The 54167-nt window shown below is 65.4% G+C and carries 61 protein-coding genes, 2 tRNA genes and 1 pseudogene (2 of these 64 running past the window's edge); 17 read left to right on the forward strand and 47 right to left on the reverse strand.

Annotation, left to right across the window (positions count from 1 at the left end):
• The 3 genes in view from XH96_RS36690 to XH96_RS36700 are tightly spaced (at most 4 nt apart) and all read left to right on the forward strand, a layout consistent with a single transcriptional unit that may run on beyond the window.
• Positions 1-1055, forward strand: partial view of an NAD(P)/FAD-dependent oxidoreductase gene (locus XH96_RS36690; protein WP_194394399.1) — the 3' portion only. 259 nt of this gene lie to the left of the window's left edge; the window shows 1055 of its 1314 coding nt (coding positions 260-1314); its start codon lies off the left edge, out of view; it ends in the stop codon at positions 1053-1055.
• Positions 1056-1059: 4 nt separating this feature from the next.
• Positions 1060-1848 carry a DUF1365 domain-containing protein gene (locus tag XH96_RS36695; protein WP_194390138.1) on the forward strand — a complete coding sequence of 263 codons (789 nt, stop codon included), beginning with the start codon at positions 1060-1062 and terminating at the stop codon, positions 1846-1848.
• A 3-nt stretch (positions 1849-1851) separates the two neighbouring features.
• Positions 1852-3069: a cyclopropane-fatty-acyl-phospholipid synthase family protein gene (locus tag XH96_RS36700; protein WP_124159433.1), complete on the forward strand. Its 1218-nt coding sequence runs from the start codon at positions 1852-1854 to the stop codon at positions 3067-3069.
• A gap of 172 nt (positions 3070-3241) precedes the next feature.
• Here the strand turns inward: XH96_RS36700 and XH96_RS36705 are convergent, their stop codons facing one another.
• The 11 genes from XH96_RS36705 to XH96_RS36755 all read right to left on the reverse strand — a co-directional run bounded on the left by XH96_RS36705 (position 3242) and on the right by XH96_RS36755 (position 10958).
• Entirely contained in the window at positions 3242-4021 is a 780-nt protein-coding gene (locus XH96_RS36705) for a DUF2182 domain-containing protein (RefSeq protein ID WP_194390139.1), read from the reverse strand.
• Positions 4022-4081: 60 nt separating this feature from the next.
• On the reverse strand, positions 4082-4714 hold the full coding sequence (locus tag XH96_RS36710) for a DUF1326 domain-containing protein (RefSeq protein ID WP_194390140.1): 633 nt from the start codon (positions 4712-4714) through the stop codon (positions 4082-4084).
• Between the two features lie 241 nt (positions 4715-4955).
• A tRNA-Phe gene (locus tag XH96_RS36715) sits at positions 4956-5031 on the reverse strand.
• Positions 5032-5206: 175 nt separating this feature from the next.
• A complete protein-coding gene (gene yacG, locus XH96_RS36720; protein ID WP_194390141.1) occupies positions 5207-5389 on the reverse strand; it encodes a DNA gyrase inhibitor YacG in 183 nt (60 codons plus the stop codon).
• A gap of 145 nt (positions 5390-5534) precedes the next feature.
• A complete protein-coding gene (locus XH96_RS36725; RefSeq protein WP_194390142.1) occupies positions 5535-6164 on the reverse strand; it encodes a Maf-like protein in 630 nt (209 codons plus the stop codon).
• Between the two features lie 232 nt (positions 6165-6396).
• Positions 6397-6864: a low molecular weight phosphatase family protein gene (locus XH96_RS36730; protein ID WP_194390143.1), complete on the reverse strand. Its 468-nt coding sequence runs from the start codon at positions 6862-6864 to the stop codon at positions 6397-6399.
• Between the two features lie 6 nt (positions 6865-6870).
• Complete coding sequence (locus XH96_RS36735; protein ID WP_194390144.1) at positions 6871-7368, reverse strand: UPF0262 family protein; 498 nt, start codon at positions 7366-7368, stop codon at positions 6871-6873.
• Positions 7365-8660 carry a histidinol dehydrogenase gene (hisD, locus tag XH96_RS36740; protein WP_194390145.1) on the reverse strand — a complete coding sequence of 432 codons (1296 nt, stop codon included), beginning with the start codon at positions 8658-8660 and terminating at the stop codon, positions 7365-7367. Before hisD ends, XH96_RS36735 begins: the two co-directional genes overlap by 4 nt.
• 147 nt (positions 8661-8807) lie before the next feature.
• A complete protein-coding gene (locus tag XH96_RS36745) occupies positions 8808-9251 on the reverse strand; it encodes a DUF2948 family protein (protein ID WP_028176540.1) in 444 nt (147 codons plus the stop codon).
• 82 nt (positions 9252-9333) lie between these two features.
• Entirely contained in the window at positions 9334-9993 is a 660-nt protein-coding gene (locus XH96_RS36750) for an epimerase (protein ID WP_194390146.1), read from the reverse strand.
• 26 nt (positions 9994-10019) lie between these two features.
• Positions 10020-10958 carry an SDR family oxidoreductase gene (locus tag XH96_RS36755; protein ID WP_194390147.1) on the reverse strand — a complete coding sequence of 313 codons (939 nt, stop codon included), beginning with the start codon at positions 10956-10958 and terminating at the stop codon, positions 10020-10022.
• Positions 10959-11085: 127 nt separating this feature from the next.
• Here XH96_RS36755 and XH96_RS40010 point away from each other — a divergent pair.
• Positions 11086-11249, forward strand: a pseudogene (locus tag XH96_RS40010) (TetR family transcriptional regulator); the annotation flags it as partial.
• Positions 11250-11599: 350 nt separating this feature from the next.
• Here XH96_RS40010 and XH96_RS36765 read toward each other — a convergent pair.
• From XH96_RS36765 to XH96_RS36785, 5 genes are all read right to left on the reverse strand, one after another.
• Complete coding sequence (locus XH96_RS36765) at positions 11600-12424, reverse strand: alpha/beta fold hydrolase (RefSeq protein WP_194390148.1); 825 nt, start codon at positions 12422-12424, stop codon at positions 11600-11602.
• Positions 12425-12589: 165 nt separating this feature from the next.
• A complete protein-coding gene (locus XH96_RS36770) occupies positions 12590-13099 on the reverse strand; it encodes a hypothetical protein (protein ID WP_194390149.1) in 510 nt (169 codons plus the stop codon).
• Between the two features lie 191 nt (positions 13100-13290).
• Complete coding sequence (locus XH96_RS36775; protein ID WP_194390150.1) at positions 13291-13599, reverse strand: EthD family reductase; 309 nt, start codon at positions 13597-13599, stop codon at positions 13291-13293.
• 217 nt (positions 13600-13816) lie between these two features.
• Positions 13817-15523, reverse strand: a complete 1707-nt coding sequence (locus XH96_RS36780; RefSeq protein ID WP_194390151.1) for an FAD-dependent oxidoreductase — start codon at positions 15521-15523, stop codon at positions 13817-13819.
• Between the two features lie 39 nt (positions 15524-15562).
• On the reverse strand, positions 15563-15751 hold the full coding sequence (locus tag XH96_RS36785; RefSeq protein WP_194390152.1) for a hypothetical protein: 189 nt from the start codon (positions 15749-15751) through the stop codon (positions 15563-15565).
• A gap of 317 nt (positions 15752-16068) precedes the next feature.
• Here XH96_RS36785 and XH96_RS36790 point away from each other — a divergent pair.
• Positions 16069-16143, forward strand: a tRNA-Thr gene (locus tag XH96_RS36790).
• A 78-nt stretch (positions 16144-16221) separates the two neighbouring features.
• Entirely contained in the window at positions 16222-16572 is a 351-nt protein-coding gene (locus XH96_RS36795) for a RidA family protein (RefSeq protein WP_194390153.1), read from the forward strand.
• 1073 nt (positions 16573-17645) lie between these two features.
• Here the strand turns inward: XH96_RS36795 and XH96_RS36800 are convergent.
• From XH96_RS36800 to XH96_RS36810, 3 genes are all read right to left on the reverse strand, one after another.
• Positions 17646-18140: a Crp/Fnr family transcriptional regulator gene (locus XH96_RS36800; protein WP_194390154.1), complete on the reverse strand. Its 495-nt coding sequence runs from the start codon at positions 18138-18140 to the stop codon at positions 17646-17648.
• A 125-nt stretch (positions 18141-18265) separates the two neighbouring features.
• Complete coding sequence (locus XH96_RS36805) at positions 18266-18895, reverse strand: ferric reductase-like transmembrane domain-containing protein (protein WP_194390155.1); 630 nt, start codon at positions 18893-18895, stop codon at positions 18266-18268.
• A 13-nt stretch (positions 18896-18908) separates the two neighbouring features.
• Entirely contained in the window at positions 18909-19412 is a 504-nt protein-coding gene (locus XH96_RS36810; protein WP_194390156.1) for a Twin-arginine translocation pathway signal, read from the reverse strand.
• Positions 19413-19630: 218 nt separating this feature from the next.
• Here XH96_RS36810 and XH96_RS36815 point away from each other — a divergent pair, with 218 nt between their 5' ends.
• A complete protein-coding gene (locus tag XH96_RS36815; protein WP_194390157.1) occupies positions 19631-20638 on the forward strand; it encodes an LLM class flavin-dependent oxidoreductase in 1008 nt (335 codons plus the stop codon).
• A gap of 166 nt (positions 20639-20804) precedes the next feature.
• Here the strand turns inward: XH96_RS36815 and XH96_RS36820 are convergent, their stop codons facing one another.
• Genes XH96_RS36820 through XH96_RS36845 form a run of 6 tightly spaced genes read right to left on the reverse strand, consistent with a single transcriptional unit; the run spans position 20805 to position 25422 of the window.
• Positions 20805-21680: an amidohydrolase gene (locus XH96_RS36820; RefSeq protein WP_194390158.1), complete on the reverse strand. Its 876-nt coding sequence runs from the start codon at positions 21678-21680 to the stop codon at positions 20805-20807.
• A 13-nt stretch (positions 21681-21693) separates the two neighbouring features.
• Positions 21694-22089 (reverse strand): RidA family protein, encoded by a 396-nt coding sequence (locus tag XH96_RS36825; protein ID WP_131871708.1) that lies wholly within the window; start codon positions 22087-22089, stop codon positions 21694-21696.
• Positions 22090-22114: 25 nt separating this feature from the next.
• Positions 22115-22918, reverse strand: coding sequence for a 2-oxo-hept-4-ene-1,7-dioate hydratase (gene hpaH / locus XH96_RS36830; RefSeq protein ID WP_194390159.1), 804 nt, complete (start codon positions 22916-22918; stop codon positions 22115-22117).
• 3 nt (positions 22919-22921) lie between these two features.
• Positions 22922-23782 (reverse strand): fumarylacetoacetate hydrolase family protein, encoded by an 861-nt coding sequence (locus tag XH96_RS36835; protein WP_194390160.1) that lies wholly within the window; start codon positions 23780-23782, stop codon positions 22922-22924.
• A 53-nt stretch (positions 23783-23835) separates the two neighbouring features.
• On the reverse strand, positions 23836-24453 hold the full coding sequence (locus tag XH96_RS36840; protein WP_194390161.1) for a flavin reductase family protein: 618 nt from the start codon (positions 24451-24453) through the stop codon (positions 23836-23838).
• Between the two features lie 3 nt (positions 24454-24456).
• The gene (locus XH96_RS36845) at positions 24457-25422 is read right to left on the reverse strand and encodes a tripartite tricarboxylate transporter substrate binding protein (protein WP_194390162.1); all 966 of its coding nucleotides are present in this window, start codon (positions 25420-25422) and stop codon (positions 24457-24459) included.
• Between the two features lie 128 nt (positions 25423-25550).
• Between XH96_RS36845 and XH96_RS36850 the strand changes: the two genes are divergently transcribed.
• The 4 genes from XH96_RS36850 (at position 25551) to XH96_RS36865 (ending at position 29086) form a co-directional block, all read left to right on the forward strand.
• Complete coding sequence (locus XH96_RS36850) at positions 25551-26351, forward strand: IclR family transcriptional regulator (RefSeq protein WP_194390163.1); 801 nt, start codon at positions 25551-25553, stop codon at positions 26349-26351.
• 81 nt (positions 26352-26432) lie between these two features.
• Positions 26433-27728 carry an O-acetylhomoserine aminocarboxypropyltransferase gene (locus XH96_RS36855; protein WP_194390164.1) on the forward strand — a complete coding sequence of 432 codons (1296 nt, stop codon included), beginning with the start codon at positions 26433-26435 and terminating at the stop codon, positions 27726-27728.
• Between the two features lie 4 nt (positions 27729-27732).
• Entirely contained in the window at positions 27733-28515 is a 783-nt protein-coding gene (locus XH96_RS36860; protein WP_194390165.1) for an alpha/beta fold hydrolase, read from the forward strand.
• Between the two features lie 67 nt (positions 28516-28582).
• Positions 28583-29086, forward strand: a complete 504-nt coding sequence (locus XH96_RS36865; protein ID WP_194390166.1) for a DUF6496 domain-containing protein — start codon at positions 28583-28585, stop codon at positions 29084-29086.
• A 14-nt stretch (positions 29087-29100) separates the two neighbouring features.
• Here XH96_RS36865 and XH96_RS36870 read toward each other — a convergent pair whose 3' ends face one another.
• The gene (locus tag XH96_RS36870) at positions 29101-30054 is read right to left on the reverse strand and encodes an aliphatic sulfonate ABC transporter substrate-binding protein (RefSeq protein WP_194390167.1); all 954 of its coding nucleotides are present in this window, start codon (positions 30052-30054) and stop codon (positions 29101-29103) included.
• A gap of 21 nt (positions 30055-30075) precedes the next feature.
• Positions 30076-30297, reverse strand: coding sequence for a hypothetical protein (locus tag XH96_RS36875; protein ID WP_194390168.1), 222 nt, complete (start codon positions 30295-30297; stop codon positions 30076-30078).
• 388 nt (positions 30298-30685) lie between these two features.
• Between XH96_RS36875 and XH96_RS36880 the strand changes: the two genes are divergently transcribed.
• Positions 30686-31417: an SDR family NAD(P)-dependent oxidoreductase gene (locus tag XH96_RS36880; RefSeq protein ID WP_194390169.1), complete on the forward strand. Its 732-nt coding sequence runs from the start codon at positions 30686-30688 to the stop codon at positions 31415-31417.
• A gap of 189 nt (positions 31418-31606) precedes the next feature.
• Here XH96_RS36880 and XH96_RS36885 read toward each other — a convergent pair whose 3' ends face one another.
• From XH96_RS36885 to phnG, 9 genes are read right to left on the reverse strand one after another with little or no spacing between them, the layout of a single operon-like run.
• Positions 31607-32218, reverse strand: coding sequence for a pyridoxamine 5'-phosphate oxidase family protein (locus XH96_RS36885; protein WP_194390170.1), 612 nt, complete (start codon positions 32216-32218; stop codon positions 31607-31609).
• A 27-nt stretch (positions 32219-32245) separates the two neighbouring features.
• Positions 32246-32842: a phosphonate metabolism protein/1,5-bisphosphokinase (PRPP-forming) PhnN gene (gene phnN / locus XH96_RS36890; RefSeq protein WP_194390171.1), complete on the reverse strand. Its 597-nt coding sequence runs from the start codon at positions 32840-32842 to the stop codon at positions 32246-32248.
• On the reverse strand, positions 32839-33996 hold the full coding sequence (locus tag XH96_RS36895; protein ID WP_194390172.1) for an alpha-D-ribose 1-methylphosphonate 5-triphosphate diphosphatase: 1158 nt from the start codon (positions 33994-33996) through the stop codon (positions 32839-32841). Before XH96_RS36895 ends, phnN begins: the two co-directional genes overlap by 4 nt.
• An 11-nt stretch (positions 33997-34007) precedes the next feature.
• Positions 34008-34706: a phosphonate C-P lyase system protein PhnL gene (phnL, locus tag XH96_RS36900; RefSeq protein WP_194390173.1), complete on the reverse strand. Its 699-nt coding sequence runs from the start codon at positions 34704-34706 to the stop codon at positions 34008-34010.
• An 8-nt stretch (positions 34707-34714) separates the two neighbouring features.
• Positions 34715-35527, reverse strand: coding sequence for a phosphonate C-P lyase system protein PhnK (gene phnK / locus XH96_RS36905; protein ID WP_194390174.1), 813 nt, complete (start codon positions 35525-35527; stop codon positions 34715-34717).
• Positions 35520-36410 (reverse strand): alpha-D-ribose 1-methylphosphonate 5-phosphate C-P-lyase PhnJ, encoded by an 891-nt coding sequence (locus XH96_RS36910; protein ID WP_194390175.1) that lies wholly within the window; start codon positions 36408-36410, stop codon positions 35520-35522. Before XH96_RS36910 ends, phnK begins: the two co-directional genes overlap by 8 nt.
• Positions 36407-37510 (reverse strand): carbon-phosphorus lyase complex subunit PhnI, encoded by a 1104-nt coding sequence (locus tag XH96_RS36915; RefSeq protein WP_194390176.1) that lies wholly within the window; start codon positions 37508-37510, stop codon positions 36407-36409. Before XH96_RS36915 ends, XH96_RS36910 begins: the two co-directional genes overlap by 4 nt.
• Positions 37511-37513: 3 nt before the next feature.
• The gene (gene phnH / locus XH96_RS36920) at positions 37514-38122 is read right to left on the reverse strand and encodes a phosphonate C-P lyase system protein PhnH (RefSeq protein WP_194390177.1); all 609 of its coding nucleotides are present in this window, start codon (positions 38120-38122) and stop codon (positions 37514-37516) included.
• Positions 38123-38126: 4 nt separating this feature from the next.
• Positions 38127-38603: a phosphonate C-P lyase system protein PhnG gene (phnG, locus tag XH96_RS36925; protein ID WP_194394400.1), complete on the reverse strand. Its 477-nt coding sequence runs from the start codon at positions 38601-38603 to the stop codon at positions 38127-38129.
• A gap of 118 nt (positions 38604-38721) precedes the next feature.
• Here phnG and phnF point away from each other — a divergent pair, with 118 nt between their 5' ends.
• Positions 38722-39453 (forward strand): phosphonate metabolism transcriptional regulator PhnF, encoded by a 732-nt coding sequence (phnF, locus tag XH96_RS36930; protein ID WP_194390178.1) that lies wholly within the window; start codon positions 38722-38724, stop codon positions 39451-39453.
• Positions 39454-39619: 166 nt separating this feature from the next.
• On the opposite strand, the gene phnE (XH96_RS36935) is transcribed toward phnF, so the two are convergent.
• From phnE (XH96_RS36935) to phnC, 4 genes are all read right to left on the reverse strand, one after another.
• Positions 39620-40435, reverse strand: a complete 816-nt coding sequence (gene phnE, locus XH96_RS36935) for a phosphonate ABC transporter, permease protein PhnE (RefSeq protein WP_371740196.1) — start codon at positions 40433-40435, stop codon at positions 39620-39622.
• A gap of 29 nt (positions 40436-40464) precedes the next feature.
• Positions 40465-41349 (reverse strand): phosphonate ABC transporter, permease protein PhnE, encoded by an 885-nt coding sequence (gene phnE / locus XH96_RS36940; RefSeq protein ID WP_194390180.1) that lies wholly within the window; start codon positions 41347-41349, stop codon positions 40465-40467.
• A 72-nt stretch (positions 41350-41421) separates the two neighbouring features.
• A complete protein-coding gene (gene phnD, locus XH96_RS36945; protein ID WP_194390181.1) occupies positions 41422-42357 on the reverse strand; it encodes a phosphonate ABC transporter substrate-binding protein in 936 nt (311 codons plus the stop codon).
• Between the two features lie 66 nt (positions 42358-42423).
• On the reverse strand, positions 42424-43233 hold the full coding sequence (gene phnC, locus XH96_RS36950; protein ID WP_028176575.1) for a phosphonate ABC transporter ATP-binding protein: 810 nt from the start codon (positions 43231-43233) through the stop codon (positions 42424-42426).
• Positions 43234-43406: 173 nt separating this feature from the next.
• Here phnC and XH96_RS36955 point away from each other — a divergent pair, with 173 nt between their 5' ends.
• From XH96_RS36955 to XH96_RS36965, 3 genes are read left to right on the forward strand one after another with little or no spacing between them, the layout of a single operon-like run.
• Positions 43407-44078 (forward strand): chloramphenicol acetyltransferase, encoded by a 672-nt coding sequence (locus XH96_RS36955; RefSeq protein ID WP_194390182.1) that lies wholly within the window; start codon positions 43407-43409, stop codon positions 44076-44078.
• A complete protein-coding gene (locus XH96_RS36960; RefSeq protein ID WP_246789885.1) occupies positions 44075-45268 on the forward strand; it encodes an alpha-D-ribose 1-methylphosphonate 5-triphosphate diphosphatase in 1194 nt (397 codons plus the stop codon). Before XH96_RS36955 ends, XH96_RS36960 begins: the two co-directional genes overlap by 4 nt.
• 18 nt (positions 45269-45286) lie before the next feature.
• Positions 45287-45985 carry a DUF1045 domain-containing protein gene (locus XH96_RS36965; RefSeq protein WP_194390183.1) on the forward strand — a complete coding sequence of 233 codons (699 nt, stop codon included), beginning with the start codon at positions 45287-45289 and terminating at the stop codon, positions 45983-45985.
• Between the two features lie 3 nt (positions 45986-45988).
• Here XH96_RS36965 and XH96_RS36970 read toward each other — a convergent pair whose 3' ends face one another.
• The 7 genes from XH96_RS36970 to XH96_RS37000 form a co-directional block, all read right to left on the reverse strand.
• Positions 45989-46582, reverse strand: a complete 594-nt coding sequence (locus tag XH96_RS36970) for a hypothetical protein (protein WP_246790222.1) — start codon at positions 46580-46582, stop codon at positions 45989-45991.
• An 83-nt stretch (positions 46583-46665) separates the two neighbouring features.
• On the reverse strand, positions 46666-48066 hold the full coding sequence (locus XH96_RS36975; RefSeq protein ID WP_194390185.1) for a selenium-binding family protein: 1401 nt from the start codon (positions 48064-48066) through the stop codon (positions 46666-46668).
• A gap of 343 nt (positions 48067-48409) precedes the next feature.
• Positions 48410-49351 (reverse strand): dihydrodipicolinate synthase family protein, encoded by a 942-nt coding sequence (locus tag XH96_RS36980; protein ID WP_194390186.1) that lies wholly within the window; start codon positions 49349-49351, stop codon positions 48410-48412.
• A gap of 125 nt (positions 49352-49476) precedes the next feature.
• Complete coding sequence (locus tag XH96_RS36985) at positions 49477-51558, reverse strand: methyl-accepting chemotaxis protein (protein WP_194390187.1); 2082 nt, start codon at positions 51556-51558, stop codon at positions 49477-49479.
• A gap of 112 nt (positions 51559-51670) precedes the next feature.
• Entirely contained in the window at positions 51671-52441 is a 771-nt protein-coding gene (locus XH96_RS36990; RefSeq protein WP_194390188.1) for an enoyl-CoA hydratase, read from the reverse strand.
• Positions 52438-52905, reverse strand: coding sequence for a MarR family winged helix-turn-helix transcriptional regulator (locus XH96_RS36995; protein ID WP_194390189.1), 468 nt, complete (start codon positions 52903-52905; stop codon positions 52438-52440). The genes XH96_RS36990 and XH96_RS36995 overlap by 4 nt, the downstream gene beginning before the upstream one ends.
• Before the next feature lie 44 nt (positions 52906-52949).
• Complete coding sequence (locus XH96_RS37000) at positions 52950-53609, reverse strand: TetR/AcrR family transcriptional regulator (RefSeq protein ID WP_194390190.1); 660 nt, start codon at positions 53607-53609, stop codon at positions 52950-52952.
• Between the two features lie 91 nt (positions 53610-53700).
• Between XH96_RS37000 and XH96_RS37005 the strand changes: the two genes are divergently transcribed.
• On the forward strand, positions 53701-54167 hold the 5' portion of the coding sequence (locus XH96_RS37005; protein ID WP_194390191.1) for an HlyD family secretion protein. Its footprint extends 781 nt past the window's final position; 467 of the gene's 1248 nt are visible here — the first part of the coding sequence; it begins with the start codon at positions 53701-53703; its stop codon lies beyond the right edge, outside the window.

Raw genomic sequence — 54167 nt, forward strand, 5'->3', positions numbered from 1 at the left:
TGTCCGCCGATCATGGCCGGTTCGAATGGCGGGGTGGCGGCGAGACCTTTCTGCAGACTGTTTGCGGCCTGTTTGCACAACCGCGCAACCTCTCATCGCCATCCTATCTTCGCATGCTGGCTGAGGTCCTGCGATTCAACAGGCAGAGCGCGGCGGACTTGCGCGCCGGCCGGCTGCACAACCTGACGCTGGGCGAGTATATGCGCAAGGAATCGTTCGGGCCTCGCTTATTCTCCGATTATCTCGGACCGATGGGGGCGGCCATCTGGTCGTCCTCGTCGGCCGACATTCTGTCCTTTCCTGCGGAAAACTTTGTCGCCTTCTTCGACAACCACCGGCTGCTGCACCTGGACCGGCCGCGCTGGCGTACCGTAGAGGGTGGCAGCCGGCGCTATGTCGACAAGCTCACCGCTATGTTCAAGGACAACATTCGGCTAGGCTGCGCCGTGACGTCGGTCAACAGAGCGGAGCATGGCGTGACGGTCCGCGACAGTCATGGCGGTGTGGAGACTTACGACGGCGTTGTGATGGCCTGCCACAGCGATCAGACCTTGGCGGCGCTGCCGGATGCCGACGCCCAGGAGCGGTCCATTCTCGGCGCGATCAGGTATGCCCCGAACACCGTCTATCTGCACCGTGATCGCAATCTCATGCCCAAGCGCCGCCAGGCATGGGCATCCTGGAACTTCCTGCAATGGCCACGACAAACACCCGTCCAGAGCGACGTCGCGGTGACCTATTGGATGAACCGACTGCAGGGCATAGACGAAAGCAGGCCATTGTTCGTCAGTCTCAACCCGCCCTTCGAGCCGGCGGCCCATCTGACGTTTGGAAAATTCAGCTTCGCCCATCCGCAATACGACCTGGCAGCGTTCGCGGCACAGCGACGGCTCCCGGCAATTCAGGGGCGCCGCCGGACGTGGTTCTGCGGCGCCTGGACCGGCTACGGCTTTCACGAGGATGGCTTACAGTCAGGCATCTCCGTTGCCGAGGCGCTCGGCGGCGAAGTTCCATGGCGTCAGTCGGCCCCCTTGCTGGTCCAAGCAGCCGAGTAGCACGATGGTCCGAACGAACCCGGCGAGAGCGGAGAATGCGATAGCGCCCGCCGCGCTCTACTGCGGAAAAGTGATGCACGCGCGATGGCGGCCCGTGCAGCACAGGTTCAGCTATCGCGTGATGAGCCTGCTGATCGATCTCGACCGGTTGAACGAAGCAGACCGTCAGTCCAGGCTGTTTGGCGTCAATCGAGCAGCACTCTTCAGCTTCCACGAGCGCGATCACGGTGAAGGCAAGGGCCCGTGCCTCGGCCGGTACGTCCGAGGACTGGCAGCGGAGCGCGGCATCGATCTCTCTGGAGGCCGCATTCTCCTTCTCTGTTATCCCCGGGTTCTGGGCTACGCGTTCAACCCGCTTTCAGTCTATTTCTGCTATGGCGCGTCCGGCGATCTCGAGCTGACGATCTACGAGGTCCGCAACACCTTCGGAGAGATGCATTCCTACATCCTGCCCGTGCAAGATGCGCGACCAGGCTGTACAATACGACAAAGCCAGGCGAAGGAGTTTTACGTTTCACCTTTCATGGAGATGGAGACGCATTACCGCTTCAGCATTTCTCCGCCCGAGCAAGATGTGAAGGTCAGAATCCTGCAGGCAAGCGAGCAGGGCGCGATGTTTGCGGCAGCGTTCCGCGGACGGCGCCACCCTCTGACCAGCCCCTCGCTATTGGCGACGCTGTTCGGTCTGCCCTTCCTGACTTTCAAGGTGATCGCAGCCATCCACTGGGAAGCGATGCGGCTTTGGCTGAAAGGTGCTCCGTACGTGCGCCGTTTGAAACAACGCGAGATTTGAACCATGGACCTCGCAGCCACGCGTCAGGCCGCTCAATTCGATGGTGTCCCATTCCTTGCCCGACTGGCACTGCGCCTTGCATCGCAGATCAGGTACGGCACGGTTCATGTGCGCCTTCCCGACCAGAGAACCGTCGCGTTGCGCGGTCGGCTTCCGGGTCCGTCGGCCACGATAGAACTCAACAATTACCGGTTCGCGCGCAGCCTCGTCATGGGTGGCGACATCGGCATGGCCGAGGCTTACATTCGAGGCGATTGGACCACGCCCGATCTCACCCAGCTTCTCTACGTGTTCTGTCTCAACGAAGAGCTGGTCGACAGTGCCTTTGCCGGGAACATGCTGGTCCGGTTCTGCCGGCGGGTGCTTCATCGACTGCGCCGGAACACAAGACAGGGGTCGAGGCACAACATCCATTCGCATTACGATCTCGGAAACGAGTTCTTCGCTGCGTGGCTCGATTCGAGCATGACCTACTCGTCGGCTCTGTTCCCGGCCGAGACAGCCGACCTGCCCGCTGCTCAACATCACAAATACGAACAACTGGCGAAAGCCATCGAATTGCAGCCCGGTCAGAGCGTGCTCGAGATCGGGTGCGGTTGGGGCGGCTTTGCCGAGTTTGCCGCGAAGACTTACGGCGCGAGCGTGGTGGCCCTGACCATCAGCAAGGAGCAGCACGAATTTGCCCGTCGACGAATCCACGAAGCCGGGCTCGCCGAAAAGGTCCAGGTCCGGTTGCAGGATTATCGCGACCAGGAAGGTCATTTCGACCGCATCGTCTCAATCGAGATGATCGAGGCCGTCGGCGAGCAATTCTGGCCAGCCTACTTCAATCAGCTGAACCGGCGGCTCAAGCCGGGCGGTCTAGCAGGCATCCAGGCCATCACTGTCCGCGACGAGCTCTTTGACAGCTATCGGCAGCGCGTGGACTTCATCCAGAGGTACATCTTTCCGGGAGGGATGCTCCCCTCGACGAACATCCTGCGCTCGCTCGGCGAACGCTTCGAGGTGCCTGTCATTCGCGAGCGCGTGTTTGGACAGGACTATGCGAAGACGATCGCACTCTGGCGCGAGAACTTCGGCAGGGCATGGAGCGACCTGACCTCGCTCGGGTTCGACGAGCCCTTCCGCCGGCTGTGGGAATATTATCTGTGCTACTGCGAGGCGGGGTTCAGGGCCGGAAAGATCGACGTGGGGCAGTTGATATTTGCCCGTCAAAGCTGATGCGTTTCAGGGCGCGGCGACGCCCTTCTGCAAGGGTGCAGTATCTTGGAGCATGATCCAGAGAAAGTGCGCAGCAATTTTCCGAAAGGATCATCCTCAAACAAGCATCCAGAGCGCGACGACGATACATCCCCGTCTCATCGCGCTTCAGCAGCGCTCGCGGTATCGGGCCTCACACCGCGCGCGCAATAACGATCGCCCCGGACAGGATGAGGATCGCACCTGCCGCATAGCTCAATCTTCGGCCGAACGGCAGCAGCTTCTCGCCGGCGACATAGAGCATGAGGCCGATGATCCAGACCAGGTTCATCACGCCGCCGACAAACAGCAAGGCCATCAGAAACCAACAGCAGCCGACGCAGTAGCTGCCGTGGCGCAGCCCCATGCGGAATGCCCCGTGCGTGCCGGGCCGCCAATGCCGGCTGAGAAACAACAGCGGGCTCTCGCAGTACCGCAGGCAGGCGCGCTTGAGCGGCGTGAACTGGTAAAGCCCCGCGGCTAGCAAGATGCCGCCGCCCAGAACCGCGCTGGTGCTTGCCATCGCCATCGACAGGAGGCCAAGGCGTTCAAGTGCCCATTGTGCCAGGACGGCAGCGAGACTGAACCCAGCCCATGTCACGAGGTACCCGGCGAGAAAGATCCAGGCATCGATTGCCGCGCGGGAGGCAGTCTCGTCCTTGTGCCTGATCGTCGCATACAAGAGGACCGTGGGCCCCGCGCTCGGCGCCATCATCGCGATCATCATCACCCACCACATCGCAAACAGCAGCACGGCAGAGCGCAGCGTCCACGGCATCGGGGCCATGTCCGGCATCTCGGCCATCATGTCGGTGTCCATGCCGGCGCCGCCCGCGAGATAGGCCCAGGCGAGCGCCGCCACGGCGGCGGTCCCGATCGCGACGATCAAGCGATCGCGGTGGAGCAGATGTTCCAGTATCGCACGTCCGTGCATCGACTTGTCCGTAGCGATGAGGAGCTGACACCGAGATCTTGTGCCGGTGTCAGCGCCGCATCATGCCGCAACGCCGTCAGGCGTCTGCACGACATTGGCGAGCGAGCTGTGCGTACCGCGGGTCTCGAACGGGATCGCGCCGGTGGAGCGGATGTTGGCGGATGCGACCTCGGCCGCCCGATGTTCGAACCCCTCGGGCATGACCACCTGGATGCGGTGCGGATCACCGGTCACCGGATTCTTGATCGGCTCAACATCGGTCTCAAGCACGCCCCTGGCGACGAGACTTGCGACGCGTCCGTCCTTGTCGAAGGAAAACTCGAACGGCGCGAACACCGGATCGTGGATCTTGGTAACGATCATGCTGACGATGTGGAAAAGCGTGCCTTCGGCCGAATGCTTGCCGGAGAAGATATCGAACAACGCCTGACGTTGCTCCGCCGTGGCGCGTTCGTCGATGATGGGCTGGATTGTCCCGTTGCCCTCATGCAGCGGGCCAGGGAAATCGACCGTGATCGCAAAGCAGAGACCATCGAGCCTGGTCCCTTCGAAATGTCCCTTGGCGATCCGCATGGCGACCAATCCCTTGCAATAGCCTTGGGTCGGCCGCGCATTGAAATCGCAGGGACAGCCAAACGCGCAGGTGCAGTTCTTCATCCATTCCCCTTCGAGACGCCAGTCCGATGCAGCCATGGCACATCTCCCAATGTGAGCGGGGACGCGGCAGCCGTTGACGAATTTGTTCAGCGTTGTTGTCGAGGCAATGCGAAAGGGCGCGAGCGGGATCGAGGTCCGATCAGAAGGCCGGCATCGCAGAAGAGTTGGTGGCGAGCTGCCGTTTACCGTCCAAGGATCATATCAGCGGCCGCGGGCCACGTATAGCGAACGAGGGTCGTGGCTCGGGGGAAGCCACATCTCGGGGATGTCAGGGAAATGGTGCCCAGGGGCGGAATCGAACCACCGACACTGCGATTTTCAGTCGCATGCTCTACCAACTGAGCTACCTGGGCGTGCTCCAAGAGAGGGGCCAAAGCCCATCGAGCGGGCGGTTTATAGTGGGCTCGGGGCGGCCTGTCCACCCGGCTTCGCCAAGAGGCTTCGCCGGGCGCGGCCCGGCTGTGCACAAGGTGGGGTGGCCCGGTTGCGACTGGCCGATTTGGTCTGCAAGCGATTGGAATTATTCGTCTATTCTACGTCGTCGACGTCGTCATCACGGCCGGGGATGACATAGGAGCCCTTCAGCCAGCGGTTCAGATCGACGTCGCGGCAGCGGGACGAGCAAAACGGGCGGGTCTTTTCCGACTGCGGCTTGCCGCAAATCGGGCAGGCCTTCCGCGGGCCGGCGGGCTTTTCGACTTGGTCATTCATGAGGTCGGCAGCTTACACGAGGTGAACGGCTTCAAGCGCCTGTCGACAAACGGGTTCCCGGGGCGGCGGCGCAGGGAGCCGTGGCGGCCCCCTCTACTGTGCATGGGGTTGTTTTCGCGGTTTTGTTCGGGCCGCCGCCTTCGGCTCACACGGTGGTGGTGTTGAGCCAGCCGAAGCGGATCGGAAAACCTTCGCCGCCGAGCAGCGTCGTGGTCTCGTACAGCGGCAGGCCGACGACGTTGGTGTAGGAGCCCACCATCTTCACCACGAAGGAGCCGGCGATGCCCTGCACGGCGTAGCCGCCGGCTTTGCCGCGCCATTCGCCTGAACCGATATAGGCCTGGATGTCCTCCTCCGACAGACGCTTGAAGCGCACGCGGGTCTCGACCAGGCGCTGGCGGAACGCCTCGCGCGGCGTGACGAGGCAGATCGCGGTGTAGACGCGGTGGTTGCGGCCCGACAGCAGCCGCAGGCATTGCGCGGCTTCATCGACCAGATTGGCCTTGGGCAGGATGCGCCGACCGACCGCCACCACAGTGTCCGCGGCGAGGATGAAGGCGCCGCGCAGCTCGTCGTCCAGCTGCACCGATTTCAGCGCCGCATCGGCCTTGGCCCGGGCGAGGCGGTTGGCGCAGGCACGCGGCAGCTCGCCCCGCTTCGGCGTCTCGTCGACATCGGCCGGCCGGAGCGCGTCGGGCTCGATGCCGGCCTGGTTGAGCAGCGACAGGCGGCGCGGCGAGCCGGAGGCAAGTACGAATTTGGGGCGGCCGAGCATCAGGTGATTTGCGGGATGAAGCAGAGGGGTGAATTGCGCGCGGAACCTATCGGAAGGGGGCTGATTTCACAACCCGGGAACCGGGGGTTTGGTGATTCGAGGTGTCCGACATGCCTGTGCCTGCGCTCTGTGACGCGGGTGTTACGGAAGGCCCCGGACCCGGCGCGGCATGAGACGGGCCCTCGGCTCCGCAGCGCATCGTTGCACGCTGCGCTGCGCGGGGGGCACGAGATCACCCTGAGGCCGCGCCCGACTTGGCGAAGCGCCGGCGGATACGCATCAAGAGCTGATCGCAGACCTCGCGATAGGCGGCGAGCTTCTGGTCGCGGCTGCCTTCGATGGTGGTGGGATCCTGCGTCGGCCAGTACTCGACCTCGGCCGCGAGTGTCCGCGTCAGCTCCAGCGCCTTGTGATGCGCCTCGGGCGAGAGCGTGATGATGAGGTCAAAATTCAGCCCCTCCCAGTCCTCCAGCTCCTCGAAGGTCTGCGGCTTGTGAGCCGAGATGTCCTGGCCGAGCTCGGCCATCACGGACACTGCGAACGGATCGAGCTCACCCTTCCTGGTGCCGGCCGACTTCACATAGAGGCCCTGCGGAAACATGTGCAGCAACAGGCTCTCGGCCATCGGCGAGCGCACGCTGTTCATTGCGCAGGCGAACAGCACCGATTGCGGATCGCGTGCGCGTGGGGGCGCAGCCATCCGCGTTTAGCCTTTCCAATGAAGGACAGTAATGAGCGTAAACAGGCGGCGCGAGGTCTCGAAGTCGACCCGCACCTTGCCCTTCAGTCGCTCCTGGAGCGTGCGCGATCCCTCGTCATGAATGCCGCGGCGGCCCATGTCGATGGCCTCGATCTTGTCGGGGGTCGCGGTGCGGATCGCCTGGTAGTAGCTGTCGCAGATCATGAAATAGTCCTTCACGATCCGCCGGAACGGCGTCAGCGACAACAGATGCGCGACGACAGGCGAGCCGTCCTCGCGGCGGATGTCGAACATCAATCGGTTGCCGGTGATGCCGATATGCAGCGTGAACGGGCCCTTGCCCTCCGCGCCCTCGGGCGCGAACAGATTCTGTTCGATCAGATCATAGATCGCGATCGCCCGCTCATGCTCGATGTCGGGCCCGGAACGGCCGATCGAGTCCTCGTCGAGCGTGACCGCGACGATGCGATTGGTTGAGTCGTCCTGTTCGGGCGGCTTTGTCATGACAGATTGAGGCGCAATCCAATCGAACGCGAATGGGCATCCAGCCCCTCCGCCTTGCCCAGCGTCATCGCGGCCGGACCCAGCGCACGCAATTGATCGGGTCCGCATTTCAGGATCGAGGTGCGCTTGATGAAGTCGTGCACCGAGAGCCCGGAGGAAAATCGCGCCGAGCGCGCCGTCGGCAGCACGTGATTGGAGCCGCCGACATAATCGCCGATCGCCTCGGGCGTATGGGGTCCCAGGAACACCGCGCCGGCGTTACGGATCTTTTCGGCGAGCGCCTCCGGATCGGTGGTCATGATCTCGAGATGCTCGGCAGCGATGGCATCGGCGAGCGGGATCGCCTCGGCAAGGTTCTTCACCATGATGATGGCGCCGAAATCGGCCCAGGAGCTGCCTGCAATCGCCGCGCGCGGCAGCGTCTTCAACTGCGCCTCGACCGCCTTTTCGACGTCGGCGGCAAGGCGTGCCGAGTCCGTGATCAGGATCGACTGCGCGCTGGCATCGTGCTCGGCCTGCGCCAGCAGGTCGGCGGCGATCCAGTCGGCATTGCCGGTGTCGTCGGCAATCACCAGCACCTCCGAGGGACCGGCGATCATGTCGATACCGACCTTGCCGAACACCAGCCGCTTGGCGGCGGCGACATAGGCGTTGCCGGGGCCGACGATCTTTGCGACCGGCGCGATCGTCGCGGTGCCGTGCGCGAGCGCGGCGACGGCCTGCGCGCCGCCGACACGGTAGATCTCGGTGACGCCGCCGAGATGCGCGGCCGCCAGCACCAGCGGATTGAGCTTGCCGTCCGGCGAAGGCACCACCATCACGAGGCGCGAAACGCCGGCGACTTTCGCGGGCACCGCGTTCATCAGCACCGAGGACGGATACGCCGCGGTGCCGCCGGGCACGTAGAGGCCGGCGGATTCGATCGCGGTGTAGCGCCAGCCGAGCTCGACGCCGAGCGGGTCGGTGAAGCGCTCGTCCTTTGGAAGCTGACGGCGGTGATAGGTCTCGATGCGGTCCCGCGCGAGCTTGAGCGCATCCAGCGTCGCGCCATCGCAGGCCTTCTCAGCGGCCTCGATCTCGGCAGCGGAGACGCGCAAGGAGGATGCATCCAGCGTGAGCCGGTCGAACTTGGCCGTGGCTTCGAGCAGGGCGGCATCGCCACGCCTGGCCACGTCGTCGACGATCGCGCGCGCGGCGGCCTCGACATCGGCCGAAGCCTCGCGCTTGGCGGCGAGGAAGGCGGCGAATCGCTGGTCAAAATCGGCGCTGCTGCGGTCGAGGCGAACGGGCATGTTTCGCTTGGCTTCTGGCTGGTATTTTGGGGGCGGATCGGCGCACCGGGTCCCCTGCTCAATGGCGCGGCGGGGAAGCTGCGTCAACCCTCGGCAGATGCCGTTCCGGCGAGGGCCTCAGCCCATTCGACTGGTATACCGGCCACTTCACCCCTCCCCCTCGATCCCCGTTCCCAGTGCGTCGTCCCCGAGGTCGGTCAGTTCGCATTCCAGGCACTCGACATCGAGGCGGATGGCGCCGCCCTGGGCGAACAGAAGCAGGGCGCTGCCGCCGGGCTCCTCATGGCGCCCGTCCTGGGAGTGAAATTCAATGCCGACGAGGTCCAGCACCTTGTCCGGCGCGGCGAGATCGATGTTGCGCGACTTGCAGGCGAGCACACGGTCGAAACGGAGCGCGGCGACCAGCCGGCGCGGTTCGGCTTCGCCCTCCAATGTCTGCTCCCAGTCCAGCCGGCTCATTCCGACCACGAGCCGCTTCTCGCCCTGCCGCCAGATGATGTCGGAGGTCTGGACTCGGGCGTCCTGGACATGGGTCGAGATCACGGCGAGGTCGTCGGCGTCGAGCGCGATCAGTTTGAGCTGGGGCGACATTTCCGACGCTTCTCCATTGGAGGGGTATGGGCTCAACGCGTGAGGGTCCCTAAATTTCCGCGCAAACTAACCGGCCGGCAGGTCAGAGGCTATTGATATCCTCCATCTCAAGCACCCTGCGCGGATACCCCTCCCGGGCCACGCGGATCATGGCGCGGCCGATCTGCTCGGTCGAGGTCACGAGCCGCGGCGAGATCCGGCGCAGCACCGACCAGAGCGGCCCGCTCACGGCATAGACAGCCTGCACCCAGGGGGTCTTGGACCGGGCGCCGTGCAGGGGCTGGATCGCGCCGGGCCGGAACATGTAGGCGGCTTTGAACGGCAGCTTGAGCAGGTCGTTCTCGGTCTTGCCCTTGACCCGCGCCCACATCCGCGAGCCCTGCTCGGTGGAATCGGTGCCGGCGCCGGTGACATAGGTGAAGACCATCTGGGGATTGAGCCGCGCCAGCGTCGTCGCGGCCGCGAGCGTGAGATCATGGGTGAGGTGGCGGTAGCGCTCCTCGCTCATGCCGATTGAGGAGACGCCGAGGCAGAAGAAGCAGGCGTCGTATCCGGTGAGCTGGGCTTCGATCGCTGAATAATTCAGAAAATCCTCGTGGATGATCTCGATGAGCTTGGCCTCGCGCACGCCTGTCGGGCTGCGCCCGACCACGAGCACGCGGTCGATATCGGGATCAATCAGGCATTCGCGCAAAACGCCCTGCCCCACCATGCCGGTCGCGCCGAAGATGATGACCTTCATCGGAATGTCTCCAGCGGCCTCGCGACTCATGCGGCGGCCGCGATCTCGTCGAAGGATACGCCTGTCAGTGCTGCCGAGGCATCCCACAGCATGGCCGCGGCAGCGAGGTCCTTCGCCTGCGGCATGATGCTCGCCGGCCCGGGTGGTCCCTTCAACTCGTAGAACCCGTTTGGACCGTAATAGCTGCCGGGCTCGGCGTCCGGAGAGGTCGCCGCAAACAGCGTGGGCAGCGCGCCTTCGGCTGCGGACTGGCTGATCAACGGCCGTAACAGTCGGTCAAGCCGCCCCTGGACCGTGTCGGTGCCCGGCCCGTTGGCGAGGAGGTCGGTCCGCGCGTAGCCGGGATGGGCGGCAACGCTCGTCAGGCCCCAGCCGGCGGCAAGGCTGCGACGCTGCAGCTCCAGCGCAAACATCAGCATCGCCAGCTTGGATTGGCGGTAGGCGCGCCAGGGACGATAGGAACGCCTGCTGTGCAGATCGTCGAAATTGATCGCACCGGAGCGGTGGGCAAGGCTCGAGAGATTGACGATGCGGGGCGCCTTGGCACGGCGAAGCTGCGGCAACAGCCGCGCCGTCAGGGCGTAGTGACCGAGATAGTTGGTGCCGAGCTGCATCTCGAAACCATCCTCCGTCTGCTGCCGCTTCGGCAGTGCCATCACGCCGGCATTGTTGACGAGGAGATCGAGCCGTTCGTTGTCGGCGGCAAAGCGCCCGACGAAATTGGCGATGGAGGCAAGGCTTGCGAGGTCGAGATGCTCATAGGCGATCAGGGCGTCGGGAAACCGCTCGCAAATGCCTTCGATCGCCCGCAGGCCCTTTGCGTCATTGCGTCCGGTGAGTATGACGACGGCACCGGCGCCCGCGAGCGCCATCGCCGTCTCGTAACCGAGGCCGCCCGTCGCTCCCGTCACGACGACGGTCTTGCCGCTGAGTGAGGGAATGCCTGCCGTGGTCCAGTCGGTCATGCCATGTCTCCGCGGCTTTCAGGGATGGAAGAGGCCCGCGACCGGTCTAAATGTGCACTGAGTGCAAGTTTGCAAGAGGTGAAACGATTTGAAGGCTTCGAAGCTCGCCGGCAAAGGCGTCAAGTCATTGTCCGCAGGGGAGAAATCTCCGTCCGCAACCGGCCTGCGCCAGCGCAAGCGGCGGTGACCCGCGAGCGGCCGAGCCGCGCGGCGATGACCCTGTTCCTGGAGCGCGGCTTCGAGGCCACCACCGTCGACATCGCGGCGGCAGCGGACGTGTCGCGGCGCGCACGCACCAAGCCGGACCGACATAAAGCGCGGCTCGTCGCCATGATCACCACCGACGCCATGCGCGTCGGCGACGAGAGCTGGGTGAGATGGCAAACCCTGCCCTGGAGGGGGAGGGTCGGCTCACATGGAGCGCAGCGAAATGTGAGACCCTCCCCCGCAAGGCAGGGCCATCGCATGTGCACATTTTGCAGAGGTCGTCATCCCGGGCTTGTCCCGGGCATCCACGTTCTTGTGCTGCGTGGAAACGCGTGGATGGTTGGGAAAAGCCCGGCCATGACGCTGTCGAAGCAGTCGGTGCCTCACACCTCACATGCGATGGCACTGCCCCGCAAGGGGAGGGTAGGAGTCACTCACTCCCTGAAGAACGCCAGCAGGTCGGCGTTGATGGTCTCAGCGTGCGTGGTCGGCATGCCGTGCGGAAAGCCCTTGTAGGTCTTCAGGATGCCCTTCTTGAGCAGCTTGGCCGAGAGCGGCGCGGAGTCGGCGTAAGGCACGATCTGGTCGTCGTCGCCGTGCATCACCAGCACCGGCACGTTGATCTTCTTGAGATCCTCGGTGAAGTCGGTCTGCGAGAACGCGACGATGCCATCGTAATGGGCCTTGGCGCCGCCCATCATGCCCTGGCGCCACCAATTCTGGATCACCGCTTCCGACGGCTGTGCGCCGGGGCGGTTGTAGCCGTAGAACGGGCCGGCGGGGAGGTCGCGATAGAATTGCGTGCGGCTGGCGGCGAGCTGCTTCTGGAGATCGTCGAACACGCTCTTCGGCAGGCCGCCGGGATTGGCCGCGGTCTGCACCATCAGCGGCGGCACGGCAGAGAGAATCGCGGCTTTCGCCACCCGGCTCTCGCCGTGGCGCGCGATGTAGTGCACGACCTCGCCGCCGCCGGTGGAATGGCCGACATGGATGGCGTTCTTGAGGTCGAGATGGGCGGTGAGCGCGGCGAGATCGTCGGCATAGTGATCCATGTCGTGGCCGTCGGCGACCTGCGCCGAGCGGCCGTGGCCGCGGCGGTCATGGGCGATGACGCGGTAGCCGCGCGTCACGAAGTACAGCATCTGCGCATCCCAGTCGTCCGACGACAGCGGCCAGCCGTGGCTGAACACGATCGGCTGGCCGGCGCCCCAATCCTTGTAGAATATCTCGACGCCGTCTTTGGTGGTGATGGTGGGCATGGTGGGGGCTCCTGTAGTGAGAGAGTCATTTCCGGGGCACGCGACGCGTGAACCCGGAATCTGGAGATCGTTAAATCGAGATTCTCAGGTGCGCGATTGCGCACCAGAGCTCATCGTTGCGCGACGCCCCGGAATGACGCGTGAATGCGTCGCGCGTGCGAACGGTCAGGCGAGCGCCATCGGTCTGAACCGGCGCCAGGCGCCGATGGTCAGCACCACGAAGAACACCAGAACGATGCCCTGCACCACGGCGAACACCGGACCGGACGGCGGCGCCGGCGGCACGGCCGGTGCGAGCGCGGCAAGCGCCGGCACCTTCAGGAACGACTGGATGACCAGCACGAAGACGTTGAAATAGAGCGAGATCATCGCGGTCACGATATAGACCGGGCGCCAGACTCCGGCGAGCTTCATGCCGTACAGCGCGACGCAGGCGATCGCGAGCAGCACTAGCGAGATGATGCCGATGATATGCGAGGGCAGCAGCTCCTTGAACGGAAACAGGAAGCCGGTGGCGCTGGTGAGGATCGTGGTCAGCAGGAAGATCGCGGTGAGGCCCGGCATCGGCTTCGAGCCGAGCAGGCCGAACATCACGACGAGGCCGGCGACGATGGCGATCAGGCTGATGATGACATGGATCAGCGTAAGGGCGGGCAGACTCAACCCAAGGACCATGACATCTCTCCTATTCTCCGCATTGAGATGTTGAGAGTAGTATTACGGTCCTCATGGGATTGCCACCTGCGTTGTCGTCAGATGCAGAGGCGCGGCCATGCGTTATCGTGCGAATCGACAAACGCGTGGCCGATTTTTTCGCGTCGCCGTCACGGCGGACGACCATTTCCGACGAAAGTCGAATCGATCCTTCACACTTCCTTGGTGTCGAAGATCAAGAGGTCGGCACCGCCGCTGGCGAACTTGGGCACGTCGGCGCCGGTTGCCTTGCCTTCGGGGTTGGCGAATGCCGCCTGAATGTCGGCCACGCTGTCGAAGGTGAGAATGGCGACGAGATGGATCCCGGAAGGACCTGCGGGAGATGCGACCGGCCCCTTGCTGACAGCGTATTTCTTCAGCCCGGGAAGTTTCTTGGCGAGCGGGATGTGCGTCTCGGCATAGTACTTGTCGAAGGCGGCAGCGTCCTTGGGTGTCTTGTACAGCACGACGATTTCAGCCATTTGGTCCTCCCTTGAAAAATTTGTTGTGTTTGGATCCTCATGGTGAGGAGCGTGCGAAGCACGCGTCTCGAACCATGAAAGGCCCGGGTCGTCGTTCCGGGCCTTCATCCTTCGAGACGCGCGCTCAGGCGCGCTCCTCAGGATGAGGGGATAGTCTGCAGGATGTGGCGCAATGGCAAGTCCCATTTGACTTGCCATTCGCTTGTCTTCTCCTTGCCTAAAGCGCCGGTTTTGCGACGTCGCCGAGATAGCCGTGCAGGGAGGCGACGACCTGCGCGCCCTCGCCGATGGCGCCGCCGACGCGCTTGACCGAGCCGGAGCGGACGTCGCCGACGGCGTAGACGCCGGGCACGGAGGTTTCCAGCGGCGCCACCAGCTTGCCCTGGTTCTGTTCGGACTGCGCACCTGTCACGACGAAGCCGCCGCGATCGAGCGTCACGCCGCAGCCATCGAGCCAGGAGGTGGCTGGATCGGCGCCGACGAACAGGAAGAGATTACGGATGTCGGCAGAATCCTCGTCGTCCGACAACCGGCTCTTCCAGCGAATGCGCCGCAGCAGCGCGGCCTCGTCGCCCTCGAGCGCGGTAATCTCGGTGTTGAACATCAATTCGATGTTCGGCGTCGCTTCGATGCGCTCGATGAGATAGCGCGACATGCTGGCGCCGAGGCCGCCGCCGCGGATGATCATCAGCACGCGCTTCGCATGCCCCGACAGGAACACGGCCGCCTGCCCTGCCGAATTGCCGGCACCGACCAGCGCGACTTCCTCGCCGGCGCAGAGCCGCGCCTCGACCGGCGAAGCCCAGTACCAGACGCCGCGTCCCTCGAACTTGTCGAGGCTGGCGATGTCAGGCCGCCGATAGCGCGCGCCGCTCGCGACCACCACTGCGCGCGAGCGCAGGGGATCGCAGCCGTCGAGCGCCACCGAGAACGCGCCGTCCTTGCGCGTGCAGTCGAGCGACCTCACCGTCACCGGAATCATGATGTCGGCGCCGAATTTCTGCGCCTGGGTGAAGGCGCGCGCGGTCAGGGCCTGGCCCGAGATGCCGGTCGGAAAGCCCAGATAGTTCTCGATCCGCGCGCTGGCGCCGGCCTGGCCGCCGAAGGCGCGGGTATCCAGCACCGCGACCGACAGCCCTTCGGACGCGGCATACACGGCGGTGGCGAGCCCTGCGGGTCCGCAGCCGACGACCGCAACGTCGTAGATGCGGTCACCCTTCGCGCCGCCGATCATGCCGATGGCGCGCGCGAGCTCGGTCTCGTTCGGATTGCGCAGCACCGCGCCATCGGCAGTGACGACCAGCGGCCAGTCTTCGGGCTTCGGCAAATAGCGCGCGATCAGTTCAGCCGCATCGCGATCGCGATCGGGGTCGAGCAGATGATGCGGCTGGCCGTTGCGGGTGAGGAACCCCTGCAACCGCACCACGCCGGCGGAGTTCGACGGTCCGATCAGCACGGGGCCGCCGGCGCCGTCCTGGATCAGGTTGACCCGGCGCAGGATCAGCGCCCGCATGATGCGCTCGCCGAGCTCGGCCTCGGCGACCAGCAGCGCGCGCAGCCGGTCCGGTGGCAGCAGCAGCGTCTCGACATCGCCCTTGGCGCGGCCGTCGACCAGCGCAGGCCGGCCGGAGAGCTGGCTGAGTTCGGCCAGGAATTGCCCCGGCCCCTGGTCGATCACCGGGGTGACGTGACCGAGACCGTCGCGCTGGGTGATCGCGACAAGGCCCTTCAGCAGGACGAACATGCCGGGGCCGGGCTTGCCGGTCTCGAACAGCAACTCGCCATCCACGAAGGTGCGGATTTCGCCGAAGTGCCTGATCCGTTCGATCTCGGCCGGCGTCAGCGCCGGAAAGGTCTGCTCGGGGCGAATGAAGCGCGACAGCTGCGCGTCACGGTCGGTTCGTTGCGGTTCGTCCTGCCCCATGGCCACCTCATGCACTCCAAAAATTCCAGCCGCCCGCCTTCAATTACCGGTCTTGCCAGCGGCCCCCTCATCTAGGGAACCATCGTCGTTCTGCGAGGGGTCGGTGCTTGCGGCGCGTTCGCGCGCCTGCATCTTCCGCCGCTTCAGATTCTCGCGCAGCGCCGATTTCAGGCGGTCGTCCCGGGACGCCCGCGCCTGGCTCGCGCTCTTGTCGTTCTGGTCGGTCATCAAAGGTCCATTCACGGAAATCCGGCACAGGATGCCATCGAAGTGTGGCAGCTCAAGAGGCCGACGCGATCCGATCGTGCGAAACGCGAAATGGAGCAAGTCCAGCATCCCGGGCAACTGGCCAGTTGGCCGGGATATCGGGCCCCGAATCGGCGGAAAGTCTGTGATTTCCCATCAAATGGGGCATTTTGGCCCCGATATCGGCTCGATTTTCTCATTCTGGCGGGGCTTGCATGCTTGCACAGGAGGGGGGCTTGTGGCAGATATCGGCCCGCTTGGTAGGCCCCTTCGGGCGCCCGATTCTTTCACCAGCACATGCTGCCGTAGCTCAGTGGTAGAGCACTCCATTGGTAATGGAGAGGTCGACAGTTCAATCCTGTCTGGCAGCACCAGCTTCCCCCATTGAAGCACGCCTTATTGAAACAAAGCCCTGCGCCTGGCCAGCGAGCCCGCAACTCCCGGATGCCATCGTGATCAAACGTTCCCTGCCCTATGAAGGACTGCTCCACGAGATCGTCGAGCATAACGGCGTACTCTATCTCGGCGGTATCGTTCCCGAGGATCCGGGGCTCGACATGGCGGGCCAGGCCGACGATGTGCTGCGCCAGTTGAAGACCCTGCTTGATGGGGCCGGATCCGATCTCTCCTGCGTTCTGCAGGTGACCATCTTCATGGCTGATCTCACCGACAAGGCAGCGTTCAACCAGGTGTGGAAGCGCACTTTCACCGCGGACCATCTGCCGGCGCGTGCCGCGATCGGCGTCGCGGATCTCGGCCCGGGCGTCAAGCTGGAGCTGACGGCGATCGCCGCACGCCGCTGATCCTCGAGCGGCACCGGCGAGGCGAGAAAGCTCGGTCATTCCTGCGCTCACACATGAAGCAGCATTCTCGCGGCGCGAAGCGTCCGAGTTTTGCTGGTTTCCTTGACCCCTCTCCATGTGAAGAGAGCGCAGGGAAGGCCGGGTGCCGGCTGGCACCCATGATCCGCCGCGCGAAGAATTTGCACACGCAAATGCGCAAGCGGGACAACAGGTGGGCCGGAAAACACCCGGCCTTCCCTGCGCGATGGTTTGACGGCTTATGCGCGCTCTCCCCGGAGCCGAGTTCCTTCTGGCCTCCGTCACCTCGCGAATTGGCGATGTCCCGAGCCCCGGTTGAGCCCCGACCCATCTCCGCAAGGCTTGACCGTAGCAACGACGGTCGGGACCACGCGGTTTCGCCGTACGCAGCGGCCCGGCTCCGCCCAAGGGCTTCGCCGGACCTGAGCGCCGTTCGTCCGCACGCAGTCGGGCCCTCACGAGGTTCATCTCGCCCTGGTCCCACCTCGCATGCCCGGCGCTGTCGCGTCCACCGCACCCCGGCCCACGTTCGTGACGACGTACGATCGCCCCTCTCCTTGGGCCGGGATGGCGGGAATATGCCGCAATTCCGAATTTCGGTAAAGCGGAATATTTTTGTGGAAGGGGGTTGACGGGGGTCTGCGAGAGAAAGGGTGTTTTGCCGACGGGTCAAAATCGTTGGGATCGATATCCGCTTGCGGTGGCGCTCTCCGCAAAGATGCAGTCACGCTGTCCTTTTGACCCCTAAATTCATGGTGATAATATCGTAACCTGCGGTCCGTCCGGGAGGACACCATGGAATGGTTTGACCGGCTGTTTGGAAGGACATCGTCACCTCCGACCCGGTTCTTTGCGAGATTCAGGCGGACGTCGAGGGCACCGACTGATCCCGACCTTCTGAAAATCGCCAAAGACCGGAAAGGGCATGTTTCGCGAAGAGCCGTGCGAGATGAATATGAGCGGCTGGTCTTGGAGAAGTACGCGCACGACAAGTCGTGATTTCCAGGACCTATCGAGCCTTGCTCAGTGCGAAACATGATGGTTTCGCAAGGGTTTTACACGTCCTGCGCATGATCAATTGAGGCACCCACCTGCAGTGTCGCGAACCGCTCGTCCGCCCGTCGCAGCCGTCGGCACAGCTCGCGATTGATGTTCTGCAGAACGATCACATAGGCGTGGATATCGGCCTTGTAGCAAGCGTAGAGCTTCTGGGCCGTCAACTCGTACAGCACCGTCGGTGCCTCCGCGACCACCGTGGCGGAGCGGTTCTGCATTTCGATCAGCGTCATTTCACCGAAGAAATCGCCAGGCTCCAGGCCGGAAAGCGGGATGACACTGCCCGAACCGGCCCGTTTGCTCACCGCCAGCCGACCGGATTTGACGATGAACATCGAGCGTCCCGGCTCGCCCTCAGCGACGACGGTCGCGTTGGCATCGAAGCGGCGCTCGACCAGCATTGAAATCAGGAGGTCGAGGCTCGGCTCCGGGAGACCGCCGAAGAACGGTGTGGCAAGCAGGAAGGCTTTCAGATCGGGATCGCTGGCGGCCATTGCGCAAGGATATGCGCCCTCGCCATCTGCGGCAAGCAGAGCACACCGGCGCTGACGTCGCCCAATGAGTGACGCTCAATGTGTTCGATCAAGCAGGTCTGCGACGCGCGGTCAATTCGGCGCGTTTAGTGCCGCGGAACACTCTCGCCGCGCAGCGTCCGTCGTCTCCAGAGGTCGATCATGACCTTTACGGTCGCCGCTAGGACGAGCGCGCACAGCGCCGCCTTCGAGATCGTCTCCATCGTCCCCTCGATCAGCAGGCAGTGCACCACGCTGCCTGCGACGATGACGATCGCGAGGGGGATATGGACGATGCGCCAGGTTCGCAGCCGCAGTCCCAACCGCCGGCGCAGCAGCGCCAGAACCGCAATGATGAAGATGGCCCACATCGCGGTCACGCCGAAGGGAGAGAACGGCGTCGGCGATGTGTAGGTCAGGGCATCGATCATGTCGGGCGGGCTGGTGAACCAGAGGCCGGCGACGTGGATCACCACCGCCACCGCCAGCGCACCGCCGATCCAGTGATGGGCGCGTCGTCCGCGATAGGCCGGCAGGCCAGGCAGATATCCGCCGATCAGCAGCGGCTGCACCAGCACGAGGCCGAGCGCGATGATCCCGGCAAAGCCGGCGAGAATGTATACCGGGCCGCGCCATGCGAGCTGCTCGCTTGCCGCAGCAGCGGCGATCGGCACGCCAATGGCAAGGACAAGCGCGACCCAGATCAAGACCGCCCGGGCCGATTTCCATTCCCTCATTTGCAGAGTCAGCTCAGGCCGGCTGCAGCACGAAGTGCGCCTCGAGGCTGGTTTCCTTGGCGCTCCGCATCACCGGCCGCAGGAACACGGTTTTGAATTCGCCGCTGTCATAGGCGAGGTGGCCATGCGGCTGGCCGAAGATCGGAATGATCTGCGGCATCTCGAGCCGGAACTTGCCGTCCTTGTCGGTGAGCGTGGCGCCATGACTCTGCGGCTCGTGCTCCTGCCCTTCGACCGTGTGGGCCCAGATCTGGATGCGCTGCCCGGCGAGCGGCGCGCCGTCGCCGGCGCGGCGGACGGTGCCGCTCATCCAGAAGCCGCCCTTGCCGATCCGCTCTACGATCGCCGCGCCCTTGCGGTAATTGTTCGCCCCGCCCGACATCGACTGGGTCGGTGCGAGGCCGTCCGCGCGCGCCGGCACCAGGAGGCCGGGGAAGGCTGATACCAAGACCCCGGTTGCGAGGACGGTGCCGCCGGCGGCGAGAAGGCTGCGGCGGTCGAGTGCGACGTTGGTCATGTCAGGTCCTCCCGGCAACGGGGCTCTTGCTCGCACAAGCTACAACAACAGGCGCAGAACGCCCAGTTGAGAGGGAGGGGACCATCGGTCGCAATAACAGTGTTGTGAACGGCCATGCGGGCAGCTCGAACTGTTGGGCGGCCATGTCTTCCCAACACTACATGTGACCCTTGCACACGCGCATCATCGCGCAGATCCTCCACTTCAGGTGCCCCCGCATGATCTCCTTCTCCGTGCTCGACCTCGCTCCCATCCGCCAGGGCGGCGATGCGGCGCAGGCTTTCCGCAACTCGCTCGACCTTGCCCGGCATGCCGAGGCGTGGGGCTACAAACGGTTCTGGCTGGCCGAGCATCACAACATGACGGGGATCGCGAGCGCGGCGACGTCGGTCGTGATCGGGCATGTCGCGGGCGGGACCAAGACGATCCGCGTCGGCTCCGGCGGGATCATGCTGCCGAACCATTCGCCGCTCGTCATCGCCGAGCAGTTCGGCACGCTGGAATCGCTCTATCCCGGGCGGATCGATCTCGGGCTCGGCCGGGCGCCTGGCACCGACCAGTTCACGGCGCGGGCGCTGCGGCGCGACCTCGCCACCACCTCCGAGAACTTTCCGCATGACGTGCTGGAGCTGCAGGCGCTGCTCGGCGACGTGCAGCCGAACCAGGCGATCCGCGCCGTGCCCGGCATGGGGACCAAGGTGCCGCTCTGGATCCTGGGATCGAGCACGTTCGGTGCGCAGCTTGCCGCGATGCTCGGGCTGCCCTTTGCGTTCGCCTCGCATTTCGCGCCGCAGATGATGATGCCGGCGCTGCGCGAATATCGCGCGCGGTTCGAGCCCTCTTCGCAGCTCGACAAGCCCTATGCGATGATCGGCGTCAACGTGTTCGCCGCCGACACCGACGACGAGGCGCAGCGGATGTTCTCGTCGCTGCAGCAGCAGTTCATCAATCTGCGCCGCGGCACGCCGGGCCCGCTGCCGCCGCCGGTCGACGACATGGACGCGCTGTGGTCGCCGGCCGAGAAGGCCGGCGTCGGTCAGTCGCTGTCGTGCTCTGCAGTGGGCTCGCCCGACGTGGTCGAAGCGAAGCTGAAGGCGCTGATCGCCGAAACCGGCGCGGACGAATTGATGACGACGGGGCAGATCTACGACCACGCCGCGCGGCTGCGCTCGTTCGAGATCGCGGCCGAGGTACGGGACCGGCTGGCGGTGCAGCCGGTGAGGTGAGGCGGCTCGGCACTGAAGGTGCGCTCCCTCCCCCGCGTGCGGGGGACGGCTGGGGAGAGGGTGTCTCCACAATGGGACAATCCCCTAGAGGAAAGAGCCCTCACCCCCGCCCTCTCCCGCAAGCGGGAGAGGGAGCGCAGCGCGTTCGTGGCGAGCCTTGAGCCTTCTAGTCCGGAAAGCCGAACAGCTTGGCCGGATTGTGCACCAGGATCTTCTCAAGCTCCGCCTGGTCCGGAGCGTAGCGATACATCAGCTCGAGCAGGTCGGCATCGTTGGGCGGCTGCTTCACCGAGACCGGATGTGGCCAGTCGCTGGCCCAGACGCAGCGATCGGGAGCGGCCTCGATATAGGCGCGCGCGATCGGGATCACGTCGTCGTAGGGAGCCCCGGTCTTCGAGGTCTTCTCGCCGAGCGACAGCATCACCCAGAAATTGCCCTTGCCGAGCAGCTCCAGCATCTTGCGCAGATTCGGATCGGCCTTGCCGGCTCCGGGATCGGGGCGCGCCATGTGGTCGATCAGGACAGGCACGTCGAGAGTCTCGTACTTGGCGACGCTCGACATGATGCCGTCCTTCTCCGGCTGGATCTTGACGTACCAGCCGAGCTCGCGGATGCGCGCGATCGCGCGGGCGAAATCGGCATCGGAGAGCACGGCACCGAGCTCCTGGCGGAAGCTGAAGCGCGCGCCGCGCACGCCGGCATCGTGCAGCTTGGCGAGGTAGGCGTCGCTCGCCTCGGCGAACACCAGCGCATTGGCGCAGCCGCGATAGTTCGGGCCCATGGCGGCGAGGCCGTCGAGCACGACGGCATGGTCGGCACCGTAGGTCGTGGTCTGCACGATGATGCCGCGCTCGATGCCGAGCGCCTTGTGCATGCGCAACGCCGCCTCCCAGGTCGCGGTCGGCATCCGATAGGCGGCGCCGGGACGCTCCGGATATTTGTCGATGGGCCCCAGCACGTGAAACTGGCTGTCGACGGTCTTCGGCGGCGGCGCCTTGCTCGGGCGGCGCGGGTTCGGATCGAACGGCAGATAGGTCGGCATGCGCAAAACTCCTTTAGTCGATCACGGCGGTGAAGTCGCACTGCACCAGCGCGCCGCCGTCCATGTTGTCCATCGGCAGCGCGTGGCGCGCCGGGCGCGAATGCTCGTCCGGGAACATCTTGAGCCACTCGACATTGACCGGGCCGCGATTGCCGCGGTCCTTCAGCCACACCGTCATCTTGATGATGTCGTCGGTGGTGCCGCCGGCAGCCTCCACTGTCGCCTTCATATGCGCGAACATGTTGGCGCATTGGGCGTCGAGACTCTCTGGCATTGCATTGGTCGCGGGATCGCGGCCGAGGATGACGCCCGACATCACGAGATTGCCGATGCGGCAGGCGTTCGGGATCGGATTGACGTGCTTGAAGCCGCCGATGTGGATGCTCTTGCGCCGCGTTTGACCGGTCATGGTGCGCTCCCTGTTTGTTGTTGCTTCAGACGAACTGGCACGACACCGAGCCGAAGGCGCCGTAGTCGGCGTGGAAGGTGTCGCCGCGGCGGATGTCGACCGGGCGCGTGAAGGAACCCGCCAGCACGACCTCGCCGGCGTTGAGGTGCTCGTCATGCGGCGCGAGGCGGTTGGCGAGCCAGGCGATGCCGTTGGCGGGATGATTGAGCACGCCGGCGGCAAGGCCGGTCTCCTCGACCTCGCCGTTACGGAACAGCAGCGCGCCAATCCAGCGCAGATCGGCATCCATCGGGCGGATCGGCCGGCCGCCGAGCACCAGCGCGGCATTGGCCGCGTTGTCCGAGATCGTGTCCATGACTTTGCGCGCCTTGCCCGTCTCCGGATCGACGCGGTGCATGCGCGTCTCCAGGATTTCCAGTGCGGGCGTGACGTAGTCGGTGGCGTTGAGCACGTCGAAGATGGTGCAATCGGGCCCGCGCAGCGGCGCCTTCAGCACGAAGGCAAGCTCGACCTCGATGCGCGGCGCATGAAAACGGTCGAACGGAATCGGCGTCGCATCGGCATAGAACATGTCGGCGAACAGCACGCCGTAGTCGGGCTCGGAGATACCGACCGCGTTCTGCATCGCCTTCGATGTCAGGCCGATCTTGTGCCCTTTGATGACGCGGCCGCGGCCGAGCTGGAGCCTGGTCCAGGCGCGCTGCACCGCGTAGGCGTCCTCGATGCTGAAGTCGGGGTACTCCTTCGTGAACATCGGGATCAGCGATTTCGTGCGCTCGGCTTCGTCGAGGCGCGCGGCAAGACGTTCGATCGTCGCAGCATCCAGCATGATCTATTGCTCCGCGGCCACGGTGTTGCGCAGCACGCCGATGCGGCTCGACTCGACCTCGACGACATCGCCGACCTTCAGCCAGCGCGGCGGGTCGAACCGCGCGCCCGCCCCGGTCGGCGTGCCCGTCACGATCATGTCGCCGGGCTTCAAGGTCGCGAAGGTGGAGAGATAAGAGATCAGGAAATCGAACGGGAACATCAGCCGCTCGGTCGTATCCTGCTGCCGCACCTCGCCGTTGACGCGCGTGACGATGTCGAGAGGCCCTCGCGGGTCGAGCTCGTCAGACGTCACGATCCACGGGCCGATGCTGCCGGAGCGGTCGAAATTCTTGCCTTGCGTGACGTTGAACTTGCCGTGGCGCAGCCAGTCGCGGATGGTGCCCTCGTTGCAGAGCGTCATGCCGAAGATGTGCGACCACGCCTGCTCGCGCGGGATGTGACGGCCGCCCTGCCCGATCACGATGACGAGTTCGCCTTCATAATCGAGCTGGTCCGAGACCTTGGGCTTCTCGATCGCTTGGCCGGAGCCGGTCATCGAGGACATGCTGCGCACGAACAGGCTGGGATATTTGGGCAGGTCCGAACTGTCTTTATATTCGGCGTTGCGCTCGGCGTAGTTGACGCCGATGCACCAGAGCTTTTCCGGCGCCAGCACCGGCGGCAGCAGGACGAGTTTTTCCAGCGGGTAGTCGGGCTTCTGTCCGGCCGCCGCTTCCTGCGCATCGGACAGCGCATTCGCTGCGATCAGCGCCTTCACATCCGAGAAATCGCGGCCGATCCGTTTCGTCAGATCGATCACGCCACCTTCGACGGCCGCTCCGTAGCGCGGCTCACCATCCAGGAGATAGCTCAGGAGTCGCATTGTATTTCCTCCAATGATCTTGAGGCAGCTGGGCCCGAGACAGACCCGCGCACTCAGTCTTTCGATTTGGGAGTCTGGAACACGGTCTTCAGCGTCACGATCTCGCCGAGGCGGGCGTAACGCGGGCCGCCGATCCGCGCGATCGGGTCGAGCGCGCTGGTTTCGACCTTGCCGTCATTCACGAGGCCGTCGCGCAGATGAAACATCACGACCTCGCCGACGATGAGCCGGCTCTTGGCGTCGCCGAATTCGAGGCACTGCCGGAAACGGCACTCCATCGCGACGGGTGCAGCGGCGAGCCGGCGCACCTTGACGAGATCGCAGGGCAGCGTTTCGAGCCCGAGATGCTCGACCTCGCTGATTTCGGGCGGATGCTCGACAGAGCTGTCGTGCACCGCATTCATCAGCGGCGTATCGGCGATGTGGATCACGTACTCCTCGGTGTCGAGGATGTTGTGCGCGGTGTCCTTGTAATCGGCGCCCTTGCGGCCGACGCTGATGGCCAGCATCGGCGGCTTCTGCGAGACGAAGGTGAAGGCGCTGAACGGCGCGAGGTTGAGCACGCCCTTGGCTGACAGGCTCGTGACCCACGCGATCGGGCGCGGCACCACGATGCCGGTCATCAGCCGGTAGATGCGCTCGGCGCCGAGCTCGGCGGGATCGATCCGCATCGATCAATCCGCCCTGATGTTGGCCTTGCGCACCACCGGAATCCACTTGGCGTCCTCGCGTTCGAGATAGGCCCTGAATTCGGCCGGCGTCATCGGCATGGCCTCGCCGCCGAGCTTCTCGAACTTCTCGGCAATGGCGGGGTCTTTCAGGATCGCGACCAGCGTCTCGTGCAGCTTGTCCACGATCGGCGCCGGCGTGCCTGCGGGCGCGAACAGGCCGGTGAAGGTCTGGCCGTCGAAATCCTTGTAGCCGAGTTCGGCGAAGGTCGGCACGTCCGGCAGCGACTTCAGCCGGTGCGGGCTGGTGACCGCAAGCGCGCGGAACAGGCCGGCCTTGATGTGCTGGAGGCTGACCGTGAGCTGGTCGAACGCGAACTGCACCTGGCCGCCGAGCAGATCGTTGATCGCCGGCGCATTGCCGCGATAGTGCGCGGTGACCCATTGCAGGCCGAGGTTCTCCTGCATCAGCTCGCTGAGCAGATGGTTGGTGGTGCCCGGGCCGGGCGAAGCCATGGTCAACTTGCCGGGCTCGCGCTTGGCGAGATCGATGAACTCCTTGAAATTCGTCGCCTGCACCGATGGATGCACCTCGAGCACCAGCGGCGTCATCGAGATCGTCGAGATCGGGAGGAAGTCCTTCTTCCAGTTGTAGGCGTCGCGCTTGTTGATCTCGGTCGCGAACAGCACCGGGCCGTTGGCGCCGACGAACAGCGTGTAGCCGTCGGGCGCGGATTTCGCGAAGGCTTCGCCCGCGATCATGCCGCCGGCGCCGGCCTTGTTCTCGATGATGAAGGGCTGGCCGAGCTTTTCCTGGAGCTTGTCGGCGACGATGCGCGCGGCGCTGTCGACATTGCCGCCGGCGGGATAGGGCACGATCAGCTTGACGTTGCGCGCCGGCCATTCCTGGCCCGATGCGGGGCCGGCCAGCATTGCGGTGACGGCAGCTATGGCAATCCAGATTAATCTCATGTTAACCTCCCGGCGACGCTACGAACTCAGTTCGAATGCCCGACGTCTCGCATGGCATTCCGATTGGGCCGCAATCTCCAGATGCGCGCTTGCCCTGTCGAGGGAATTGTGGCGTTCTTGTCCATAATATGGACAAGAGGCGTTCAACGAAATCCGCCGGTGGCGCCGAGGAGCCGCGACAGGGCGCGCAGGCGATCCGGCGGGCGCTCGCGGTGCTGCGCATCCTTGCCGCAGGCCGCGAAGACGGTGTGCCATTGGCCGAGGTGGTCCGCGCCACCGGCCTCACCCGTCCGACCGTGCATCGCATCGTCCACGTGCTGATCGAGGAAGGCATCGTCGAGCGGCATGGCAAGAGCGGCCGCTACGCGATCGGCAACCAGGTGCCGGAGCTGGCGCTCGCACGGCCGCGGCCGTCGCGGCTGCTGGTCGCCGCAAATCCGTCGCTGCAGCGCGCGTCCGCCGAGATCGGCGACACGCTGTTCCTGACGGTGCGCACCGGCAACGACACGCTCTGCGTCGATCGCAGGATCGGCGTCTATCCGATTCAGGTCCTGTCGATCGAGATCGGCGCACGCCGGCCGCTCGGCGTCTCCAGCGCGGGCGTCGCGATCCTTGCCGCGATGCCGGCGCAGGACGCGCGAAAGATCGTTGCAGCCAACGAGAAGCGGTTCGAGGCCTACCAGACCGACGTGGGCACCGTGACGAGCCAGGTCACTGCAGCGCGGCGGCGGGGTTACAACATGAGAGAGATCGGCCTCGTGCAGGGCACCAAATCGATCTCGACCTGGATCAAGACCCCGGACGGACAGCCGACCGCCGCGATCACGGTCTCCGCCGTTCGAACCAGGCTCGGCCCCCGCCGCGAGCAGGAGGTCGCGGAGATTCTGTTGCGGGAGGCGCGCGCCATCGAGCAGGCGATCCGGGGTTAGGCGGCGTTGTCAATGGGCTGACGTGGTCCCTCGTTTTGTGGCACAAGAGCCGCCATCGCCGACCGACCAACGAGGCCACGCATGCCCGCGCCAAAACCGCCTGCTTTCGAGACCCTGAGCCTGCATGCGGGCCAGCATCCGGATCCCGTGACCGGCGCCCGGGCGGTGCCGATCTACCAGACCACGTCCTACGTGTTCCAGGATTCCGATCACGCCGCGGCGCTGTTCAACCTGGAGCGCGCCGGCCACATCTATACCCGCATCTCCAATCCGACCACGGGCGTGCTCGAGGAGCGGCTCGCGGCTCTCGAAGGCGGCGTCGGCGCCATCTGCACTGCCAGCGGCATGGCGGCGTTGCACCTCGCCATCGCCACGCTGCTCAATGCCGGCGACCACATCGTGGCGTCGAGTTCGCTCTACGGCGGCACCATCAACCTCTTGGCGCACACGCTGCCGCGCTTCGGCATCACCACCACTTTCGTCAAGCCGCGCGATCTCGACGCATTCCGCGCGGCGATCAAGCCGAACACCAAGCTCGTGATCGGTGAGACCATCGGCAATCCCGGGCTGGAGGTGCTGGATATTCCGAAGGTCGCAGCGATCGCGCATGAGGCCAAGATCCCGCTCTTGATCGACAACACCTTTGCCACCCCCTATCTCAGCCGCCCGATCGAACTGGGCGCCGACATCGTGATGCATTCGGCGACCAAATGGATCGGCGGCCACGGCATCGCGATCGGCGGCGCCATCGTCGACGGCGGCCGCTTCGACTGGCGCGGCTCCGGCAAGTTCGGCGTGCTGACCGAGCCCTATGGCGGCTATCACGGCATCGTCTTCGACGAGCAGTTCGGCACGGCGGCCTTCATCATGCGCGCGCGCACCGAGGGCCTGCGCGATTTCGGCGCCTGCCTGTCGCCGACCAACGCGTTCCAGCTGCTGCAGGGCGTGGAGACGCTTCCCGTGCGCATGGACCGCCACATGCAGAACACGCATCTCGTGCTGGAGGCGCTGAAATCCAACAAGGCCGTCGACTGGGTCCTGCACCCCTCGCTGGAAACCCATCCGGACTATCAGCTCGCCAAGCAGCTCTTGCCCCGCGGCGCCGGTTCGATCGTGTCCTTCGGCATCAAGGGCGGCCGGCCCGCGGGCCGCAAGTTCATCGAAAGCTTGCGCATGATCAGCCATCTCGCCAATGTCGGCGACGCCAAGACGCTGGTGATTCACCCGGCCTCGACCACGCATCAGCAGATGGACGCCGAGCAGCTCAAGGCTGCCGGCGTCGGCGAGGAGCTGGTGCGGCTGTCGGTCGGCATCGAGACGGCAAGCGACATCATCGACGATCTCGCCCAAGCGCTGCGCATCTCGCAAAAGGTCTGACGCCATGAAGCTCTCCGTCAACGGCACTGAAGTGTTCGCGGCAACCGGCGGCCGCGACTTCGACAAGTCGCTGCCCTCGGTCGTCTTCATCCACGGCGCCGGCTTCGACCATTCCACCTGGGCGCTGCACACGCGCTGGTTCGCCCATCATGGTTTTTCCGTTCTCGCGCCCGACCTGCCCGGCCACGGCCGCTCCGCCGGGCCTTCACTCGGCAGCATCGCGGAGATGGCCGATTGGACAGCGGCGCTGCTGGATGCGGCAGGCGCCACCAAGGCGCATCTGATCGGCCATTCCATGGGCTCGTTGATCTCGCTGGAGACGGCGGCGCGCCATCCCGACAAGGTCTCCGCGCTCAGCCTGATCGGCACCGCGGCGACCATGACCGTCGGCCCGGATCTGCTCAAGGCGGCCGAAGCCAATTCGCAGGATGCCAACGACATGGTCTCGATCTGGGGCCTCGGCTTCAACGCGGAACTCGGCGGCAGCCTCGCGCCGGGCCTGTGGATGCATGGCGGCGCCCAGGCCGTGCTTCAGGCTTGTGCGCCGGGCGTATTGTTTAAGGATTTGTCGGCCTGCAATGCCTACACGAATGCGCTTGCGGCCGCCGCAAGCGTGAAGGTGCCGACGACGCTCATTCTCGGCGAGCGGGACATGATGACGCCGGCGAAGGCGGGCAAGGCGCTTGCGGCCGCGATCCCGCATGCGAAGACCGTCGTGGTGCCCGGCGCCGGTCACATGATCATGGCCGAACGTCCGGACGAGCTGCTGGCGGCGCTGAGGAACTGACTGGATCGATCTTCTGCCTTCCGCGTTGCGGTGAGACATCCTTCTCAATCAAGAAGGGAACTCGACCATGCCAAGACAGGAAGTCATTCGTAAAGCCAGGCAGGACAAGCGCGCCGGCAAATCGCCGAGCACGCAGGCCGGCGAATTCGTCAAGGACGAGATCGACAGGATCAGGAAGGGCAAGCACGGGGCGCGCTCGACGAAGCAGGCCATCGCCATCGGCCTTTCCGAGGCACGCCGCGCCGGTGTCGACCTGCCGCCGCCACGCAAGGGGCGCACCAGGAAGGCGACGCGCCGCAGCGCCAAATATGCCTATGAGGTCGGCCAGGGTAAACGCACGCCCAAGCGCCGCCCGCGCGTCTCGCGTGCGGTCGAGAACGTCCTGAAGAAGGAGCCGCGCTCGACCGCATCACGCAGTGCGCTGTCGAAGCAGGGCAAGCGGGCCGCAAGCCGGCGAACCGCGGCGTCACGTTCTGCCGCTGCGCGCAAGGCGAGCCGCACCAAGGGCGCCAAGGTCCGCTCCGCCGCCGCAAAGAAGGCGGCGCGCACCAGGGCGCGCCGCAGGAGTTGATCAGTCGCGCTGCTTCAGGAGCCCGGCGTCCATTTCCAGACGATGTCGGAGACGTTGACCGGCTTCGGAATCAGGCCGAGCCTTGCAAAGCGGTCGGCAACCGTCTGCTGCGTCTTGATCACCTCGGCGTCGAGCGGCACCACGCTGTAGGTCGAGCGATTGACGAAGCGGCGGACAGCCTCGATGTCCACGCCCGTTGCCTCGGACTGCGCCTTCGCGACCTCCTCGTGATGCGTCTCTGCCCACACGCCTTCAGCGGCGAAGCTGGTGTTGAGCTTGGCGACCAGCGACGGATACTTTTCGACGAAATCCGTGTTGGCGATGTAGAACGCATTCGGCCTGTGCACGTCCTTGTCGAAAGCGATGACGCGCGCCTTTTCCTTCAATTCGGCGAGCGCCAGATAGGGATCCCAGATCGACCAGGCGTCGACCGAGCCCTTGATGAAGGCGGCCGTCGCATCGGCAGGCGCGAGCGGCGCCGGCGTGATGTCGGACCAGGATAGGCCGGCCTTCTCGAGCGCAGCGACCAATAGATTATGCGCGCTCGATCCCTTGCCGAAGGCGACGCGCTTGCCCTTGAGATCGGCGAGCGTCTTGATGGCCGAATCCTTCGGCACGATGATCGCCTGGGTGTTGCCTTCCGATTTCACCGCAGCGACGTAGCGGATCTTGGCGCCGCCGGCCTGCGCGAAGATCGGCGGGGAGTCGCCGACATAGCCGAAATCGACGCTGCCGACATTGATGGCCTCCAGCAGCGGCGGACCGAACTGGAAGTCGATCCACTTGATCTCGATGCCGAGCGGCTTGAAGGCGTTCTCGAGCGTCTGACGCTGGCGCACCGCGGGGAAGAAGCCGCCCTTCTGCGTGCCGATGCGGATCTCGGCCGGCTTGTCCTCGGCGTGGGCGGGGGCGGCGACGGCGGTGGCGATGAGCAGCGCTGCGGTCAGGATATGTCGTCGTGCAATCATGTTGCAGTCCTTTCGGTGGGATCAGCTGGCGAGGAGCGGGGAACTCGCGCGACGGCTCCGCTGCGAGAGCACGGCGCGTGCGGCGCGTTCGGCGTCGCCGGCCGAACGGAACTGGCGGCCTTCGAGACGGTCGAACAGGCGCTCGGAGGAAAAGAAACGGAAACCGCGCTCGTCTCGCGTGATGATGCCGGCGGCACGGTCGTGGATTTCGATGATGTAGGCATTCGACGGGGTCTGGGACATGACTGCTCGTTCGCCGAAGTCTCGGCGTTCCTGTCTTGGGATTTCGCTGTGAGGTGTTGCTAAGAGGCGGTCAGCAACAACAGGCGCCCGTTGCCGCGGAGAAACAGCGCCGCGTCATGCACGCATGCATGTCGCCTTGGTTACGCTGATGATCCATTCTCATATCGCGACATCAAGCTCGAGGAGCAGTTTCGATGCTCCGAATATCGAGGGATTGGCACGATTGGTCAATGAAATGGCTAACCATATTTACGTCCGGCGCGCCGGGGCGATTCTCTCGGCGCAAGCACTGGCAGACGGATTCATCTCGCGATGAGTTCAACACAGGCGCACGGGCGGCGTGATACGCTTCGGGAGCCAAAACGGAGGCAATTCGGGAGGTCTAGAGATGGCTGATGATCTGAAGGGGCGCACCGCGCTCGTGACCGGCGGGTCGCGCGGGATCGGCGCCGCGGTCTGTCGCGCGCTGGCCGAAGCAGGTGCTGCCGTGGCGATCAATTGCCGCGAGCGGATCGATCAGGCCGAGCTGCTGGCGGGCGAGATCGTCAAGCAAGGCGGCCGCGCCGTCGTCGTCGCCGCCGACGTCTCGCAGCACGAGGCCGTGGCCGCAATGGTCGAGCGCGTCACGGCCGGGCTCGGGCCGATCGACATCCTCGTCAACAATGCCGGCATCGCCATCACGCGCGGCATCGACGATCTCACCGAAGACGATTTCGACCGCACCATCCTGGTCAACCTGAAATCCGCCTTCCTGTGCACGCAGGCCGTGCTGCCGTCGATGCGCGCCAGGAAGTGGGGCCGCATCGTCAACATTTCCTCGGGCGCTGCGCGCGGCGCCGGCTCGATCGGCCCGCACTACAATGCGTCCAAGGCCGGCATGGAAGGCCTCACGCGAGGCTATGCCGCACGGCTGGTGAAGGAGGGTATCACCGTCAACGCAGTGGCGCCGTCGCTGATCGAGACCGACATGATGAGCGGCCAGCCCCAGCTCGTCAGCCGCATCCCGCTCGGGCGCTTCGGCACGGCGGAGGAGGTGGCGAAAGCGGTGATGCTGCTGGTCGACAACGCCTACATGACCGGGCAGACCGTGGCGCTCAGCGGCGGGATGGCGTTTAATTGAAGCATTGCCGTCCGCAGCGGACTCCCTCTTCCTTCTCCCCTTGTGGGAGAAGGTGGCGCGAAGCGCCGGATGAGGGGTTCGTTCCGCAGGTTCGGATGCGAGAGACTAGCGCGCGGAGAGAACCCCTCACCCGTCTCGCCGCTATGCGGCGAGCCACCCTCCCCCACAAGGGGAGAGGGGAAGACAGAGCTACCACATCGTCGCGGCCGCGCGTTCGGGCCAGATGCGGTCGTACTCCGCGCCGCCGACCTTGTTCTCGCTCATCTCGGCGAGGATCTGGCCGGGCGTCGGCAGCGTTCTTGGATCGACGCGCTTGTCGGGATTCCAGAGGTCGGAACGCACGATGGCGCGGGCACACTGGAAGTAGATTTCATCGACGTTCATCACCATGACGCTGCGCGGCGCCTTGCCTTCAACCTTGAACGAGGCCAGCAGCTCCGGATCGATCGAGAGATGCGCGCGACCATTGGCGCGGACGGCGTTGCCGGAGCCGGGAATCAGGAACATCAGCGACACCCTGGGATCGCGCACGATGTTGCGCAGGGAATCGACCCGGTTGTTGCCGCGGCGGTCCGGCAGCATCAGCGTCTTGGGATCATGGATGCGGACGAAGCCGGGGAGATCGCCGCGTGGCGAGCAATCGATGCCTTCGGGCCCGATGGTGGCGAGCGCGGCAAACGGCGCCTTCTCGATGAAGATGCGGTAGAGCGGCGTGACGTGGTCGGCGACTTTCACGGTCGAGGCATCATTGGTGGCGCCGTAGATGGCTTCCAACTGTTCGACCGTTCCGACCACCGTCATTCCATTCTCTCCTCGTTGCATCGGCAGCTACTCCTGCCAGCCTTCATTCCTGATCACGCGCGCGAGCTGGCGGCCGTGATAGTCCGCGCTGCCGGCGTTGAGGATGGTGACGTCGGCCCGCACCGACGCGTCGTCAACACTGCGCGACAGCCGCTCGGCGATGTTTCCGTCGCTGTGCCGCGCCCGCGCGGCAAGCCGCTGCGCCAGTACGTCCGGCGGCGCCGTGATCGCGACGACCACGACGTTTACATAGGCTCGGCGCAGCGCGGCAACCACCGTGCGCGAGACGTTGGCAACGACGGCTCGGCCGGCCCGGATGTCGTCGTTGATCTCGAGCGGCAGGGCATAGGCGTGCCCATGCGCCTCCCAATGCACGGCAAAATCGCCGTGCTCTCGCACGCGGCGAAATTCCTCCTGGCTCACCGCAATGTTGTCCTCGTCGGCCGAGGACTCTCGCGTCACGACCCGGCGCGGGAAGATGATGTCGGGATCGTCGGCGCAGGCCGCCTGCGCCAGACGCAGCAAGGTGTCCTTGCCTGCGCCGCTGGGACCGACCACGAGCACAAGTCGCCCGGGGCCGATCGACTCCGCCTCGTCCTGTGCCGTGGTCACGGTCTCGCTCATGCGACGCGGTTCCCTTCGCGCCAGACGCTGCGGACAACGGGAATGCTGCCGGCAACGTGCACGCGGATCAGGTCGGCGCGCTTGCCGGTCGCGATCTCGCCGCGGTCAGTGAGGCCGACCGCCTCGGCGGGCGCTTTCGTCACGGTGCGAACTGCCGCCGGGAGGCTGATGGCCGGCACATGCTCCGGCAGTTGCAGCGCGCCCATCAGGAGGCTCGAGGGGATGTAGTCCGACGACAGGATATCGAGCAGGCCTTCGCGGGCGAGATCGACCGCAGCGATGTTGCCGGAGTGCGAGCCGCCGCGCACGACGTTGGGCGCGCCCATGAGAATGTCGATGCCGGCCTGGTGCAGGCCGCGCGCGGCCTCCAGCGTGGTCGGGAATTCCGCCACCGAGACGCGATCGCGCACGGCGTCCGCGACGTTCTCCTCGGTGGTGTCGTCGTGGCTCGCCAGCGGAATCCTGTACTGATGCGCCAGCGCCACGATCTCGCGCATGTTGTTCGCCGCATATTGCTTCTGATACTCGAAGCGCTTTGCAAACAGCTCATCGAGCTCGGCATCGGTCTTGCCGCCGCCCTTGCCGCGATAGTAGTCGCGCAGCTTGACCTCGTCGCGGAACTGACGCTGGCCGGGCGTGTGATCCATCAGCGACATCAGCTTGACGTCAGGGCGGTCGATCAGCTCCCTGGCCTCCTCGACCACGCTCGGCATCGGGATCTCACAGCGCAGGTGCAGGAAGTGGTCGGCGCGCAGCAGGCTGGCATCGCGCGCGGTCGTGATCGCGGCGGCGAGCACGCCGGCGCGACCGTCGACTTCCTCGGCGCCGTCCTCGCGCCAGACCCGGAGCGAATCGAAAACCGTGGTGATGCCCGAGGTCGCGAGCTGGCCGTCATAGGAAATGACGGCCGCGACCGGATTCCAGAACACCTTCGGCCGCGGCACATAGTGCGCTTCGAGATGGTCGGTGTGGAGCTCAATCAGGCCGGGCATGATCAGGTCGCCCCCGGCGTCCTCGGCACCCGCAGGCGCCCTGCCCTCGCCGATCTCGGCGATGCGTCCGTCGGCAAGAGCGAGCCAGCCCTGTTCGATCACCCGTTCGGCCAGCACGATCCTGGCGTTGGCAATGACGGCGTCCTTCGGCTTGGGGTTCATTTCCTCTTCCTTCAGGCCGCGGCAGCGAAGCTGGCGACGTCGACGATGCGGTCCGCAATCAGATGACGGATTTCGTCGTCATGGACAATAGCGACCATGGCAACGCCCTGACGCTTCTTTTCAGCGACCAGTTCGACCACGACGGCGCGATTGGCGGCATCGAGCGAGGCGGTGGGCTCGTCCAGCAGCAGAATCGGCAGGTCCGAGATGAAGCCGCGCGCAATGTTGACGCGCTGCTGCTCGCCGCCGGAGAATGTCGCGGGCGGCAGTTGCCAGAGCCGCTCGGGGATGTTGAGACGATGCAGCAGCTCGCCGGCGCGCGCCTGTGCGTCGGCACGGGCCATGCCGTTGACGATCAGCGGCTCGGCGACGACGTCGATGGTGGCAACGCGCGGCACAGCCCGCAAAAACTGGCTGACATAGCCGATCGTGGAGCGGCGGATGTTGAGGATCTGCCGCGGCTCGGCGGCGGCGAGATCGACCAGCGCGCCGCGATGGCGGATGCCGATGCGGCCGCTATCGCAACGGTAGTTGCCGAAGATCATCTTCAGGATCGACGATTTGCCGGCGCCCGAGGGTCCCGACAGCACGACACACTCGCCGGGATAGACGTGGAACGTCACGCCGCGCACGACCGGCAGCTCGATGCCGCCTTGCAGGTGCATCGTGAAGGTCTTCCGGGCATCGGCAACGTCGATCATGGCGGTCATCGAAAAGCTCATGGCGGGAGAATCGAGGAGACGAGGAGTTGCGTGTAGGGTTCGCGGGGGTCGTCGAGCACCTGGTCGGTGAGACCGGTCTCGATGACACGGCCGCCCTTCATCACCATCACGCGGTGTGACAGGAGGCGCGCGACCGCGAGATCGTGGGTGACGATGATGACGGCGAGATGCAGCTCGGCGACGAGACTGCGCACGAGATCGAGCAGGCGCGCCTGCACCGACACGTCGAGGCCGCCGGTCGGCTCGTCCATGAACACCAGCCGCGGCTCGGTGACGAGGTTGCGGGCGATCTGAAGACGCTGCCGCATGCCGCCGGAATAGGTGCGCGGGGCATCGTCGATGCGCGCGACGTCGATCTCGACGCGGGTGAGCCAGTCCGACGCGGTCTCGCGGATGCGGCCGTAGTGGTTCCAGCCCACGGCCATCAGCCGCTCGCCGACATTGGCACCGGCCGAGACCGCCATGCGCAGGCCCTGCGCGGGGTCCTGGTGCACGAAACCCCAATCGGTGCGGAACAGGAAACGTCGCTCGGCTTCACCGAGCGTCGTGAGATCGCGCGTGACGCCGTCACGCATCCGGTAGGACACATGGCCGCCGCTCGGCGCGAGCTGGCCCGACAGCATCTGCAGCAGCGTCGACTTGCCCGAGCCCGACTCGCCGACGATCGCCAGCACCTCGCCGGGATAGAGCGCGAAGGAGACGTCGCGGCAGGCGGCGATGCGGCCGAACGACTTGCTGAGAGATTGCGCCACCAGCAACGGCTGGTCGTTTTCGAGCGTATCGAGATTGGCCGAGCCTTGATCAACCATGTGAGCCCGCCTTTTCCCTGTACGGCGCAGCGCTGAGACTGCCGTGATGGCCGGCGGCCTGACGGCCCTCACAGTAATCGGTGTCCGAGCAGACGAACATCCGTCCGCCCTGGTCGTCGGTGACGATCTCGTCGAGATAGGAGTCTTCCGCGCCACAGAGCGCGCAGGGCGCATTGAAGCGGTAAGGCTCGAACGGATGATCCTCGAAATCGAGCGACACCACCTCCGTATAGGGCGGGATCGCGTAGATGCGCTTCTCGCGGCCGGCGCCGAACAATTGCAGCGCAGGACAATTGTCCATCTTGGGATTGTCGAACTTCGGCGTCGGGGACGGATCCATCACGTAGCGCGCGTTCACCTTGACCGGATAGGCGTAGGCGGTCGCGATATGGCCGAAGCGGGCGATGTCCTCGTAGAGCTTGACGTGCATCAGGCCGTACTCGGCGAGCGCGTGCATACGCCGCGTCTCGGTCTCGCGCGGCTCGAGGAAACGCAACGGCTCGGGGATCGGCACCTGATAGACCAGCAGCTGGTTTTCATTCAGCGCCGTCTCCGGGATGCGGTGACGGGTCTGGATCACCGTCGCCTCCCCCGTCGCGGTCGTCGTCGCAACGCCCGCGGTCTTGGCGAAGAACTTTCGGATCGAGATCGCGTTGGTGGTGTCGTCGGAGCCCTGGTCGATCACCTTGAGCACGTCCCGGGGACCGAGGATCGCGGCGGTGACCTGCACGCCACCGGTGCCCCAGCCATAGGGCATCGGCATCTCGCGGCTGGCGAACGGCACCTGGTAGCCCGGAATGGCGATCGCTTTCAGGATCGCGCGACGGATCATCCGCTTGGTCTGCTCGTCGAGATAGGCGAAGTTGTAGGCGGGCGCGTTCATTCCGCGGCTTCCTTCATGGCATTAGGCGCATTGGCATCCGCGAACTCCTGCCGCAGCTTGCGCAACAGGCCGAGCTCGGACTGGAAGTCGACGTAGTGCGGCAGCTTCAGGTGCTCGACGAAACCGGTCGCCTGGACGTTGTCCGAATGCGACATCACGAATTCTTCGTCTTGCGCAGGGGCGAGCGCCTCTTCACCGAGCTCGCGGGCCCGCAATGCGCGATCGACCAGCGCCATCGACATGGTCTTGCGCTCGCTCTGGCCGAAGGCGAGGCCGTAGCCGCGGGTGAAGCACGGCGCTTCGGTCGCAGAACCCTTGAACTGGTTGACCATCTGGCACTCGGTCAGCTCGATCGAACCGAGCGGCACGGCGAAGCCGGCGTCTTCCGCGATGAACTCGACCTCGACCTCGCCGAAGCGAATCTCGCCGGCGAAGGGATGGTTGCGGCCATAGCCGCGCTGGGTGGAATAACCCATCGCCAGCAGGAAGCCTTCGTCGCCACGCGCCAGATTTTGCAGGCGCAGGTCGCGGTCCGCCGGGAAGTTCAGCGGCTCGCGGGTGAGATCGCCGACCGGCGCGCCGTCCTCGGCCCGGGGCGAGGGTTCGATCAACCCGTCGCGGCCGAGAATGTCGGTCACGCGCGGCGTTGGCGCGGTGGGCGCTTCAGCCGTCGCCGGCGCGTCGGGAACGAAGCCTTCCGCGAGCGAGGGGTCGAGCAGGCGATGTGTATAGTCGAAGGTCGGCCCGAGGATCTGCCCGCCGGGAATGTCCTTGAAGGTGGAGGACACCCGCCGTTGCACCCGCATGGCGCCGGTGTCGACCGGCTCGCTGGCGCCGAAGCGCGGCAGCGTGGCGCGGAAGGCGCGGACCAGGAAGATCGCCTCGATCAGATCGCCGCGCGCCTGCTTGATCGCAAGGGCCGCGAGCTCGCGATCGTAGAGCGAGCCTTCGCTCATGACGCGGTCGACGGCGAGGCCGAGCTGCTCCGAGATCTGGTCGAGCGTGACCTCCGGAACGCCCTGGTCGCCGCGCCGCTTATGCGCGAGCAGGCGATGGGCGTTCTCGATGGCGCGTTCGCCGCCCTTGACTGCGACATACATGCTTCAGCTTCCCTTGCTCACGACGCGCGTGGTACGCGGAATCGCAACCACGGCGTCATCGGCGACCAGCACCACGTCGATGCCGCGCGGAAACAGCGCCTCGTTGATCCGTAGGCGCTCGAACAGGTCGAAAGGCTTGATCGACGCCTGCAGCGTCGCGACACCGTCGATGCCGGGGCCGCGCAGCTCGAAGCCGCGCCCGGAGGCCAGGCTGTCGACCTGAATGATCACCGTGGTCGAACGATCCGGGTATTCGCTCGTCCCGAGCGCAAACCGGTCGAGCTGCGGAAGCGCCGTACCGTCGCTGATCAGTGCGAAGCTCGCGATCGAGCAATCCTGCACCACCGGCGCGCCGGTATGAAATTTCAGCCACTTCACCAGGTCGGAGCTCTCCACCATCCGCGCATCGAGCCAGAGCGGCGTGTCGTGGTCGAACAGCGTGAGCGCGATCGCGGCGGTGCCGCGCATCATCGTATCAGGTGCCCCCGCCATCGGCACGATGCGCTGAACCGAGCCCGGCCGCGCCATCGCGTCCATGACGGAGCGAAAGGTCGATTGCGCCGACAGCACCTTGTCGGCAAAACCCGGCGGCAATTCCGCAATCGTGGTCATGATCTCAGCCCTCACCGCGCACCATGGTGTAGAAATCAACCTTCGTCGCGGCGGTCTCGGCCGCCGCCTGCTTGCGCCGAATCATAAGCTGCTCTCGCAAGGGCGCGATGACACCCCGCTCCACCGCGCCGCCGTAATCACGGGACTGAACCAGCGCATCGCACAACGCGATCAGCCGCGCCTTGTCACCGTCACGGCCGAGCGTGTAGCCGAACCCGACCTCGCCGCTCGCAAGCCGCACCGCGGCGCGCGACACCGTGGCTTCACCGAGATTGAACGGCGCGCCGTCGCCGCCGATCCGGCCACGCAGCATGACGAGGCCGTTTTCCGGCGCGCGCAGATCCTGATGGGCCGGAAGGGCCGAGTCCAAGGCCAAGTTGCGGAGGCGAGCGGCGATCTCGCCCGCCTCCGCTTGCGCCAGCACCGCCATCGCGGCCCTGCGCTGGGCTTGCTGATTGTTGTGCTGCGTCACTTGGTCCACCGAACTTTCTACAGAACTTGCCGCATCGAAGTTGTCTATGATAATAGACAACTTCTTACGGACGCGCCATGACTGTTTCGTGACAATGATGTGATTTCTGGAGTAGGTTTCCCGCGACATGAGCATGCAGGACACAGCCTCCTCGGGCGTCGCGCTATGGCGCCTCGTTGCCGACGGCATCGAGCGCGGCATCGCCGACGGCCGCTTTGCGGCCGGCGACAAGCTGCCGGGCGAGATGGAGATCGCCGAAACCTATCGCGTCAACCGCCACACCGTGCGGCGCGCGCTGGCCGCCCTCGCCGAGCGCGGCCTGGTGCGGGCCGAGCGCGGCAGCGGAACCTATGTCGAGGCGCAGAAGCTGGCCTATCCGCTGCGCTCGCGCACGCGCTTTTCCGAGATCGTCGGTGCGGGCGGCCGCGAACCGCATGGGCGGCTGATCGAGGCGACCGACGATATCGCGACACGCGAGCTCGCGCGGGAGCTGGGACTGAAGACCGGCGCGCCCTTGATGCGGATCGAGGCGATCCGCCTCGCCGACCGCACGCCGATCTGCGTGTCCACCACCTGGCTGTCGGCGGAGCGGTTTCCGGACGCCGGCGCCGTGTTCGCGGCGACGCGCTCGATGACCAAGCTTCTCGCGCATTACGGCGTGCGCGACTATCGCCGCGGCGCGACCCGAATCACGGCCGGCATCGTCGATGCGACCGATGCCTCACGGCTGGATCTGGCGCTGGGGCGGCCGATCCTGGTGGTCGACGCGACCGACCACGATCTCGAGGGCAGGCCGCTGCTGACAAAACACTCGCGCTTCGCTGCGGAGCGGGTGGAGTTTCTGGTGGAGAACGGGTGAGGCTTCGCTACGCTTCCGCCTCTCTCCGCGCGTGAAGCTGGCAGTCGAGTTCGCGGACAGATACCCCTCATCCGGCGCCGTAGCCGAAGCTTCGCTTCGGCGCTCTTAAGAACGGCGGTCCAGGGCCGCCTATGCCACCTTCTCCCACAACGGGAGAAGGGAAAGACTACGCCACCGCCCGTCGCCCGATGATCGCAAAGCGCAGCTTGCCCGAGATGAAATCGATCGCGGCCACCGCAACCAGGATCATGAGGATCAGGAACGACACTTTCTGCCATTCCAGCACGCGGATCTGCTCGGCGAGCTGGAGGCCGATGCCGCCGGCGCCGACGATGCCGATGATGGTGGCCGAGCGGGTGTTGGATTCGATGAAGTAGAGCACCTGGCCCGCGATGACAGGCAGGACCTGCGGCAACAGGCCGAAGCGGATCTCGTGCAGCGCGCTACCACCGGAGGCACGGATGCCCTCGACCTGCTTCTGGTCGGCGCCCTCGAACGCCTCCGAGAACAATTTTCCGAAGGCGCCGAAATCCGACACCGCGATGGCGAGCACGCCGGCGAAGGGGCCGAGCCCGACCACGTTGATCCACACCAGCGCCCAGATCAGCGTATCGACGCCGCGAATCGAATCGAGGAAGCGCCGGACCGGGAAGCGCAGAATGCTCGACGGCACGATGTTGCGGGCCGCCAGCAGGCTCACCGGCAAGGCAAATAGCGCTCCCAGCGTGGTGCCGAGCAGCGCGATCGACAGCGTCTCGCCGAGCGCCTTCAGATAAATGGGCAGGGACGAGCCGGGATCGGGCGGGATCATCATCAGGCTGATCCAGCCGAGCTGGCTGAGGCCGGCGAAGAAGCGCGACGGCGAGAAGTCGAGATCGACGAGCCCGTAAATGAGGATCGCGAACGCCGCGACGATCATGGCGGGCGTCGCGAGCCGCGCCGAGGCCGGCCGCTCGAACACCTCGGGATAGCGCGCACGCATCTGCGCGGCATCGACCTCCTGCGGCTTCGTCACGTCCGCGCCTCCTTGCCGAACAGGTGGCCGCGCAGCCAGCCGGTGGCGATGTCGATGATGAAGACCGTGACGACGATGGTGAGCAGGATCGCGCTGACGTCGGAGTAGTAAAATTTGCGGATGGCGACGACGAGTTCCTGGCCGATGCCGCCGGCGCCGACGAAGCCCATCACGGAGGCCTCGCGGACGTTAATCTCGAAACGCAGCAGTGCGTAGCTGGCATAGCCCGCGGTCACCTGCGGCACCACGGCGAAACGCATGCAGGACAACCAGCTCGCGCCGGTCGAGCGGATGCCCTCGACCGGCTTCATGTCGGCGTTCTCGACGATCTCCGAGAACAGCTTTCCGAGCGCGCCGGTGGAGTGGATCGCGATCGCCAGCACGCCCGCCATCGGACCGAGCCCGAAGGCGATGACGAAGACCAGCGCGAACACGATCCCGGGCACCGTGCGGGCGAACTCGAGCAGCCGCCGCACGACGAAGCGCAGCCAGGGCGCGGGCGAGGTGTTTTCAGCCGCTAAGAAGTTCAGGCAGAAGGCGAAGGTCGCGCCGATCAGCGTGCCGACATAGGAGATCAGCAGCGTCTCGCCCAGCATCTTCAGCCATTTGCGCCAGCCCCAGAACCACTCGCCGACATCGGTCCAGACCCGCTGGCCGTTGTCGAGCGTGAGGATGCGGTCGAAATAGCTGAGGAAGTTGCCGAAATAGGTGAACAGCGTGCGCAAATTCACTTCCGCGCCGATTGCGGCCAGAACGAGCGCGGCGGCGAAGATGACGGCGCCCAGCAACAGGCGGAGCCGCCTGCGCGCAACCGCCTGGCGATAGGCAGCATTGAGCACGGCGAGCTGCTGCTGGGGGAGGATCGAAACCGCTGTCGTCATCTGTCGAAACAGGTCCGGTCAAAGAAAGAGCCGGGTCCTCGGGACCCGGCTCAGGTGCATCGTCCCAAGAACTCAGGACGCCTTCTTCTTGCGCAGCGCATCGACGAACTTGATCAGCTCGATCGTGCCATCCCAATCCTTGGTGGTGGCGGGATGAAAACCCTTCTTCTGGCCGTCGGAGAGACGGTCGAAGGCGGCCTTGTCCTTGGCCGGCGCGTCGAAGAACGCTCTCGCAATGGCGGCCTTGGCGTCTTCCGGCAGGTCGGAATTGTAGGCATAGGGGCCGTTGATGATCGGCGCCGATTTGTGGATGATACGGAAATCGTCCTTCTTCATCGCGGAGCCGTCGGCGTTCTTCAGCATGCCCTTGGTCAGCATCTGCGCCAGCGTGGAATCGTTGTCGCTGGTCCACTGGTTGGCCGCGACGTCGACCGTGCCCTGCGCCAGCGCCAGCATCGCGTTCTCGTGGCTGCCGGCGAAGACGACCTTGCTGAAATAGGTGTCGGCGTCGTGGATGCCCAACTTGTCGAGCTCGAAGCGCGGCACGTTGTTGCCGGAGGTCGAATTCGGGTCGACGAGACCGAGGTTCTTGCCCTTGAGGTCGTCGATCTTCTTGTAGGCGCTGCTCGCCTTGACGAAGAACACCGAATAGTAGCCGGTCGAGCCGTCGGCGTTGATGTCGTTGGCGAAGGCGTCGGTCTTGACGCCGGTCAGGCGGGCGCGGGCAAACGAGGCCGAGCCGTAGCTCGCGATGTGGATATTTCCGGCGCGCTGCCCTTCGATCACAGCGGCGTAGTCGTTGGCGATGCGCAGCGTGACCTTCACGCCGAGCTGCTTAGAGAGGTATTCCACGAACGGGGTCCAGCGCTCGGTAACGCCCGAGGCGTTCTCGGCCGGCACGACCGCGAAGGTCAGCTCGGGATATTTGGCCTTCCAGTCGCTGGCCGAGGCGGAGGCCGTGAACGCGAGCGCGGCGGTGCCGGCAAGGACTAATCTGCGAGTGATCATGATACCCTCTTCATCGGTTGGGGTCGGTTGACGCAAGAACTTGCAGCTCAAGGGATGCGCCGCGGCTCAGGCCGCAGCGGCCGTTCCGAGCGCCGGGACGCCGGCGGACGCCGGCACAGGCATGCCGCCCATGGCCTCGTTGGCCTCGAGATCGTAGAGCTCGCGCGCGACCTGGTCGGTCAGCGCGGACGGTGCGCCGTCGAACACCACGCGGCCAGCGGCCATGCCGATCAGGCGGTCGCAATAGCTGCGGGCGAGATCGAGCGAATGCAAATTGCAGAGCACGGTGATGCCGAAATGCTTGTTGATGCGCAAAAGCGCATCCATCACGATCTTGGTGTTGCGCGGGTCGAGCGAGGCGATCGGCTCGTCGGCCAGAATAATATCAGGCTGTTGCACCAGTGCGCGGGCGATCGCCACGCGCTGCTGCTGGCCGCCCGAGAGCTGATCGGCGCGCTGGGCGGCGAGCGAGGCGATGTCGAACTGTTCCAGTGCGGACATTGCCAGCGCCTTGTCCTGCTCGGGCCAGGCCTGCAGCAGCGAGCGCCAGGCCGGCATCGTCGCGAGGCGTCCCATCAGCACATTGGTGAGCACGTCGAGCCGGCCGACCAGGTTGAACTGCTGGAAAATCATGGCCGAACGGGCCCGCCACTGCCGCAGCTCCTTGCCGCGCAACGCGGTGACGTCGAGGCCGTCGAACAGGATGCGACCCTGCGACGGTGTCGCAAGGCGGTTGATCGTCCGCAACAATGTCGACTTGCCGGCGCCGGATCGCCCGATTACACCGACGAAGCCGCCGGGGGAAACCTCAAACGAAGCGTCGTCCACTGCGGCTTTTGCACCGAAGCGACACGTCAGACCATCGACCACCAGCATGCAGGGCTCCAGAGTAGCTGGAGCCAATCGCTAACGTCCATGCTTAACACTTGTGTGACACGGCTGTTGCAGCGCAGCGATCCTGCACACGTCATCCCCTGTCATCGCCACGTCATGACGTTGTCATGAATCCACTCGAAGAGGAACGCCCGCCCTCGCAGCTCGGATGCAACATGGCCGCCAAAGCTCTTTCGGTTCAGCCGACCATCGACCCCTCGGCCAAACTGCATGAGACCCGGCTCGGCGCCTATACCGAGGTTGGCGCGCGCACGATCCTGCATGAAGTGGCGATGGGCGATTACTCCTATGTCGTCAACGATTCGCAGATCACCTACACCACCATCGGAAAGTTCTGCTCGATCGCGGCGATGACGCGCATCAATCCCGGTAACCATCCGATGCATCGCGCGACGCAGGCGCACTTCACCTACCGCTCCAGCGCCTATTTCGAGGGTGAGAGCGACGATGCCGAGTTCTTCGATTGGCGGCGCCAGCATCATATCCATATCGGCCACGACGTCTGGATCGGCCATGGTGCGATCGTGTTGCCGGGTCGCAACATCGGCACCGGCGCGGTGATCGCGGCCGGGGCCATCGTCACCAAGGACGTGCCGGCCTACACCGTCGTCGCCGGCAATCCGGCCCGCATCGTGCGGCGGCGGTTCTCGGAGGAGATCGCCGGGCGCCTTGCGAAGCTCGCCTGGTGGGACTGGGATCACGACAAATTGCGCGCGGCGCTGCCCGATTTCCGCAAGCTCGGGATTGAAGATTTTCTTTCGACATACGAAGCACGGGCGAGCTCTCTCACCAATCCTCCGGCCAGCAAACGAAGCGCGATCGCGTGACAGACATATTCCTCGAAGGCGGCCGGGCCCTGATCGGCGCCGAGTTCGTCGAAACCTCAATCCTCGTGTCCGGAACGGATATTGCGCGGGTCGATGCTTCGCGCGGACGTGCGCGGCTGGCGATCGATGCCCGCGACCTGCTGGTGCTGCCCGGCATCGTCGATCTGCATGGCGATGCCTTCGAGCGACAGATGATGCCGCGCGCCGGCGTCGATTTTCCGATCGACGTCGCGCTCGCCGACAGCGACCGCCAGGCGATCGGCAACGGCATCACCACCGTCTTTCATGCCACGACCTGCTCCTGGGAGCCGGGCCTGCGCAGCGCCGACAATGCGCGCGGCCTGATGGAGGCGATCGAGCGGCAGCGTCCGCAATTCGCCGCCGACACCCGCTTCCATCTGCGGCACGAGACCTACAATCTCGACGCCGAGGCCGAGATCGCCCAGTGGCTCGCCGAGGGCCGCGTCGACCTGTTCGCCTTCAACGACCACATGGACGGCACCGTCGCCGACATGGCCAAGCCGCGCAAACGCAACCGCATGGTGGAGCGCACTGGCCTTTCGAGCGAGGACTTCGACCGGCTGGTCGAGCGCGTGATCTCGCGCGCCGACGAGGTGCCCGCTTCGGTGTCGCGCCTCGCCGCTTCTGCGCGCGCGGCCGGGGTGCGGATGCTCTCCCACGATGACGCAACGCCGGCGATGCGCCGGGAGTTTCGCGAACTCGGCGCTGACATCGCGGAGTTTCCGATCAACGAGGAGACGGCGCGGGCGGCAGCGAGCCACGGCGATGCCATCGTCTACGGCGCGCCGAACGTCGTGCGCGGCGGCAGTCATACCGGATGGACCAGGGCCTCCGACATGATCGCCAAGGGGCTCTGCTCGGTGCTGGCGTCGGACTATTATTATCCCGCACAGCTGCTCGCCGCGTTCCGCCTCGCCGCCGATGGCGTGGTGCCGCTGGCACGGGCCTGGGATCTGGTCTCCGCCGGCCCGGCGCGCGCGACCGGCCTTGCCGATCGCGGCATGCTCGCGGAAGGACGCCGCGCCGATATTCTCCTCGTCGACGACAGCATGAAGCTGCGGCCGCGGCTGATCGCAGTGATCTCGGGCGGCAAGCTCGTGCACCTCACCGACGCGACAAGGCTGCTCACTGCCGTAGCGGCGCCGCGCGAGGCTGTCGTCGCGGCTTAAATTGGCTATGCTGAGGTGATGACAGGTTTCCCCCGCTACGCGATCTACTTTGCCGCCGGCACCGACAGCGCCCTCTCCCGCTTCGGCGCCGAATTGCTCGGCTATCACGCCCACAGCGGCGACACGGTTTCGTTTCCGCAAGAAGCGTTGCGCGTCGCGCCGGACTGGCGCGACATCACCGCCGATCCCCGCAAATACGGCTTTCACGCGACGCTGAAGGCGCCGATGACGCTGGTATCAGGCAGGACCGAGGCCGAGCTCATGGCGGCCTGCGCGACGTTCGCCGGCCAATCGCGGACAATTCCAGCGATCCGCCCCGTCGTCGATACCATCAGCGGCTTCATCGCCGTCATTCCGGCCGAGCCGGTCGACGCTCTCCAGCAGCTTGCCGCCGATTGCGTCCGGGAATTCGACTCCTTCCGCGCGGCCCTCACCGCGGAAGATCGTGCGCGGCGCAAGCCCGAAAAACTCACCGAGCGGCAGCGCGACTATCTCGACCGCTGGGGCTACCCTTACGTGATGGAGGAGTTCCGCTTCCACATGACAGTGACGGGCCGGCTGGATGCAGAGCGCCGCGAGCCGATTCTGGAGATGTTGCGGGGACGATTTGCTGCGCTTGGTCTTGGCACGCTGGCGATCGACCGCCTCGCACTGTTCAAGCAGGACGAGGCGAAGGCTCGCTTCCGCATCATCGGTGAGTGGGCGTTGACGCGGTAGGCCTCACTGCCAGCTCCCAAGATTGAAGGCGAGCGCCACGGCGCCGACCAGAACGAGGCTCGTCGCCCAGACTGCATCCAGATTGAACCAGCTGCGCGAGACGAACTTCAATCCCAGATAGCGGTAGACCAGCCAGGCCAGACATCCACCGGCGCTGACCATCGCGATAACGTGCACCAGGGACACCAGCACCGCCATCCCGACATTTGCCTTCATCAACTCGCCCGCCGCCTGATGGCCGGCATCGAGCTTGAAGGCCTGGCATAGCCCGAGATAGATCGGCACGAGCATCAAGGCGGCGCCGTGCGCAATGGCAACGGCAAATGACCACAGCGCCAATTGCGTCGGCGGAATTCGTGCCAGCGCGCGCGGATGACGCCGGTCGACCAACCGATAGACGCCGAAGCCGATGACGAGAAGGCTGGCGACCAGCTGGATCGGACGCTGCCACTCCGCCAGCACGAGCAGGAACGCGAATGGCAGCAGCACGAGAAGCGTTGCAAGGAGATGGCCGGCCGACAGGGCGCACAGCGCGTGGAAAAGCGCGCGCGGGCTCTTGTCCATGAGCCCGGCCGAAACAGCGAGCGGCCATCCCATCCCCGGATTGACCCCGTGATAGAGACCGCTCGCAACAAGCGCGAGCCACAGCCAGCCGAGTGCCGGGCTCGCGTGTCCCCAATCTAGACCGACGGGTAGCAAAAGGAGTCCGTCGAACAATCGCCGCCCTCGAGCCTGATCTGGTGCGCACGATATCCGTCGGGGAAGCTCACGAAATAGTCCTTGTCGAGCTCGAGGCCTCCGTTGCGACCGACATTGGCCATGACCTCCACGCCCGGAACCCCATCGGGATAGAACTGGTCATCCCAGGTGGAATAGAGGGAATTGGTCCAGTAGACGCGCCTGCCGTCGCGGCTGATCTCGACCATCTGCGGACCCGCCGCAAATGCCTTGCCATTCGGATGCGGCGTGCGGCGCGCGATACCGCCGATGTGGACCGAGCCCGCGTGCTTCGGCTTGCGCGGATCACTGACGTCGTACTGGCGCATTTCACCCGTGCCCCAGCACGAGACATAGAGAAACCGGTCATCCATCGACAGGTCGATGTCGGTCACCAGCGGCGGCACGGCGCCGAAGCCCTGGAGCAGCGGCGGGAGCTTCTCCTTTGGCGCTGGCTCGGGTGGGATCGTCGCCGTCTTCTCCGCATGGAATTTCCCGCCTTCTCGCCACCACGTCCAGATCGATGCTTCGAGATTCGTGGTGTCGACCACGACGCCGACGAAGCCGTACTCGCGAACCGGATCGTGCGCCGGTCGTACCTCCAGCGCCATTTGATGATTGGCGCCGAGGTCGATGGTCTGGACGTTGCGACGTGCGCGAAGATCCCAGAAGTGGAGACGATGTCCATATTTGTTCGCGAGCAGATCTTCCGGGACGATCCCGTTCTCGAACTGCGGCGGCAATGCCCATTCGCTCGTCACCATGTAGTCGCGCGGCAGATTCCACCAGAAATCATAGTGCAGCGTCTGTGGACCGCGGTCGATCTCCCATCGTCCCAGGACCTCGAAGGTCTCGCAATCCATGATGAAGACGCCTGGCGGTCCGTTGGTGCCGTCCTTGCCGCCGCCGCCCAGCGTGCTGACGTAAATGCCGTCGGGCCCGCAATGGATCGTGTGTGGGCGCGAGTAGCCGGTCTTCTTGAAGACCTCCTCTGGCTCGATGATCTTGTGGATCTTGGCTTTGGTCGGATCGGGCTTGGTATCGATGATGTAGATGCGCGACGAACGCAGCCCGGGAATGATGAGATAGCGCCGCTCGATGAAGGCATGTCCGGCGAGCGGCGACAAGGCGGAGGAACACGCATTCCAGCCGAAGTGATGAAACTCATCGCCCTTGTTGGGCATCGTCACGGTGTGGACGATCTGGCTATAGGTCGGCGATCCCGGCTTGACGTCGATGACCGCGAGAGCATCCGGCTTCGAGAAGTCCGGACTGAGCAGCAATGTGTAGGCAAAGTTCTCGGCAGGTGCTTCCATCGCAAGCTTGGGCGATGCGTGAAAGGTGGGATCCGGCCTCATCGTCATGGCACTGCCTCCCTGTTCTGTCGGTTTGCGCCAGCCTGACTCGGGATAACGGCATCGTGAAGAGGTATTGCGCGATGTGTTGGGATTCTCCGCAGGGCCGGTTGGCGAGCGTACAATATGCTATCGCCGGGCTGCGCGAAACTGGCGGAATCGCGTTAATTCGACGCCCTACAGCCGGCGAAGTGAGGTTGGAGGGCGGCCTCTCACTCGATGTCGTCCCCGCGAACGCGGGGACCCATAACCCCAGGGAGCGGTTATGAAGCGAGCTGCCGACTCCAAGTCTTCGTCATCTGCGCGCGCTTGAGACGCGCTTGTCCGGGACGACACTGAACGTTTGGCTCCGCTATTTCCCCCACCGCAGCGCCAGCGCATCGCGCTCCCTGGCGAGTTCCAGCAATCCCGCGCGCGTTGCCGGATGCAGCGGTTGGAGCGGATGCCGCACGGCTTCCGACTTGATCACACCGCCGGCCTGCATCATGACCTTGCAGGCGATCAGGCCGCATTGGCGGTTCTCATAGTTGATCAGCGGCAGCCAGCGCTCATAGGCGGCCTTCGCTTCCTCGCGCTTGCCGGCGAAATAGGGATCGATGATCTGGCGGATGCCGTCGGGATAGCCGCCGCCGGTCATGGCGCCGGTGGCGCCGGCGTCGAGATCGGCCAGCAGCGTGATCGCCTCCTCGCCGTCCCAGGGGCCTTCGATATCGCTGCCGCCCGCCTCGATCAGGCTGCGGAGCTTTGCAGCCGCGCCTGCCACCTCGATCTTGAAATAGCGGATGTTGGCGAATTCGCGCGCCAGCCGCGCCAGCAGCTCGACCGAGAGCGGCGTGCCGGCCACCGGCGCGTCCTGGATCATGATGGGGATCTCGATCGCGGCCGAGAGCACCTTGAAGAATTCGACGATGCCCTTCTCGGGAACCCGGAAGGTCGCGCCGTGATAGGGCGGCATCACCATCACCATGGCGGCGCCGGCCGCCTCGGCCTGCTTGCTGCGCGCCGCGCACACGGCCGAGCTGAAATGCGTGGTGGTCACGATCACGGGAACCCGGCCAGCCACATGATCCAGCACCGCATGCATCACGGCCTCGCGCTCGGCGTCGGTGAGCACGAACTGCTCGGAGAAATTGGCGAGGATGCAGATGCCGTGCGAGCCGGCATCGATCATGAAATCGATGCAGCGGCGCTGGCCCTCGAGATCGAGCTCGCCGCGCTCGTCGAAGATGGTGGGCGCGACCGGGAACACACCGCGATAGGGGCGCTGGGACTTGTGTTGGGGCGTGACCGGCATCGAACTCTCCATCCCTGATATGTCTTACGTCTGTCGCCACGCTCGCGGAGCGAGGCGGCACAGATGTACCCGCCACACGGACCGGCGGCAATGCCCGCGCGACGTTGGACGGTGAGAGAACGAAACTACGCGGTCTTCACGGCTCCCAAGAAGCCCTCGACCGCGACGCGCAGGCGATCGGCGTCGGCCGACATCTTCTTGACGGACTCCGACAGCACCGTGCCGGCGTTGCCGGTCTCCTGGTTGAGCCTCGCGACGCTGCCGATGGTGTCGGTGACCTCGCGGGTGCCTTGGGCAGCCTGCTGGAAGTTGCGCGAGATCTCGGTGGTCGCCGCGCGCTGCTGCTCGACCGCGGCCGCAATCGCCGTCATCTTCTCGTCGATGCCGCTGATGGCGCCGCCGATCGAGCGGATCGCGGCGACGGCCTGACCGGTGGCGCCCTGGATCTCCTCGACCTGGCGCGAGATCTCTTCCGTCGCTGTCGCCGTCTGGGACGCGAGGCTCTTGACCTCGCCCGCGACGACGGCAAAGCCGCGGCCGGCCTCCCCCGCGCGCGCGGCTTCAATGGTGGCGTTCAGCGCCAGGAGGTTGGTCTGGGCGGCGATCGCGTTGATCATCTTCACGACCTCGCCGATGCGGCTCGCGGTCTGGTCGAGGATTTCGACCGTCGCGTTGGTCTGCTCGGCCTGCGCCACGGCCTCGCGGGCCTCGCGGGCGCTCGACTGCACCTGTGCGGAAATTTCGCCGACGGACGCGGACAGCTCCTCGGTCGCGGCCGCGATGGTCTCGAGATTGTTGGTGGCCTGCTCGGCGGCGGACGAAACCGCGGCGGTCTGGCTGCTGGAGTCCGAGACCAGCGAGCGCACACCGGTCGCGGTGGCGTCGAGCTCTCGCGTCGAGGCCACGACACTCTGGATGACCGCCTGCACGGTGTCGTCGAAGCTGCGGCACGCCGCATCGACGGTGCCGGAGCGGGCGAGCTGGAGCGCCTGTTGCGATTCGCGTTCCCGGCCCAGCCGTTCCGCGGTCGCCGCGCTCTCGCGCAGGCTCTCGAGCGCGGCAGCCATGGTCCCGAACTCGTCGGGGTGGCGGGATTGCGGAACCGGCGTCGCATAATCGCGCGCGCTGATGCGGGCAATGGCATCGAGGATGGCGCGCACCGGACGCATGAGGCGATTGCGCACCACGAACACGCCGGCCACGGTCACGGCCAGCGCGAGCAGGAATGCGAACGACTGCACGATGAGGTTGGTCAGGGCTTTCGCCTGAACCGCCTCCGCACGCGCGATCGAAAGGTCGAGCGCCTTGTTGGCGACCGCGACGATGGACGCGAAGGGCGACTGGCACAGCGCATTCCATTCCGAGGCGGGCATCGCGGGACGGCCGCTGCCGTCGAAGCCCTTGGTGATCTCGCCGATCTGCTTGAGGGCGCCGTCAGTCTTGGCCTTCGCCTCCTTGGCCGCGTTGACGAGGTCGGCCGGCACGTCGGGCGCAGCCAGCAGCTCCACCATGCCGGTCCAGCCGGCCGTGATGGTGCCATTCCATCCGGCCACGGTCTGCTTCTGGGTCTCATCGAGCGGCTTGGAGCCGTTGACGTTCGGGCGCAGGGTCGAGCACTGGATGCCGTAGCGGTCGCGCACCTGCCAGGCGAGGCGGCGTGCCTGGATCATGCGGGCGATGTAGGGATCGTTTATCCAGGCGCGGTTCGACACCGCGGTGGACGCGAGATTGGCGGTCTCGATCACCTTGGTGACCGCATCGTACCAGGGCGCGGTACTCTCCAGCTTGCGCTCGGCGCGCGGCAGCTTGGCCTCGTCATAGAACAACTGGAATTTTGACGCGGCCTCGCTCCAGCGCTGCTTCAGCGTGCCTGCGAGTTCGTCGCGCGCTGCGAATTCGACGGTGGTGAGCGCGGCGTTGATGGCGTCGAAACCGGCCTGCTCGGCTTTCTCGGCGGCACCAAGCTTGGCGCGCGGATCGTCCTCGCCGAGCAGCGCGCTCTGGGCATCGCCGCGATTGCTGCGCAGGGCAACAACGCCATGGAAGATCGACTTGTCGGCATTCGCGAGCCGCTCGGTCTCCAGGCTGTCGCTGTAACGGCTGAAGGCGCCACCCATCTGGATCGCCGTGCTGGTCAACGCGCCGGCGGCCAGCAGGGTCATCAGGACCAGAAGGAGCGTGCTTACCGAATTCTTAAAAATTGACATGGGTCGAGGGACCTAACTCTCGGGAGAGGCCACCTTGCACCGCGACATGCCAATGTTTCGTTAAGGTTTTAGTTGAATCCGTGCGATCCAACCTGCACGCATTCGGGATCCCCTATGCAACCTTGGTAAAATCCGGCGCCCGGCGCTCGGCGAACGCCGTAAACGCCTCGCGCGCCTCCGCGGTGCGCAGGCGCTGCGCGAACTGCTCGCCTTCGGCCTGCATCTGCGCGACCAGCGCCTCGCCGTTGCGCATCAGCTTCTTGGTGGCCGTGAGCGCGCCGAGCGGCTGACGCGCGAGACGCTGCGCGAGGGCGAGGGCCTCGGCATCGAGCTTGTCGAGCGGCACCATACGGTTGGCGAGGCCCCATTCCAGCGCCGACTTGGCCGGCACGGTCTCGCCGAGCGCGAACATCTCATAGGCGCGCGCATAGCCGATGCGCGCCGGCATCAGCAGGCTGGAGGCGGCCTCCGGCACCAGCGCGAGGCTGACGAAGGGGGTCGACAATTGCGCGTTGTCGGCGAGCACGACGAGATCGCAATGCAGCAGCATCGTGGTGCCGACGCCGACGGCACGGCCCTGCACGGCTGCGACCAGCGGCCGGGTGCAGCGCGCCAGCGACTGGATGAAGCGCACGACGTTGCGGCTGCCTTCGGACTTGCCGGCCGCGACCGCGGCGAACTCGCCGACGTCGTTGCCGGCGGTGAACATGTCGCCCTCGCCGCGAATCAGGATCACGCGAGCGGACGGATCGAACTCGGCGGATTCGATTGTGTCCGCCAGCTTGCCGTACATCGCATCGGTCAGCGCGTTCTTCTTGTCGGGACGCGCCAATGTCAGGGTGAGAATTCCGCCGTTGCTCTCGATCCGGACGTGCTCGGTCATTCGTCTGCTCCGTGTTGTTCGTCTGAACTTCTTGGAAACTTGTCCTGAATGCTCGTCAGCCAGCGTGCGACGATGTCGATCTCCGCGGCCGTAAATCCCTCCGTCAGCGCCGCGTTGACCTCCGCCGCCGAGGTCTTCGCCAGCGCCAGCGCGCTGCGCCCCTTGGGCGTCAGCCAGATGCGCCAGGCGCGGCCATCCTCGCGATCGGCGCGCCGCTCGATCAGTCTTGCGGCTGCGGTGCGGTCGACGAGGCCGGAAATGCCGGCCGGCCCCATATCGAGCGCCGCGCCCGCCGCGCCGATCAGGACGCCATCCCGCTTGCCGAGAATGAACAGCAGCCCCGCCTGCGCCGGCGTCACCTCGCTCTGCGGCTGCGCCGCCATCCAGCGCTGCAGGCGGCGGTGCGCGACGCTCAGCAGGTAGATCAGCCGGTGATGCTTCGCTGCGACCTCATTATTTCGCATGCGAAGTATATAGCCGGCCGGATCCGGATTGTCAAAGGACGCCGCTAGTCCGGCGCCGCGCGACAGCCGTCGAGGAACAAGGCCGCGCAGGTCTGCACACGGCGCTCGATCTGCTTGCGTGACGGCAGGGGCAGGCCGCCATAAATCGCCGCGCGCTGCGGCGCCGATGCGACCATGCCGATCAGCATGCCGGCGGCTTCCTCGGCATCCTCGATCACGATGCGCTTGCGCCTGACCTGGACACGCAACCAGCCGGCGAGTGCCGTCATGGTGCGGGAGATGCCGTTCTTGTAGAAGTTCGCGGCGAGATCGGGAAAGGCGGCCGATTCCTGCAGCACCATGCGCTGCAACGCCACGACCTCCGGATCGAGCGCGAGATCGGCGCAGGCGAGCAGCGCAGCGCGCAAGCCGGTTTCGATATCGACCTCATCGCTTCCTTGCAGGTCGACGGCGGAGAGCAATCGCTCCAGCCGGTCGGCGCACATCGCCTCGAACAGCGCAGCCTTGCCCGGAAACAGCCGATAGAGCGTCCTGGTCGAGATGCCGGCGCGGCGCGCCAACTCTTCGGTGCTGGTCGCCTCATAGCCCTCGCGGGCAAAGGCGTGCCGTGCGGCGTCGAAGACGATCCGCCTGGTCTCGTCGTCGCTGCGGACCGGTGGCCGCCCGCGCGGACGAACTTCGCTGTCCGATCTTGCCTGAGCCATGCTTTTAAATGACGACTGTCATTCCATTGACAATTCCAAAGCTAGTCTCATTTTGGAAATTATCAAGTTTCCTAATTCAGGGGAGCCGGCCATGACCGTCCACACCACCCCATCCGCTGCCGCCCAGGCTGCTGTGACAGCAACCGCCCTGGAGGGCATCCTGCCCGCCGAGCTGGCGCATGTCAGCCGCAAAAAACCCAACCTCCGCAAGCTGTTGCTGATGGCGGCCGCGGCCGTCGCGCTGGCCGGCGCCAGCTGGTACGGCTACGATTACTGGACCGTCGGCCAGTACCTCGTCTCCACAGACGACGCCTATGTGAAGGCCGACAACACCACCATCGCGCCGAAGGTCAGCGGCTATCTCAGCCAAGTTCTGGTCGCCGATAACGAGCATGTGAGAGCCGGCCAGGTGCTGGCCCGGATCGACGACCGCGACTTCAAAGTCGCGCTCGACCAGGCTCGCGCCGACGTCCAGGCGGCGAACGCGGCGGTCGTCAGCAGGGAGGCACAGCTCGAGGTTCAGCAAGCCGTGATCACTGCCGCCAGGGCGACCATCGA

This window comes from Bradyrhizobium sp. CCBAU 51765 (genome assembly GCF_015291725.1).
GTDB classification, from domain to species: Bacteria; Pseudomonadota; Alphaproteobacteria; order Rhizobiales; family Xanthobacteraceae; genus Bradyrhizobium; species Bradyrhizobium liaoningense.

What these genes read in the sequence shown, in the direction of transcription:
- XH96_RS36885 (WP_194390170.1), bottom strand. Translation starts at nt 32,218, where the DNA reads ATGACGGTGGTCGGAACGGTCGAACAGTTGGAAGCCATCTACGGCGCC.
- XH96_RS36910 (WP_194390175.1), bottom strand. Translation starts at nt 36,410, where the DNA reads ATGAACGCGCCCGCCTACAACTTCGCCTATCTCGACGAGCAGACCAAG.
- XH96_RS36875 (WP_194390168.1), bottom strand. Translation starts at nt 30,297, where the DNA reads ATGTCCCAGACCCCGTCGAATGCCTACATCATCGAAATCCACGACCGT.
- XH96_RS36825 (WP_131871708.1), bottom strand. Translation starts at nt 22,089, where the DNA reads ATGACCGGTCAAACGCGGCGCAAGAGCATCCACATCGGCGGCTTCAAG.
- XH96_RS36880 (WP_194390169.1), top strand. Translation starts at nt 30,686, where the DNA reads ATGGCTGATGATCTGAAGGGGCGCACCGCGCTCGTGACCGGCGGGTCG.
- XH96_RS36850 (WP_194390163.1), top strand. Translation starts at nt 25,551, where the DNA reads ATGGACAAGAGGCGTTCAACGAAATCCGCCGGTGGCGCCGAGGAGCCG.
- XH96_RS36695 (WP_194390138.1), top strand. Translation starts at nt 1,060, where the DNA reads ATGGTCCGAACGAACCCGGCGAGAGCGGAGAATGCGATAGCGCCCGCC.
- phnD (WP_194390181.1), bottom strand. Translation starts at nt 42,357, where the DNA reads ATGATCACTCGCAGATTAGTCCTTGCCGGCACCGCCGCGCTCGCGTTC.
- XH96_RS36805 (WP_194390155.1), bottom strand. Translation starts at nt 18,895, where the DNA reads ATGAGGGAATGGAAATCGGCCCGGGCGGTCTTGATCTGGGTCGCGCTT.
- XH96_RS36750 (WP_194390146.1), bottom strand. Translation starts at nt 9,993, where the DNA reads ATGAAGGTCATCATCTTCGGCGCGACCGGCATGGTGGGGCAGGGCGTT.
- XH96_RS36970 (WP_246790222.1), bottom strand. Translation starts at nt 46,582, where the DNA reads ATGGGATGGCCGCTCGCTGTTTCGGCCGGGCTCATGGACAAGAGCCCG.
- XH96_RS36860 (WP_194390165.1), top strand. Translation starts at nt 27,733, where the DNA reads ATGAAGCTCTCCGTCAACGGCACTGAAGTGTTCGCGGCAACCGGCGGC.
- XH96_RS36765 (WP_194390148.1), bottom strand. Translation starts at nt 12,424, where the DNA reads ATGCCCACCATCACCACCAAAGACGGCGTCGAGATATTCTACAAGGAT.
- hpaH (WP_194390159.1), bottom strand. Translation starts at nt 22,918, where the DNA reads ATGCTGGATGCTGCGACGATCGAACGTCTTGCCGCGCGCCTCGACGAA.
- XH96_RS36725 (WP_194390142.1), bottom strand. Translation starts at nt 6,164, where the DNA reads ATGCTCGGCCGCCCCAAATTCGTACTTGCCTCCGGCTCGCCGCGCCGC.
- phnC (WP_028176575.1), bottom strand. Translation starts at nt 43,233, where the DNA reads ATGCTGGTGGTCGATGGTCTGACGTGTCGCTTCGGTGCAAAAGCCGCA.
- XH96_RS36965 (WP_194390183.1), top strand. Translation starts at nt 45,287, where the DNA reads ATGACAGGTTTCCCCCGCTACGCGATCTACTTTGCCGCCGGCACCGAC.
- XH96_RS37000 (WP_194390190.1), bottom strand. Translation starts at nt 53,609, where the DNA reads ATGGCTCAGGCAAGATCGGACAGCGAAGTTCGTCCGCGCGGGCGGCCA.
- XH96_RS36780 (WP_194390151.1), bottom strand. Translation starts at nt 15,523, where the DNA reads ATGGGGCAGGACGAACCGCAACGAACCGACCGTGACGCGCAGCTGTCG.
- XH96_RS36995 (WP_194390189.1), bottom strand. Translation starts at nt 52,905, where the DNA reads ATGCGAAATAATGAGGTCGCAGCGAAGCATCACCGGCTGATCTACCTG.
- phnH (WP_194390177.1), bottom strand. Translation starts at nt 38,122, where the DNA reads ATGACCACGATTGCGGAATTGCCGCCGGGTTTTGCCGACAAGGTGCTG.
- XH96_RS36700 (WP_124159433.1), top strand. Translation starts at nt 1,852, where the DNA reads ATGGACCTCGCAGCCACGCGTCAGGCCGCTCAATTCGATGGTGTCCCA.
- XH96_RS36845 (WP_194390162.1), bottom strand. Translation starts at nt 25,422, where the DNA reads ATGAGATTAATCTGGATTGCCATAGCTGCCGTCACCGCAATGCTGGCC.
- phnN (WP_194390171.1), bottom strand. Translation starts at nt 32,842, where the DNA reads ATGAGCGAGACCGTGACCACGGCACAGGACGAGGCGGAGTCGATCGGC.
- XH96_RS36730 (WP_194390143.1), bottom strand. Translation starts at nt 6,864, where the DNA reads ATGGCTGCGCCCCCACGCGCACGCGATCCGCAATCGGTGCTGTTCGCC.
- XH96_RS36785 (WP_194390152.1), bottom strand. Translation starts at nt 15,751, where the DNA reads ATGACCGACCAGAACGACAAGAGCGCGAGCCAGGCGCGGGCGTCCCGG.
- hisD (WP_194390145.1), bottom strand. Translation starts at nt 8,660, where the DNA reads ATGCCCGTTCGCCTCGACCGCAGCAGCGCCGATTTTGACCAGCGATTC.
- XH96_RS36985 (WP_194390187.1), bottom strand. Translation starts at nt 51,558, where the DNA reads ATGTCAATTTTTAAGAATTCGGTAAGCACGCTCCTTCTGGTCCTGATG.
- XH96_RS36855 (WP_194390164.1), top strand. Translation starts at nt 26,433, where the DNA reads ATGCCCGCGCCAAAACCGCCTGCTTTCGAGACCCTGAGCCTGCATGCG.
- XH96_RS36710 (WP_194390140.1), bottom strand. Translation starts at nt 4,714, where the DNA reads ATGGCTGCATCGGACTGGCGTCTCGAAGGGGAATGGATGAAGAACTGC.
- XH96_RS36895 (WP_194390172.1), bottom strand. Translation starts at nt 33,996, where the DNA reads ATGAACCCCAAGCCGAAGGACGCCGTCATTGCCAACGCCAGGATCGTG.
- XH96_RS36755 (WP_194390147.1), bottom strand. Translation starts at nt 10,958, where the DNA reads ATGACCGACTGGACCACGGCAGGCATTCCCTCACTCAGCGGCAAGACC.
- phnE (WP_371740196.1), bottom strand. Translation starts at nt 40,435, where the DNA reads ATGCGTGCGCGCTATCCCGAGGTGTTCGAGCGGCCGGCCTCGGCGCGG.
- XH96_RS36735 (WP_194390144.1), bottom strand. Translation starts at nt 7,368, where the DNA reads ATGACAAAGCCGCCCGAACAGGACGACTCAACCAATCGCATCGTCGCG.
- XH96_RS36815 (WP_194390157.1), top strand. Translation starts at nt 19,631, where the DNA reads ATGATCTCCTTCTCCGTGCTCGACCTCGCTCCCATCCGCCAGGGCGGC.
- XH96_RS36770 (WP_194390149.1), bottom strand. Translation starts at nt 13,099, where the DNA reads ATGGTCCTTGGGTTGAGTCTGCCCGCCCTTACGCTGATCCATGTCATC.
- XH96_RS36980 (WP_194390186.1), bottom strand. Translation starts at nt 49,351, where the DNA reads ATGCCGGTCACGCCCCAACACAAGTCCCAGCGCCCCTATCGCGGTGTG.
- phnK (WP_194390174.1), bottom strand. Translation starts at nt 35,527, where the DNA reads ATGGTTGATCAAGGCTCGGCCAATCTCGATACGCTCGAAAACGACCAG.
- XH96_RS36835 (WP_194390160.1), bottom strand. Translation starts at nt 23,782, where the DNA reads ATGCGACTCCTGAGCTATCTCCTGGATGGTGAGCCGCGCTACGGAGCG.
- XH96_RS36775 (WP_194390150.1), bottom strand. Translation starts at nt 13,599, where the DNA reads ATGGCTGAAATCGTCGTGCTGTACAAGACACCCAAGGACGCTGCCGCC.
- XH96_RS36820 (WP_194390158.1), bottom strand. Translation starts at nt 21,680, where the DNA reads ATGCCGACCTATCTGCCGTTCGATCCGAACCCGCGCCGCCCGAGCAAG.
- XH96_RS36975 (WP_194390185.1), bottom strand. Translation starts at nt 48,066, where the DNA reads ATGACGATGAGGCCGGATCCCACCTTTCACGCATCGCCCAAGCTTGCG.
- XH96_RS36840 (WP_194390161.1), bottom strand. Translation starts at nt 24,453, where the DNA reads ATGCGGATCGATCCCGCCGAGCTCGGCGCCGAGCGCATCTACCGGCTG.
- XH96_RS36870 (WP_194390167.1), bottom strand. Translation starts at nt 30,054, where the DNA reads ATGATTGCACGACGACATATCCTGACCGCAGCGCTGCTCATCGCCACC.
- XH96_RS36865 (WP_194390166.1), top strand. Translation starts at nt 28,583, where the DNA reads ATGCCAAGACAGGAAGTCATTCGTAAAGCCAGGCAGGACAAGCGCGCC.
- XH96_RS36915 (WP_194390176.1), bottom strand. Translation starts at nt 37,510, where the DNA reads ATGTATGTCGCAGTCAAGGGCGGCGAACGCGCCATCGAGAACGCCCAT.
- XH96_RS36800 (WP_194390154.1), bottom strand. Translation starts at nt 18,140, where the DNA reads ATGGCCGCCAGCGATCCCGATCTGAAAGCCTTCCTGCTTGCCACACCG.
- phnF (WP_194390178.1), top strand. Translation starts at nt 38,722, where the DNA reads ATGAGCATGCAGGACACAGCCTCCTCGGGCGTCGCGCTATGGCGCCTC.
- XH96_RS36810 (WP_194390156.1), bottom strand. Translation starts at nt 19,412, where the DNA reads ATGACCAACGTCGCACTCGACCGCCGCAGCCTTCTCGCCGCCGGCGGC.
- XH96_RS36745 (WP_028176540.1), bottom strand. Translation starts at nt 9,251, where the DNA reads ATGTCGCCCCAGCTCAAACTGATCGCGCTCGACGCCGACGACCTCGCC.
- phnL (WP_194390173.1), bottom strand. Translation starts at nt 34,706, where the DNA reads ATGACCGCCATGATCGACGTTGCCGATGCCCGGAAGACCTTCACGATG.
- XH96_RS36990 (WP_194390188.1), bottom strand. Translation starts at nt 52,441, where the DNA reads ATGACCGAGCACGTCCGGATCGAGAGCAACGGCGGAATTCTCACCCTG.
- yacG (WP_194390141.1), bottom strand. Translation starts at nt 5,389, where the DNA reads ATGAATGACCAAGTCGAAAAGCCCGCCGGCCCGCGGAAGGCCTGCCCG.
- phnE (WP_194390180.1), bottom strand. Translation starts at nt 41,349, where the DNA reads ATGACGACAGCGGTTTCGATCCTCCCCCAGCAGCAGCTCGCCGTGCTC.
- XH96_RS36955 (WP_194390182.1), top strand. Translation starts at nt 43,407, where the DNA reads ATGGCCGCCAAAGCTCTTTCGGTTCAGCCGACCATCGACCCCTCGGCC.
- XH96_RS36705 (WP_194390139.1), bottom strand. Translation starts at nt 4,021, where the DNA reads ATGCACGGACGTGCGATACTGGAACATCTGCTCCACCGCGATCGCTTG.